At 36.3% G+C, this 57,671-nt stretch carries 53 protein-coding genes and 1 pseudogene (1 of these 54 running past the window's edge); 35 read left to right on the top strand and 19 right to left on the bottom strand.

All coding sequences use genetic code 11. The features are described 5' to 3' along the window. From IPM14_02375 to IPM14_02340, 8 genes are all read right to left on the bottom strand, one after another. Positions 1-892, bottom strand: partial view of a type II and III secretion system protein gene (locus IPM14_02375; GenBank protein ID MBK9096967.1) — the 5' portion only. It extends 359 nt beyond the left edge of the window; only the first 892 of its 1,251 coding nucleotides appear in the window; the start codon lies at positions 890-892; its stop codon lies off the left edge, out of view. Between the two features lie 10 nt (positions 893-902). After that, positions 903-1,784: a hypothetical protein gene (locus IPM14_02370; protein MBK9096966.1), complete on the bottom strand. Its 882-nt coding sequence runs from the start codon at positions 1,782-1,784 to the stop codon at positions 903-905. Further along, positions 1,777-3,318, bottom strand: coding sequence for a hypothetical protein (locus IPM14_02365; GenBank protein MBK9096965.1), 1,542 nt, complete (start codon positions 3,316-3,318; stop codon positions 1,777-1,779). Before IPM14_02365 ends, IPM14_02370 begins: the two co-directional genes overlap by 8 nt. Further along, the gene (locus tag IPM14_02360) at positions 3,315-4,544 is read right to left on the bottom strand and encodes a PilT/PilU family type 4a pilus ATPase (GenBank protein ID MBK9096964.1); all 1,230 of its coding nucleotides are present in this window, start codon (positions 4,542-4,544) and stop codon (positions 3,315-3,317) included. The genes IPM14_02365 and IPM14_02360 overlap by 4 nt, the downstream gene beginning before the upstream one ends. Before the next feature lie 208 nt (positions 4,545-4,752). After that, a complete protein-coding gene (locus IPM14_02355) occupies positions 4,753-6,543 on the bottom strand; it encodes a type II/IV secretion system protein (GenBank protein MBK9096963.1) in 1,791 nt (596 codons plus the stop codon). Between the two features lie 18 nt (positions 6,544-6,561). After that, entirely contained in the window at positions 6,562-7,905 is a 1,344-nt protein-coding gene (locus IPM14_02350) for a type II secretion system F family protein (GenBank protein MBK9096962.1), read from the bottom strand. A 372-nt stretch (positions 7,906-8,277) separates the two neighbouring features. Beyond that, positions 8,278-8,658 carry a hypothetical protein gene (locus tag IPM14_02345; GenBank protein ID MBK9096961.1) on the bottom strand — a complete coding sequence of 127 codons (381 nt, stop codon included), beginning with the start codon at positions 8,656-8,658 and terminating at the stop codon, positions 8,278-8,280. A 55-nt stretch (positions 8,659-8,713) separates the two neighbouring features. After that, positions 8,714-9,076, bottom strand: coding sequence for a hypothetical protein (locus IPM14_02340; protein MBK9096960.1), 363 nt, complete (start codon positions 9,074-9,076; stop codon positions 8,714-8,716). A 799-nt stretch (positions 9,077-9,875) separates the two neighbouring features. Between IPM14_02340 and IPM14_02335 the strand changes: the two genes are divergently transcribed. Beyond that, positions 9,876-11,396, top strand: coding sequence for a hypothetical protein (locus tag IPM14_02335; protein ID MBK9096959.1), 1,521 nt, complete (start codon positions 9,876-9,878; stop codon positions 11,394-11,396). Between the two features lie 220 nt (positions 11,397-11,616). Here the strand turns inward: IPM14_02335 and IPM14_02330 are convergent, their stop codons facing one another. After that, on the bottom strand, positions 11,617-13,389 hold the full coding sequence (locus IPM14_02330) for a glycosyltransferase family 39 protein (GenBank protein ID MBK9096958.1): 1,773 nt from the start codon (positions 13,387-13,389) through the stop codon (positions 11,617-11,619). Between the two features lie 176 nt (positions 13,390-13,565). After that, positions 13,566-15,332: an aspartate--tRNA ligase gene (gene aspS / locus IPM14_02325; protein ID MBK9096957.1), complete on the bottom strand. Its 1,767-nt coding sequence runs from the start codon at positions 15,330-15,332 to the stop codon at positions 13,566-13,568. A gap of 155 nt (positions 15,333-15,487) precedes the next feature. Between aspS and IPM14_02320 the strand changes: the two genes are divergently transcribed. From IPM14_02320 to IPM14_02265, 12 genes and pseudogenes are all read left to right on the top strand, one after another. Beyond that, positions 15,488-16,792 carry a thymidine phosphorylase gene (locus IPM14_02320; GenBank protein ID MBK9096956.1) on the top strand — a complete coding sequence of 435 codons (1,305 nt, stop codon included), beginning with the start codon at positions 15,488-15,490 and terminating at the stop codon, positions 16,790-16,792. A 38-nt stretch (positions 16,793-16,830) separates the two neighbouring features. Further along, positions 16,831-17,703: a prohibitin family protein gene (locus IPM14_02315; protein ID MBK9096955.1), complete on the top strand. Its 873-nt coding sequence runs from the start codon at positions 16,831-16,833 to the stop codon at positions 17,701-17,703. Positions 17,704-17,789: 86 nt separating this feature from the next. After that, positions 17,790-18,614, top strand: coding sequence for a cytochrome c biogenesis protein CcsA (gene ccsA, locus IPM14_02310; GenBank protein MBK9096954.1), 825 nt, complete (start codon positions 17,790-17,792; stop codon positions 18,612-18,614). Between the two features lie 3 nt (positions 18,615-18,617). Continuing rightward, positions 18,618-19,898, top strand: a complete 1,281-nt coding sequence (locus tag IPM14_02305) for a glutamyl-tRNA reductase (protein MBK9096953.1) — start codon at positions 18,618-18,620, stop codon at positions 19,896-19,898. An 8-nt stretch (positions 19,899-19,906) separates the two neighbouring features. Beyond that, positions 19,907-20,848 (top strand): hydroxymethylbilane synthase, encoded by a 942-nt coding sequence (hemC, locus tag IPM14_02300; protein ID MBK9096952.1) that lies wholly within the window; start codon positions 19,907-19,909, stop codon positions 20,846-20,848. Beyond that, positions 20,845-21,465, top strand: coding sequence for a hypothetical protein (locus IPM14_02295; GenBank protein ID MBK9096951.1), 621 nt, complete (start codon positions 20,845-20,847; stop codon positions 21,463-21,465). Before hemC ends, IPM14_02295 begins: the two co-directional genes overlap by 4 nt. Positions 21,466-21,470: 5 nt before the next feature. After that, a complete protein-coding gene (locus IPM14_02290) occupies positions 21,471-22,877 on the top strand; it encodes a uroporphyrinogen-III synthase (GenBank protein ID MBK9096950.1) in 1,407 nt (468 codons plus the stop codon). Further along, complete coding sequence (locus tag IPM14_02285) at positions 22,874-23,920, top strand: uroporphyrinogen decarboxylase (protein ID MBK9096949.1); 1,047 nt, start codon at positions 22,874-22,876, stop codon at positions 23,918-23,920. Before IPM14_02290 ends, IPM14_02285 begins: the two co-directional genes overlap by 4 nt. A gap of 36 nt (positions 23,921-23,956) precedes the next feature. Continuing rightward, the gene (locus IPM14_02280) at positions 23,957-24,319 is read left to right on the top strand and encodes a four helix bundle protein (protein MBK9096948.1); all 363 of its coding nucleotides are present in this window, start codon (positions 23,957-23,959) and stop codon (positions 24,317-24,319) included. Between the two features lie 42 nt (positions 24,320-24,361). Then, positions 24,362-25,738 carry an oxygen-independent coproporphyrinogen III oxidase gene (gene hemN / locus IPM14_02275; protein ID MBK9096947.1) on the top strand — a complete coding sequence of 459 codons (1,377 nt, stop codon included), beginning with the start codon at positions 24,362-24,364 and terminating at the stop codon, positions 25,736-25,738. A 50-nt stretch (positions 25,739-25,788) separates the two neighbouring features. Then, positions 25,789-26,679: a three-Cys-motif partner protein TcmP gene (tcmP, locus tag IPM14_02270; protein ID MBK9096946.1), complete on the top strand. Its 891-nt coding sequence runs from the start codon at positions 25,789-25,791 to the stop codon at positions 26,677-26,679. 2 nt (positions 26,680-26,681) lie between these two features. Next, positions 26,682-27,406: pseudogene (locus IPM14_02265) on the top strand (phage Gp37/Gp68 family protein). Here IPM14_02265 and IPM14_02260 read toward each other — a convergent pair. Beyond that, the gene (locus IPM14_02260) at positions 27,407-28,621 is read right to left on the bottom strand and encodes an ATP-grasp domain-containing protein (GenBank protein MBK9096945.1); all 1,215 of its coding nucleotides are present in this window, start codon (positions 28,619-28,621) and stop codon (positions 27,407-27,409) included. A 181-nt stretch (positions 28,622-28,802) separates the two neighbouring features. On the opposite strand from IPM14_02260, the gene hemG reads away from it, so the two are divergent. The 6 genes from hemG to IPM14_02230 all read left to right on the top strand — a co-directional run bounded on the left by hemG (position 28,803) and on the right by IPM14_02230 (position 34,311). Then, on the top strand, positions 28,803-30,188 hold the full coding sequence (gene hemG / locus IPM14_02255) for a protoporphyrinogen oxidase (protein ID MBK9096944.1): 1,386 nt from the start codon (positions 28,803-28,805) through the stop codon (positions 30,186-30,188). A 23-nt stretch (positions 30,189-30,211) separates the two neighbouring features. Next, a complete protein-coding gene (locus tag IPM14_02250; GenBank protein MBK9096943.1) occupies positions 30,212-30,592 on the top strand; it encodes a four helix bundle protein in 381 nt (126 codons plus the stop codon). 46 nt (positions 30,593-30,638) lie between these two features. Next, positions 30,639-31,628 (top strand): porphobilinogen synthase, encoded by a 990-nt coding sequence (hemB, locus tag IPM14_02245; protein MBK9096942.1) that lies wholly within the window; start codon positions 30,639-30,641, stop codon positions 31,626-31,628. A gap of 220 nt (positions 31,629-31,848) precedes the next feature. Beyond that, the gene (locus IPM14_02240; GenBank protein ID MBK9096941.1) at positions 31,849-32,292 is read left to right on the top strand and encodes a hypothetical protein; all 444 of its coding nucleotides are present in this window, start codon (positions 31,849-31,851) and stop codon (positions 32,290-32,292) included. After that, a complete protein-coding gene (locus tag IPM14_02235) occupies positions 32,276-33,343 on the top strand; it encodes a glycosyltransferase family 9 protein (GenBank protein MBK9096940.1) in 1,068 nt (355 codons plus the stop codon). The genes IPM14_02240 and IPM14_02235 overlap by 17 nt, the downstream gene beginning before the upstream one ends. Then, positions 33,340-34,311: an aldo/keto reductase gene (locus IPM14_02230; GenBank protein ID MBK9096939.1), complete on the top strand. Its 972-nt coding sequence runs from the start codon at positions 33,340-33,342 to the stop codon at positions 34,309-34,311. The genes IPM14_02235 and IPM14_02230 overlap by 4 nt, the downstream gene beginning before the upstream one ends. A gap of 15 nt (positions 34,312-34,326) precedes the next feature. Here IPM14_02230 and IPM14_02225 read toward each other — a convergent pair whose 3' ends face one another. Beyond that, the gene (locus IPM14_02225) at positions 34,327-35,544 is read right to left on the bottom strand and encodes a T9SS type A sorting domain-containing protein (protein MBK9096938.1); all 1,218 of its coding nucleotides are present in this window, start codon (positions 35,542-35,544) and stop codon (positions 34,327-34,329) included. Between the two features lie 122 nt (positions 35,545-35,666). Next, positions 35,667-36,977 (bottom strand): MFS transporter, encoded by a 1,311-nt coding sequence (locus IPM14_02220; protein ID MBK9096937.1) that lies wholly within the window; start codon positions 36,975-36,977, stop codon positions 35,667-35,669. A 68-nt stretch (positions 36,978-37,045) separates the two neighbouring features. Here IPM14_02220 and IPM14_02215 point away from each other — a divergent pair, with 68 nt between their 5' ends. From IPM14_02215 to IPM14_02195, 5 genes are read left to right on the top strand one after another with little or no spacing between them, the layout of a single operon-like run. Then, positions 37,046-37,792: a Mut7-C ubiquitin/RNAse domain-containing protein gene (locus tag IPM14_02215; GenBank protein ID MBK9096936.1), complete on the top strand. Its 747-nt coding sequence runs from the start codon at positions 37,046-37,048 to the stop codon at positions 37,790-37,792. A 52-nt stretch (positions 37,793-37,844) separates the two neighbouring features. Then, positions 37,845-39,071, top strand: coding sequence for a metallophosphoesterase (locus IPM14_02210; protein MBK9096935.1), 1,227 nt, complete (start codon positions 37,845-37,847; stop codon positions 39,069-39,071). A gap of 10 nt (positions 39,072-39,081) precedes the next feature. After that, positions 39,082-39,876 (top strand): MOSC domain-containing protein, encoded by a 795-nt coding sequence (locus IPM14_02205; GenBank protein ID MBK9096934.1) that lies wholly within the window; start codon positions 39,082-39,084, stop codon positions 39,874-39,876. A gap of 23 nt (positions 39,877-39,899) precedes the next feature. Next, positions 39,900-41,549 (top strand): amidase, encoded by a 1,650-nt coding sequence (locus IPM14_02200; protein MBK9096933.1) that lies wholly within the window; start codon positions 39,900-39,902, stop codon positions 41,547-41,549. A gap of 7 nt (positions 41,550-41,556) precedes the next feature. Next, entirely contained in the window at positions 41,557-42,012 is a 456-nt protein-coding gene (locus IPM14_02195; GenBank protein MBK9096932.1) for a GNAT family N-acetyltransferase, read from the top strand. Between the two features lie 10 nt (positions 42,013-42,022). Here the strand turns inward: IPM14_02195 and IPM14_02190 are convergent, their stop codons facing one another. Then, on the bottom strand, positions 42,023-42,472 hold the full coding sequence (locus IPM14_02190; GenBank protein ID MBK9096931.1) for a hypothetical protein: 450 nt from the start codon (positions 42,470-42,472) through the stop codon (positions 42,023-42,025). A 137-nt stretch (positions 42,473-42,609) separates the two neighbouring features. Here IPM14_02190 and IPM14_02185 point away from each other — a divergent pair, with 137 nt between their 5' ends. After that, positions 42,610-42,774 carry a hypothetical protein gene (locus IPM14_02185; protein MBK9096930.1) on the top strand — a complete coding sequence of 55 codons (165 nt, stop codon included), beginning with the start codon at positions 42,610-42,612 and terminating at the stop codon, positions 42,772-42,774. A 9-nt stretch (positions 42,775-42,783) separates the two neighbouring features. Here the strand turns inward: IPM14_02185 and IPM14_02180 are convergent, their stop codons facing one another. After that, the gene (locus IPM14_02180) at positions 42,784-43,299 is read right to left on the bottom strand and encodes a hypothetical protein (protein MBK9096929.1); all 516 of its coding nucleotides are present in this window, start codon (positions 43,297-43,299) and stop codon (positions 42,784-42,786) included. 71 nt (positions 43,300-43,370) lie between these two features. On the opposite strand from IPM14_02180, the gene IPM14_02175 reads away from it, so the two are divergent. The 4 genes from IPM14_02175 to IPM14_02160 all read left to right on the top strand — a co-directional run bounded on the left by IPM14_02175 (position 43,371) and on the right by IPM14_02160 (position 47,336). Further along, positions 43,371-44,060 (top strand): aspartate/glutamate racemase family protein, encoded by a 690-nt coding sequence (locus IPM14_02175; GenBank protein MBK9096928.1) that lies wholly within the window; start codon positions 43,371-43,373, stop codon positions 44,058-44,060. 106 nt (positions 44,061-44,166) lie between these two features. Continuing rightward, a complete protein-coding gene (locus tag IPM14_02170; protein ID MBK9096927.1) occupies positions 44,167-45,141 on the top strand; it encodes a SpoIIE family protein phosphatase in 975 nt (324 codons plus the stop codon). Positions 45,142-45,308: 167 nt separating this feature from the next. Beyond that, positions 45,309-46,943 (top strand): tetratricopeptide repeat protein, encoded by a 1,635-nt coding sequence (locus tag IPM14_02165; GenBank protein MBK9096926.1) that lies wholly within the window; start codon positions 45,309-45,311, stop codon positions 46,941-46,943. Between the two features lie 141 nt (positions 46,944-47,084). Then, positions 47,085-47,336, top strand: coding sequence for an RNA-binding protein (locus IPM14_02160; GenBank protein MBK9096925.1), 252 nt, complete (start codon positions 47,085-47,087; stop codon positions 47,334-47,336). Positions 47,337-47,455: 119 nt separating this feature from the next. On the opposite strand, the gene IPM14_02155 is transcribed toward IPM14_02160, so the two are convergent. Together IPM14_02155 and IPM14_02150 are read right to left on the bottom strand one after the other, a co-directional pair. After that, positions 47,456-50,734: a TonB-dependent receptor gene (locus IPM14_02155; GenBank protein ID MBK9096924.1), complete on the bottom strand. Its 3,279-nt coding sequence runs from the start codon at positions 50,732-50,734 to the stop codon at positions 47,456-47,458. A gap of 149 nt (positions 50,735-50,883) precedes the next feature. Then, positions 50,884-51,570, bottom strand: a complete 687-nt coding sequence (locus tag IPM14_02150) for a phosphoribosylanthranilate isomerase (GenBank protein ID MBK9096923.1) — start codon at positions 51,568-51,570, stop codon at positions 50,884-50,886. 48 nt (positions 51,571-51,618) lie between these two features. Here IPM14_02150 and IPM14_02145 point away from each other — a divergent pair, with 48 nt between their 5' ends. From IPM14_02145 to IPM14_02120, 6 genes are all read left to right on the top strand, one after another. Then, positions 51,619-52,023, top strand: a complete 405-nt coding sequence (locus tag IPM14_02145; protein MBK9096922.1) for a YkgJ family cysteine cluster protein — start codon at positions 51,619-51,621, stop codon at positions 52,021-52,023. 54 nt (positions 52,024-52,077) lie between these two features. Beyond that, the gene (locus IPM14_02140; protein ID MBK9096921.1) at positions 52,078-52,890 is read left to right on the top strand and encodes an arylamine N-acetyltransferase; all 813 of its coding nucleotides are present in this window, start codon (positions 52,078-52,080) and stop codon (positions 52,888-52,890) included. Between the two features lie 32 nt (positions 52,891-52,922). Next, positions 52,923-53,096, top strand: a complete 174-nt coding sequence (locus tag IPM14_02135) for a hypothetical protein (GenBank protein ID MBK9096920.1) — start codon at positions 52,923-52,925, stop codon at positions 53,094-53,096. A gap of 112 nt (positions 53,097-53,208) precedes the next feature. After that, a complete protein-coding gene (locus IPM14_02130) occupies positions 53,209-54,822 on the top strand; it encodes a hypothetical protein (protein MBK9096919.1) in 1,614 nt (537 codons plus the stop codon). A 127-nt stretch (positions 54,823-54,949) separates the two neighbouring features. After that, entirely contained in the window at positions 54,950-55,534 is a 585-nt protein-coding gene (locus IPM14_02125; protein MBK9096918.1) for an outer membrane beta-barrel protein, read from the top strand. 70 nt (positions 55,535-55,604) lie between these two features. Further along, positions 55,605-56,039: an outer membrane insertion C- signal gene (locus IPM14_02120; protein ID MBK9096917.1), complete on the top strand. Its 435-nt coding sequence runs from the start codon at positions 55,605-55,607 to the stop codon at positions 56,037-56,039. Between the two features lie 48 nt (positions 56,040-56,087). On the opposite strand, the gene IPM14_02115 is transcribed toward IPM14_02120, so the two are convergent. After that, positions 56,088-57,035, bottom strand: a complete 948-nt coding sequence (locus IPM14_02115) for a DUF2779 domain-containing protein (protein MBK9096916.1) — start codon at positions 57,033-57,035, stop codon at positions 56,088-56,090. Positions 57,036-57,090: 55 nt separating this feature from the next. After that, on the bottom strand, positions 57,091-57,573 hold the full coding sequence (locus IPM14_02110) for a hypothetical protein (protein MBK9096915.1): 483 nt from the start codon (positions 57,571-57,573) through the stop codon (positions 57,091-57,093). Positions 57,574-57,671 lie beyond the last annotated feature (98 nt).

The raw sequence follows: 57,671 nt of genomic DNA, 5'->3' as shown, positions 1-57,671 counted from the left end.
TCTGGAATGAACTTCTTTCAACAGCTATATCCAATAATGCATAGTCCAATCCATTTTCCTTGTGTATATAAGGGGTTACGTTTATTATCGTTCCTGTCGGAAAGAATTGTTCTGTAGTATTGCCGGCAAAATCTCTTGTTCTAACTGAGAAATCTGATCCGATCTGAATTTTACCTTCATTCCGGTCTCTGACTACGATACTAGGATTAGAAATAATTTCACCTAAATTGTTTTGTTCGAAAAATTTAAATACAGCAGTTGCCTGTCCGAAAAAATCACCTATCTGAAAGTCAGATGTAACGCCTAATTTAAATTCTGGTTGAAGACCTTGATTTTGCTGCTGACCTCCTCCACCTTGTTGTGCATTCGGATCAATCTCAGTTTCGCTTCTCAAAACACCTGCAAGATTGGTTTGATCGCCGGATAATAAAAATCTCCAATCAAGTCCAACTTTTCGTGCTTCCACAACATCTATCTCGCAGAACAGAGCAGATATTTTTACTTCTCTTTGTGTTGGCGGTGCATAAGTGTCCGGAGTTTTTTCAACCTCATCTTTTGCTTTTGACTTTACGATAATAACGTCTTCTTTCATTTCATATTGAAGGCCAGCAAAATTTACTATCATTAGTAAAGCTTTATCATAAGGCATATTTATAATTTCAATGCCGATTGGATCCTTCCTATCTACCGTTGCAACAATTCCTCTACCAGTAACGCTTTCGCTTACTTTACTGAGTAATTCAATCGCCTGGTCAAAAGGAAGTGTTTCGGACATTGTCACCAGCTCGTCCGGGTTCTGGCTTGTTTTAAATCTTCGCTCCCAATATTCCTGAGGAGACGCCTGAAGGACGATGAAAATTGATATAACGAAGTAAGTTATAATGTTTTTCATACTTATACTCTTATTTTTTATTTAAATTTCTGTCTAATTCGAGAGTTACTTGTTCTATGATTCCACCCTTATTAAGGATGAAGCTGACCGTGTTATTATCATAGTCAATCTTAGTAAGGTATCCCAGGTAAACCTGTTCACCCTCCCAAACCAAATATGTATTGCCCTTATTATCGGCCACAAAAGCCCCTTCAGGTATGAGCGCAAGCAATCTGGCTCCCTGAACATCAAGTAAATTATCCACGTTTGGAGGAATTTCGTTTCTTATGAGTGGATAGAAAGCATCGTAAACCGGTCCGGTGCCAAGATTATTTTCAGCATATTCAGCCGGAGCAAAACGGTTATCAGATGAGAAATAAACTTTTGCCATCATCTCAAAACTTACAAGGAACAGTGGCACCTCTTCATCTGTTTTAACCAGATTGGACAAAGCAACCTTACTGATCTTCTTAAGCTCCTTGCTCTGCTCAATCGCATAAACCAGTTTATAGAAGTCGTTATAGTTGCCCGCTCCAGTCAGTTTATATTCGTGGAAGAAAAATTCCTTGTCCGGAGTCTGTCCGATATATTCAATATTAACAGTTGTTTCCCGGGGGAAGTTAGCAACTATGTTGTTAACGAAATTATAAAACTTGATTGAAGAGATGTTTTGCGGAATGTTAAACTTCCGATTAGCCAGTATTGAGTCCAGTTCGGCAGATTGTTTCTGCAGATTGTTATACCTGTCCTCTAACTCAACCGGATCGTAAACATTCTTACTCAACTCATCAAGTTTTTCTTGTCTTTCTGTTATATCTCCCTTCTGAATGACAAATATATAAATGCCACCAGCAACCAGGATGATAATCAGTAGTGCAAGAACACTAAGAGTGCTAATCAATTTCTTATTCATTTTGGTACTTCTGATTTGAAATTTGGAAATTTAAATTGAACCTGTATGCACTCCTTTCCCTTAACTCTTCGTATATCATGCTCTGTAACACTGCGTCTTTAATGGAATATGCAAAATCAGTAAGAGAATTTCTTGTTAATGAATAACCTTCGGCATTAACTCTATCACCTTCGTTACTCACTTTAGACAGCCACAAATTATTGCTGGTCTGGCAAAATCCGGAAACTTGTTTTATAAGTTCTTTCCAGACTCCCGTTCCGACGGCAGCAGAATCAAGGATTGCAACAGTCTGTCCGAAACTTCCAATTTTGCCTTCGAGGTTAGCTATCTTTACCAGCACCTCCTGATTTTGCCTCATCAAAATTGTTTTAGCTTCTATATCTTTATCGAGTTCTGTGAGCTGTTTATTATTGTTCAATATTTTTTGAGTTATGAAGAATGCGGCAATAAATAAAAGTGGAAGTAACGCATATCCATGCCAGGAAAATTGAAATACCTTCTGTTCTTCCTTAATATATTTTGGAAGGATATGCAGTCCCTGATGCTCTTTGTTTAATTCATCATAATAATCAAGTGCTACTGCAACCGGAATACTGAATGTTGAAAATTTTTCCTTTGATTCTTCATCGAGTGCAGACAAATCCAGGTCATCAAATTCAAGGCGGCTTACATTTGCTTCCGGAAATGTTCCGTAGAATGACAGAATAATATTCTCGGAATCGTCTTCACCGCAGACGATTATATTATCAAGCGAAGATATTCCACCACTTTCCCTCTCAAGTAATATCTTCGAAAAATAAACATCGTAAGTGTGAAGGTTTTGCGTTCCAATATCAAGAGTGGTTCCGATATGTTTAATTCTTCTTCCCTGAAGGAAAATCAACTTGCTGTATTCTTTACCTATATAAACAATCAAAGAATGATCATCGGGGAAAAACTTTTTACGTTTGGCCACATAATATGCGAGGGATATGTCGGAGCTTTTTATAGTTGGGATGTTAAACCCTCGTTTTCCCTTTTGACGTGCAAGTGAGTTTATCATGCTCGCGCAGGGGATGTTTTCGGTCACGAAAACTGCCAGCAAAGCTTTATCGGAAAGCTCAACATAATCAATGCTGCTTTTATCAACAGCTATGTTTTTGGACTCAAGAATATCATTGATAATTGCCTGTTTGAGCTTGGCAGGGTTATCTGGCCTTTCACCTTCGTAAAGGTGATAATAAATGCTTGGCTCTGTTAGAGCGGGAAGGAACAGATGCTTGTTAAGATTGAGCCCGCTAAGTGCAGCATTAAGTTCATTCATCCCGGATAAATCAAGATCACTTTTTGTAGAGAGAGAACCTTCTAGTCCTTCCAGATCAAGAGTTTCTTCTTCCACGCTAAAGCCACCGCCGGGCTTATCCAGGCTTGAAGATTTTGAATGACTGATCGAGGCCGTTTTTAATATGGCCGGCTTTCCGGTCGCCGCGCTTTTATTAATGACGGCCAGCTTGATGTCATTGCTTTCACAATATATTGAAATTACTGGTTTCATTTTGCAGTCAATAATTGGTTTATTCTTGTTTTATTATTTGCATAAGTAATCGCAGTTTCCAGCGATATTCTTTTCTGATCGTATAAACGTTTTAAATCCTGTTCCATTGTAACCATACCCATCGGGCCACCCTGGTTGATCATCATATATATTTCACTAAGATTGTTATTTTTTATAGCGGCTTTAACGCTGGGCGTCATTATTAGTACTTCTTTCGCTAAAATCACTTTTCCATCAAGGCTTGGAACAAGTTTCTGAGATATAACAGAAACCAGCACATCAGCCAACCTGTTCCGTACTCTTTCCTGTTCATGTGCATCCACTTCAGCTATAATTCTTTCGATAGATTCGGTGGCCGATGAAGTATGTAATGTTGAGAAGACTTTATGACCTGTATCTGTTACCTCGAGTGCAGCCATTATCGTGTCCGGGTCTCTCATTTCACCAATTATGATTATATCCGGATCCTGTCTTAATGATTGAACAACTCCTTCTTTAAAGGATAAAACATCTCTGCCAACTTCCCTGTGTTTAATCATGCAAAAGTTGGAACTGTGAACATACTCAATAGGTGCCGCAATTATAATTACGTGAGCCGGGTCAAACTTATTGTGGTAATCAACAATTGAATCAAGTGTTGTCGACTTACCTGAACCGGTAATACCTGTGATTAATGTTAAACCAAATTTAATATAATTATGACTAAGGTATTTAATTGCATTCTGATGGAAGTCCAAGGAGGCAAGAGGACGTATTGTAGTATTGATCGCTCTCATACTACACGCAAGAGTATCGAGATCAAAATATGCATCTGCTCTGAATCTTACATTGATTTTTCTTCGCTCATAAAAAAAAGTATAACTGAAGTCGAGATTCCTTGTTGCAGCGATATATTTCTTCTGATTAGAATTAAACATATTTGCAATAAGTAGCGCTGACTCATCTTCGGTGAATTGCGGAAGGTCTTTTACTCTTTCGAGTTTACCATATATCCTCATCCAGATGTAACCTTCATTACCATGACCCCCGATTTCTATGTCAGAAGCATCACGTTCAATCATAGAGGTGAGGATCTTATTAATGAATTTCCTTAAAAGAACTATTTCTTCTTCCTTGAGCTTACCACTATTTTCAAGAATGTAAGCAACACGATCTGGTCCGTAGACGGATTCGGGTATTCGTGCACAAAAATCTGATAAAATCTTTTTTTCTTCTTTGACTATCAACTTACAACCTTAATTTTGCTTTTAACTCTCTACTCAGTTTTAGTTACTAACATGTTTTATTCCAACCGAAAACATAATAATAGGTCATAAAAACTTCCCCTTAGCAGAAAAAATGCTGATTTCTGATAAATTTATAACCACTTGTAAAAATTTTTAACGACCAAAACAACCCAACCATTTAGTAAAACTTACTTAAAACCTGAAAAAATTAATCTTCAGTTGTTGATGAAATTACTTCTTCAATCGAAGTCATTCCAAGTTTAACCTTTTCAAGTCCGGATTCTCTTAAGTTTAATGTTCCATCTTTCTTTGCTTGTGCCTTTAGTGCCTCTTCATTTACTTCTTCACCCGATTTAACTATCAGATGTCTTATCTCTTTGGAAAAATAGAATGCTTCATGAATTGCCATTCGACCTTTGTATCCTGTGCCACTGCATTCATCGCAGCCGACAGCACGATAAGTTTCAAATTGCTTCCATTCCTCAGGATTTATTCCCACAGCTTCCAGATAATCTTCATCATGTTCTGTTACTCGTTTTTTGCATTTTGGACATAACTTGCGAACGAGTCTTTGAGCAACAATTAAGTTAATTGCATAAGCAATCAGGAATGGTTCGATTCCCATTTTAAATAATCTTGATACAGCACTGGGAGCGTCGTTAGTATGTAATGTTGAGAATGTAAGGTGACCTGTATTAGCAAGTTTAATAGCGGTCTCTGCTGTTTCCTTATCTCTCATCTCACCAACGAGCACTATGTCAGGGTCATGTCGTAAAATCGATCTGATTGCTTGTTCAAAATTCATCTTGTAACCAATCTTAAGCTGACGCGCACCTTCAATAACGTACTCGACAGGATCTTCAACAGTCAGTACATTCACTTCAGGATTAATCACCTGGAATAGTGCTGCAACGAGTGTTGTACTTTTACCGCTTCCCGTGGGTCCGGTAAGAATAACCATTCCTTGTGGTTGATTGATTGCTTTAACGAATTTTTGTTTTGCAACTCCTGTTAGTCCAAGCTTTTCAAGATCTTTAATAACTTTTCTGTCATCCAGTATTCTTATTACAACACTTTCGAACTTATTCTTCAGCTCCGTTCCAACCATAGGAAGAACTGAAACTCTGAACCTGATTATATAATTATCAATTGCTCTTTGGATAAAACCATCCTGTGCCATTTCACGTTCAAACCTGTCCATCCCTTTTCCACGATCCTTAACTACTGCGATCACTGCTTCCGGTAAAGTGTTTTCCTGGACATGCCACAAACGCAAAGTACCATCAATTCTCATATATATTTCAGTGCGGTGACCGCTGCATGGGATAAAGTGAATGTCACTCGCTCCTTTTCGTACTGCCTCGACAAGCGCACCTTCGACAAGATTGATAAGAGCACTTTTATTTATTTCCGCATCAAGTTCTTCTTCATCGAGATCTTCCCTTTCCTCGGCCGGGATGAAATTCTCATAATCTTCTGAAATATTTTTCAGGAATTCATTTTCCGGAGGGAATAGTTTTTCGATAAGCTGATCGTAATCTTTCTTCTTAATAAAAATTACTTCGTGCTTCTTTGTATTTAAACCGAAAGCAACTTTTTGAACATTTTTATTTGTGGGATCAGTCGCAGCAATTATCAACTTATCCTTTACCTGCTCATCATACATAAATGGTATGATGTTTTCTTTAAGCATTAATTCTTTCAGCTCTTCGCCACCGCTTTCCATCATATTGCGGATTGAATCGAGGTAGTTTGGCTGAATTGTCTGCAGGTCGATATCAAGTTCCCTGAAAGCATAGAGAATTGCTACTTCTCTGAATATTGCATCGTGCTCATATTTAAAGTCATCTACCAGGATCTGTGCTAGATTACGCTTTAACTTATTTCGATCATTGAATTTTGCGTTAAGTGCTTTGTCAAGCGTTGCTGCATCAATAATCCCTTTCTTAAAGAGCAGATACCCTATTTTATCATTAATTTCCAATTTCGTCTCAATCATTTAATGCCTTATACCTTTTTAACTAACTCCCGGAGTCTTCGGTCTAACTGTTGCTGTTTCTGCAGATACCAATGTCAATGCAATCATAATCACCATAATAATCATTGCAATTGTTACCTGGATTATTTCGATAAGGTTTTTAAGCCTGAACACAGTTTCGCTTTCATAATAATTTGCCAATTGAAGAGCTGTACTCTTAATGGTACCAGACTCTTCACCGGAGTGAATTCTTGATATAGCAGTTTCCGTAAATACTCCCGCCGCTTCAAATGCATCGGTAACACCAACACCTTTTTTGAGCATTAGGGGTATTGCTATATTTTTTATCCTCTCTTCAAAATACTTGTTACCGGTAGCTTCTGCAGCTATTCTGATTGGCTCAATACTTTCTGCAGAGCCATGATAAAGTGTGTAAAACACACGGCAGAACACTTCAATCAATGTTTTGTGAATTAGGGGACCAATAACAGGAAGTTTTAATATATATTCATCGAAGAGTAACCTGCCCTTTTTCGTCCGGCTGAATTGGAACAAAGCAATTGGTGGAAGAAAAAGCAGAACTCCGATAAGGACTGGATTAGCAACCAAGAAGTCGCTGACTTTGAGTGTAAACGCTGTCATCGGAGGCAATTCAATTCCGAAGCGAACGAACAACTTTGCTGTTTCCGGAAATATATACCCCACATAAAATACGACTGCAAGAAATAGCACGAATAAAGTTACCATCGGTGTAATAAGTGCACTTCTTAAGCTCTTTCTGAACTCCTGTCGTCTTTCAAGGAACTTCGCAGTAGCGTTATATATTTCAGCCATATTACCACTCTTTGAAGCCAGCCCAAGCATATAAGCGGTAAACTTTCCGAATATGTTTTGATACTTTAAAAAAGTTGCCTCTGAGTCAGCACCCTTTTTGAGATCGTTACTTATTTCCTTTAGTGTATTTCTGAGCGTGACATTTTGAGTATCATTGGTTAAAAGAGTTAGAATTTCGCCATAACCCAGTTTCTGATTTAACAACTCTGCACTAATTTTTACAAATGTTACTATTTCATTGTTTGGGGGTTTTCTCTGAAAATCAAGTAGTTTCTTGTTGACAGATAAAACTGTGTATCCAAGCCTTGCTAAAGCTTCTTCTACTTCTTTTTTGGAAAAAGCTTTCTGCTCACCTCTTATTGGTTTTTCTTTACCCTTACGTACTCGATAAAAATAAGTGGACTTTCTTTGAACATCAGCTAACTTAAGTCTATTCTTTTCCACAAGCTTTTGAATTTTCTTTTTACCCTCTACGGATGAATTTGCTGTAACAGTGCCTGTGATGGGTTGTCCATTGGATTTCAGTGCAGTGAATTTTAACTCAACCATTTATGACTCTACTTTATTTAATTGAAAAGTTTTATAGTTGCCGTCAAATTTGGTTCCGAAAAAACACTTGATTTTTAATTCAAATACTTACTTTTCATTTTCAACTATAAAGTAAAATCAAGTAATAATTAGTTTTAACTGTAAAAAATACGCTTGCAAATTTTGGGTAGATATATTAATTGTACTTGAAAGAGATACAAATAAAGTATGGATGATGAGTAATAATTTCGAAAATATTGTTATGTAGATAATTTAACTGATGATATTCAAGTCGGATCGAAATTATTTTAAAATAAAAAAGGCTGCAATATTTTACTATTGCAGCCGAACTTAAATTGAATGCTCAAAATTTATGAGCACTTAAACTTAAGCTTATGTTCCTGAGCCAATTGATGTTGTGATTGTTGTTGGTGTCACAGATGTTGTAACTGTCCAAGTATAACCTTGTCCAGCTGTTGGAAGACCAACAATCGTACAAGTTTGACCAGATGGAGTTGCAGTATAGGTTCCATTCGCAGTTGTTTGTAAGCTTGCTGGAACCGTAAATCCATTGAAATTGTTTCCACCGCCACCCATTGATATAGGTTTCTTATAGTACTGCTGTGCCATTGCACCAAGGTTTGTGCAATCTGATACTACGCCGTCTTTTGCTGATTCTTCAGCATTAGCATTAAAAAGATTTATACCTACAACAACTGCGATACCTACTATGATAACGCCAAGAACGATTAAGAGAAGCTGTTGCTGACCCATTTTTTACTCCTTTGTTTGTGTGTGTTTAGTTAGTTATGTGTTATTAAATAAGTTGTTAGTTAATAATTGTCGTATACATTTCATCAGGTGTAACAACTGTTTCAACTCTGATTGAGTCTCCGCCTGTTACTACTTCACTTCCTGTGCCAGTAATTCGAATCTCGGCAGCTTGTATTGATGCTGTTAAAAAATTTCCATTTACCGTCTGGACCATTTGTTGTGGAATAGTGAAACCCAAAAAGGATTTCCCTCCTCCGCCGAGTTCAGAAGGTTTCTTATAATATTGTAATGCCATTACACCAAGGCTTGTAGTTTCTTCAATCAATATGTCTCTCTTTCCTTCAATTGCATTTGCTCTGAATAATGAGATAGAAATCGCAATTGCGATTGCTACTATTATCAGTGCTAATACTATCATTAAAAGTTGTTGTTGACCCATATCCTAATTTTCTTTTTATTATTTATCATTTATTGATTGACGGTTTAGAATATGTAAAAACTATGCCATCAGATATAAAATTCATTCTTCTACAATTTTTTCAACCTTAAAAGCCGTCAATGTTGTCAAGGTAATATCTACAAGTAAAGTTTGCACTAATTACTTTTGCTGCTCTGAGTGCTGAGTAGAGATAATAAATATGCAGTCTCGGTGCCAATATTTTCGCTGTTGATTTCTTAATCCGATTAAATTTTATCTGATCTTGCGGAAAGCAAGAGATAATTCTTACCGGGATGATTCGTACGAGAATAAGTATTTGCAATAATTACACAATAATAAATGTAATACTTACACTAAGGGGAAAAATCGAAATGAATTAAATTTTTACTTTTAGATTCTGACGCCGACGTAATTGTCTATAATTCCTCAAAATATTTTGTCATATGAAATTCTTGTAAAAGTAGTGAAAAAGTACCTGTTATGTTAACCCTTGTTACAATTATTTGAATTGTTCTTGGTCCATGTTGGATAGATACTCCTCCAATAATAACATTACGATTGCGTAATTATCCACAATTATTGTATTATTAATTTAATCTGTTAAATCGAAGTTAAAATTTTAGAATACTTCATTTCATATTTATTGAATGAATGTACCTTATAAAAATTTTTATTTCTCTAAAACGTAATTAAGTTGTAAAACGATAAATTTTTCAATCTTTAAAATGGTTTTATTCGTTTAAGATATTAAATGTAAAATAACGCAAAGATCTAAACTATGATCAAACATTTTCTCCCGTTAGATAAAAAGCTAATTTTTTCAATCTCTTTGATAATAATGCTAAACATTTTACCACAATTCTACTTATGGAATCATATTTCGGATGATGCATTTATTTCTTTTAGATATGCAGATCGGTTTCTGAATGGCCTTGGACTAACCTTTAATGATAGTGAAAAAGTTGAAGGATTTTCGAATCCACTTTGGATTTTTACTATTTCATTTTTTTCAAAAGCTACTCAAATAAGCATTCCAGAAATCGCAAAGATTTTGGGGCTGCTCTCATCAATATTGCTCCTTGTCTTTATATATTTAATTGCAAAAAACCTTTTAAACCCAAACAAGTCTTTCATTCTATTCTACTGTACTTTATTTTGTGTTTTCTTCACTCCAGGCTTTCATGTCTATAGTACTGCAGGTTTGGAGGGACCTTTTCTAAGCCTCTTGCTTGTTGCAACCACTTACTTTTCTATTAAGAATAATAACAAGCATTTGACAATCGCAGCATGTATTGTTGGAATGGTTGCAATAACAAGGCCAGAAGGATTACTTTACGGAATTTTATGGCTACTCTTTACATATAAATTTGATAATAATAGGTCTTTGTTTTTAAAGAGAAGCATTGTCGTACTATTGCCATCCATTATTTATTTTACATTTCGCATATTTTATTATGGAGAGATACTACCGAATACAGCATATGCAAAGCCGGCTGGTACATATTCAAATTTATTTAGTACGAATGATATTTTTATTTATTTAATTGTGATTTCTATCCCATTAACAATCATTATTTTATATCATTATTTAAAATTTAATGGCCTTAACAATAAATTCTTATTGACTGTAACTAGTCTGCTGTTAGCTAATTTTATTTTTGTTATCTATGCTGGTGGAGATTGGATGCTTTTTGGACGTTTTTTTCTACCAATTTGGCCACTTCTATTACTAACATTTTTTTTCCTTCTGTTGAATTTTATTGAAGCGATATCGACGGATAATTTCACATTCAAATATTTATCAATATTATGTTTAGTAACCATCATTATTTCTCAACTTCTACTTTTTAAAGATCAGTGGTTCAAATACAATTCACATGATGACATAGCAAATGTCATGAAAGGGACGGATCAACTTGCTGTTGGCCAATGGCTAAATTACCACGTTAAGCCGAAAACTACTGTTGCTACATTAAGACTTGGTGGAATTAGCTATGCTGCTCAAGATTTGACTTTTTATGATACTTTTGGGTTAACTGATAAAGAAGTTACTCGTTTCAGAAGAAAGAATAACCTAAAAAATGATATTAATCAGAATCCTGTAATAAAAAGAAGGCCTAATATTTTGGCAGTTATTAATGATCATGGATATAGATTACTTACAGTAGAGATGATGAGTGGATTCGAGATTTTTTTGGAAAATAATTATATACTTACTAAATCTTTCCCACAAGGATCAGGCGTTTTTTTTGAAATTTGGATTGATAAGAAAAAAAGGGATCGTATTCTATTAAAATGATTTAACAAATTAAGTCGTTTCTCAGAGAAGCTCTATGTCAATTCTTTCAACTTTCTTCACTTACTTAAGAGGGACATTCATGCATAAGTGATTCTGAGCTTGCATTTTTACTGAATCAATAGTTTTGTGATACACTCAGTATTATTATTCAAAAGTAGTTTTTAATTACGTATTTATGATCTGGACACGTAACCTATTACTAATTACAATTGAGTAGTCATCAAATATCAGGTCTAGAAGTCACAATTCCTAAATTCTTTTGATAGTTAGTGTTATTTGGATCAAGTTGAATAGCCTTGATAATAAACTGTTTTGCAGAATCTATCTGCCCTGTTTTGAAGTAAAATACACCTTGATCATTTAGGTATTGAGGATTAGATGGATCGTTTTCAATTGCTATTTGCATGAATGAAATTGACTCACAAAAAAGATCCGAAAAGCTATAGTAGTATGCAATATTAGAATATATATTCGATTTCTTTTTATTATCTGAAATATTTAGACTCATCAACTGTTTTGTAAACTCATCAGCTTTTTCCTTATTCCCAAGTCTTAGATAATTTTTGATAAGATTAACTAAATTAACCGGTTTATCTGCTTCGGTATTTATTCCCATCTCTAAAAACTCTATTGCTTTCTCTAAATCTCCAGCTGCTTCACTTGCAAAAGCTGCTTTAAGGTAATATTGGCCAATATCTGGTTTTAAATTAATCGCTTTCTCAGCACACATCAGAGCTTCTGAATACATTTTATTATCCAAGTAATAAAAACCCAATCCCATCCAATAAGTAGCTCTTTCGGGATTCTTTTCAAGCGCGGTCATCCAATAACTCAAACCATTTTTATAAACCATACTATGTACAAATGTAAACGATAATAGGTAGACAAATAAAGTGGTTACCAAAACAACCTTATATGGTTTTTTAAATACAACAGAAAACTTTTCAATAATTACCGCGATGGATATTGTTAATCCAATTAAGGGCAGATACATTCTGCAATCAATATAATTGAATACTCCATCATCAGCATTTACTCTTACAAACAGAGTTGGTAATACAAAAATTAAAAATATCAAAAGACCGAATAAAAAGGTGTTAATTATTTTTTCTTTTCTGTTAACTAAAAGGAATAAAATAATTCCAATGAATGTTACAATCCCAATTATTAATAAGATATTATTTTTAACTGGTAATGGATCAATGTAAAAGAAATAGACCGTCTTTGCTAAATATTCAAAAAGGATATAAATGTTCTGAAAAAATGAGGTTATTCCAATTTCTTCTCTCACAATTACGTGGGCAACAAATTTTCTTAAGGAAAGATAGATCAAAGCTGGAACAGCAAAATATATTAGCGAGTAGATTTGGCTTAGCTTAAAACCACTCTTTGTTCGAATAAGTAATTCATAAAATAATATCAGCATTGGAACAAGAGCTCCTGCTTCCTTGGATAGCATAGCGAACAGATACGCTATCAGGCATAGAATTAAATATAATTTCCTATTGTCTTCTTTGAAACGTATATAGAAATATATACTACCTACACTGAAAAGTGCCAGAAGAAGGTCGTTCCTCCCAACAATCCAGGAAGCAGCACTTACATTAATTGGATGAACAGCAAAAAGAGCTACTGTTATCAGCGAAATTGTCTCCTTAATTCCAAGAAGTAATAAAATTTTGAAGAGCAGAAGCGTTACAATAATATGTAAAATAATATTAGTTAGATGATACATTACGGAAGACTGACCGGCAATAGCAGTATCAATGATAAAACTTATCATCACAATCGGACGATAATAATTATCAAAAAGATATCCATTAACAAACGATGAAGGAATCTTGGAGAGACTATTAATGTTCTCATATTCATCAAATACAATAAGATTATCATCGATGTAGGTAAAATCAAACCAAAGATTGTGAGTGTAGGAAAATATTATTAATCCAAAAAGTATTATTTGCGGGTAGTTTTTATTAAAAAATCTCTTCATTTTTATTTAATGTGTTTAATATTTGATTATTGCTAATCGAATAACACTTATTATACCACTCTTAGGCATTTAATCGAATTGAAATTCAGGAAAAATTTTGCAAATAAGTATCAGCTTATTTGACAGTTTTACATGAATCAGAAGAAGCGATAAGTAGTACTTACAACTATACGTCTTTATAACATTTTTATATGCAATTCTTTCAATTGATCTTTGCTTACTTCAGAGGGACATTCATCCATCAGCGACACTGCGCTTGCGGTTTTAGGAAAGGCAATCGTATCACGAATGGAATCAACTCCGGCAAAAAGCATTGTCATCCGGTCAAATCCGAAAGCAATTCCACCATGTGGTGGTGCGCCATATTTAAATGCATTCATTAAAAATCCAAACTTTTGCTTTGCTTCCTTATCGCTTATTCCAAGAGCTTTGAACATTCTGCTTTGCAATTCCGAATTGTGAATCCTGACGCTTCCCCCTGCTATTTCATTTCCATTTAATACCAGATCGTATGCTTGTGCCTTAATTTTACCGGGATTTTTTTCCAACAAGTCAATTTCTTCCAATTTTGGAGAAGTGAACGGATGATGCATTGCAAAAAATCTTTTTGATTCTTCGTCCCATTCAAATAACGGAAACTCAGTAACCCATAAAAGTTGTGGCGGTGTTTCTGGTTTAATCAATTCCAATTTTCTGGCTAATTCAAGTCTTAATGCACCTAATTGATTAAGCGTTGAATTTTTCTCACCAGCAAGAACAAGAATTAAATCATTTGGTTTAGCATTCGTTACTGAGAGAAGTTTGTTGATTTCTGCTTCACTTAAAAATTTCGCTGTCGGAGAATCAACGCCATTCTCCTGCACCTTAAACCAGACAAGTCCTTTTGCACCAAGATTTTTTACAAAATTAGTCAATCCATCAATCTGATTACGGCTGAAGGATGCACAACCAGTCGCAACTATTCCACTTACGATACCATTCGAATCAATTACATCCCGGAACACTTTAAATTCCGATTTCTGAAAAAGGTCATTTAAATATTGAAGTTCCATTCCAAATCTTAGGTCGGGTTTATCGCTGCCGTATTTCATCATTGCGTCTTCATACGATAATCTTTTCAGCGGAAGAGATAAATCGAGGTCCCAGATTTTCTTAAAAAGTAATTTCATTAGTCCTTCTACCACTGCAAAAATCTGTTCCTGGGTTATGAAAGACATCTCAACATCTATCTGAGTAAACTCAGGTTGACGATCAGCACGGAGATCTTCATCTCTGAAACATTTTACAATCTGAAAATATCTGTCGAATCCCGACACCATTAATAATTGTTTATACTGCTGTGGTGACTGCGGGAGTGCATAAAATTTTCCTTTGTGAACTCTGCTTGGAACCAGATAGTCACGAGCACCTTCAGGAGTGCTTTTCATCAAAATTGGTGTTTCAACTTCAACAAAATTGTTTTCATCGAAGTATTTCCGGACCAGCTGATACATTCGATGCCTTAGCAGCAAAACTTTTTGAAGAGCCGGTCTGCGTAAATCAAGATACCTGTATTTCAACCTTAAATCTTCAAATGCATCTGTTTCATCCTTAATTGCAAAAGGGGGTGTTTCCGCTTCGTTGAGAATAATAAGATTATCAGCAAGTACGTCAACCGTTCCTGTAACTAAATCTTTATTAATTGCGTCGTCCGGTCTCTTTCGCACTTTTCCTTCTACAGAAACTACAAACTCGCTCCGTAATTTTTTTGCAAGTTCATATGAATCTTTATTAATGTCGGGCTCGAAGACGACTTGCGAAATTCCATAACGATCTCTCAACCAGATAAATATCAACCCGCCAAGGTCTCTTCTTCTGTCCACCCAGCCGTTAAGAACAACTTTTTCACCAATATTTTTCTCTCTGAGTTCGCCGCACGTATGTGTGCGAATATTAAATTTCATTTATACTTTATCTCCAATATTCATTAGTTGAGGGCGAAAATTAATCAATACGGAAAGGGTAAACAAATAACTTGTTGATCTATCATTTCTTTATTTAATGTTTATATAATGTATACTGACTTCACTGCCAATTCATTTATTTGTAATTTTCAGTTATGAACACAGTGGAATTGATAAAAAAGAAGCGTGATGGCAAGATTTTAAATGATGATGAAATAGGTTGTCTCATATCAAATTATACAAAAGGTAAAATTCCCGATTACCAGTTCTCCGCACTTCTGATGGCTGTTTTGCTGAAAGGAATGAACAAAACCGAAACCGCATCCCTTACCAAATCGATGTTAAATAGTGGAAAGATAATTAATCTTTCTCCTTTAAAAGGAAACAAGATTGACAAGCATTCAACAGGAGGAGTTGGCGATAAAACATCTTTAATCATAGCACCAATTGTAGCATCTGCCGGAGTTTATGTCCCGATGATTTCAGGAAGAGGACTCGGACATACCGGCGGAACTCTCGACAAACTTGAATCAATCCCTGGTTTCAGAACCGATTTGAGTTTATCAGAATCGATGAGAGTTTTGAAAAAATATGGCGCAGTGCTTATTGGCCAAACCAAGGAAATTGCACCCGCAGATAAAATGATCTACGCACTTCGTGATGTTAGTGCCACCGTTGAGTCTATTCCATTAATTACTGCCAGCATAATGAGCAAAAAATTAGCAGAAGGAATTGATGGTTTGGTGCTGGATGTTAAAACCGGCAGCGGTGCGTTCATGAAAAGTCAACAGGATTCAATCAATCTGGCAAAATCATTAATTAATACTGCCAAGTCATTTGATAAAAAAGTGATTGCGTTTATCACCGATATGAATCAGCCTTTGGGAAACTATATCGGAAACTGGCTGGAAGTTTATGAGTCTATTCAGGTGTTGAAGGGTAAAATGAAGAATGATCTTTACCAGCTTTCAATAAAACTTGCCGGCGCTATGATTTTTCTTGGGAAGAAATCAAAGTCATTAAAAGAAGGTGAACTCATCGCAAAACAAAAAATCGAAAGCGGTGAAGCATTCAACAAGTTTTTGGAGATTGTGGAACTCCAGGGCGGTGATACAATTTATTTTAATCATCCTGATCGATATCCCAAATCAAGGTATAAATCAACTGTGAAATCAACTAAAAGTGGTTTCATACAAAAAATAAATAATTATAATATTGGAATGGCATCACTTGAACTTGGTGCCGGCAGAAAAACAAAAGAGGACAAAATTGATCCAAAAGCCGGAATTATTTTTTATGTTAAAATTGGGGACCTTGTGAACAAGGGAGAAAAAATTTGTGATCTGTATTCTGATTCTAAAACAAAAATAAAAATAGCTGAAGCTCTGATCAATGATTCAATACTGTTTTCAAAATCCAAAGTGAGTTCACCAAAGCTTATCAAAAAAATAATTCGTTAATAAATGAAATTAAAATTAATCAAATAAGGAGAGAACCTATGTTATTCATAATAGCTATTCTGGCGGCAATTGTTGCATTCTTCGTTTATAAAAATGCAAAGAAAAGATTTCAAAAAAATGAATCTACATTTGCAATGCTTGGATTTATAGTTGCATTATTTATCGCTCTGCTGCAGTCCTTTACCGTGATCCCTGCTGGTCATACTGGTGTCATCGATTTTCTTGGTTATGTAAGTGATAACACTTTAAAGCCCGGAGTAAATCTAGTCAACCCGATGGCAAATGTTGAAAAGATGAGCATCAAAACTCAGGAATTAAAGGAGATGATGAATGTTCCGTCGCAGGAAGGACTAAGTGTTGAGCTCGAGATAAGCTTATTGTATAAACTTGATTCAGAGAAAGCAAATCAGATATATAAAACCGTCGGGCCAAATTATGTTGAGATAATTCTGACACCACAATTCCGATCTGTAGTAAGAGGAGTTACTGCACGGTATGAAGCGAAAGCATTATACACGGCTTCCAGAGAAAAGCTTGCCGGAGAAATTGTAAGTGAACTGGAGAAATTGGTTGGACCAAGAGGAATAACAGTCGAGCAAGCAGCTTTAAGACAGATTAAACTTCCACCACGTTTAACCCAGTCAATAGAAGAAAAACTGCAGGCAGAGCAGGAAAGCCAGAGGATGGCATTCATCTTATTAAAAGAAGAGCAGGAAGCTGACAGGAAACGAATTGAAGCAAAGGGAATTGCGGATTTCCAGGAGATAGTATCAAAAGGAATTAGTGAGCAGCTTCTTAAATGGAAAGGCATTGAAGCAACTGAAAAGCTTGCAAATTCGTCAAATTCGAAAGTTGTCATAATCGGTTCGCCAAAAGATGGTTTGCCAATAATACTCGGTTCTGACAAATAGATTCGCCGGGCAGCTAATATTACTTTGTTCTGATAGCTATCAATCCGTATTTTTGAACTCATAAGTCAGAAAACGAATAAACCAATATGCTATCAGGCATCCATACTATTAATATATTACTGCCAATCTTCTATTTTACCACATTAGTGGTTTATTTCTACGATTTCCTAAAAGGGGAAAAAAAGCTTGCAAACATCAAAAGAGTTTTTCTTTTTATAACTCTTTTCCTTCATTTAATTTACATAGTACTACGGACGATAGCTTTTGATCATCCACCAATAACAAATGTCTTTGAAATATTCACGATACTCGCAATTACTATCAGCTTCTCTTATTTTCTTGTCGAGCTTGTTTCTGATATAAGAGGAACCGGTCCATTTATTATAATTCTTCCTTTTCTTTTCCAGTTGATCTCTTCCCTTTTCATACAAGATTTAACTGAAGTTAAAGATGTACTTAGAAGTAATTTGCTGGGTATTCATGTAATTAGCGCACTGCTCGGTTATTCTGGTTTTACTATTTCAGCAGTGTATGGATTTCTTTACTTGGTTCTCTATAAGGACATTAAGCTTAATAAGTTTGGTTTGATATTCAATCGTCTCCCGAACCTGGAAGTGCTTGAGAGACTAAGCTTATATTCTGCAATCATCGGTTTTATTGCATTGACCATCGCAATAATAATTGGCGTCATCTGGCTGCCGATTGCTTTTCCAAAATTCTCATATCTCGATCCGAAATTAATTGGTACGATGCTAGTTTGGCTGCTGTACGCGATTGGGATAACTAGCAAAGCTTTTGGTAAATGGAGAGGTAAACGATTGGTTACACTTTCAATTGCAGGATTCATGCTTGCAATCATTTCTACAATTCTTTCAAACTTTTTAGCACAGAGCTTTCATTCTTTCTATTAAGATATGAATTTATTTGCCATATCGATAAATCACAGAACTGCTCCTGTTGAGTTAAGAGAAGCAGTTTATCTTAAAGAAGATGAAATCCGTCCTTTCATTAATCTTGCAAAAGAACATCAGATAAAAGAAGGATTAATTTTATCAACCTGTAACCGTACTGAAATATTTGGAATACCGGTCAGCACTGACGCCAGCCATGAAAATTTTCAGAATCTTCTTCTGAATTTTAAACCGTCACAAAATATTTCAGAGCATCATTTTCAAAAATTTATTTCCAGAGATGCAATAAAACATTTGTTCAGTGTAGCAACCGGAATTGATTCGCTTCTGATTGGGGACAACCAGGTTTTTAAACAAGTAAAGGATTCATTCCAGATTGCCGAAGAGACAAACTTTGCCGGTTACATTATGCATAGGATTTTTGATGCTGCAATCCGAACCGGAAAAAGAGCAATTTCCGAAACCTCGATAAGCGAAGGGGCAGTAACAGTCAGTTACGCTGCAGTTCAGCTAACAGAAAAGATATTTTCAAACCTTAGTAAGAAATCGGCATTGGTAATTGGAACCGGTGAGACAGGTGAGATCGCAGCAAAACATCTTTCAGAAAGAGGAATTGGAAGTCTTGCTGTTACCAACAGAACTCAAGAGAAGGCTGAAAAACTTGCTGAGAAACTAAAAGCGAAAGTAATTCCATTCAGTGATTACAAGGAATTAATTTATAAGTTTGATATAATTATCAGTGCAACCGCCGCACCTGATATTCTTCTTCGAAAAGACGACGTTAAAAATGCTTTGAAGAAAAGAAGCAACAATCCGATGATATTAATGGATATTGCTGTTCCACGCGACATCGATCCTGCAACAAAAGAGATTGACTACGTTTTCTACCACGATCTTGATTCGCTGAATATAATCGTCGATCAGAATCTCACTAAAAGAAAATCAGAAATCCCAAAAGTTGAAAAAATAATTGAAGAAGAACTTGATAATTTCTGGGAGTGGTACAACTCGCTTCAAGCTGCACCTGCAATAAAAGACCTTCGTGATTACTTTGAAGAAATAAGAAATGAAGAAGTCGAAAAAAATAAAAACAAATTTTCTGTGGAAGACCAGGAAAAGCTTGATATTGTAACTAAAAGAATTATCAATAAAATTCTTCACCATCCAACAATTGAATTACGTAAAGCTGACGAGGTTTCTTCATCAGTAGACTCTTCAACTAAAATTGGAATAATAAGAGACCTTTTTGGAATCCATCCCGGGAAAAAATCAGAAAAAGAATAGGAAAAAATTTGAAGCATAAAATCATTATCGGTTCAAGAGGAAGTGAACTCGCTCTATGGCAGGCAAATTTTGTTAAGAGAGAAGTTGAGAAGAGAAACAAAAATATTTCGGTTGAAATAAAGATCATTAAAACAAAAGGAGATAAAATTCTCGATGTTGCTCTTTCGAAAATCGGTGACCGCAGCTTGTTCACAAAGGAATTGGAGATAGAACTTCTTAATAAAAAAATTGATCTCGCAGTCCACAGTCTGAAAGATTTGCAAACCGAAATTCCAAAAGGATTAAAGTTGTCTGCGGTGACAAAACGCCACAACGTTCAGGATGTTCTGATCTCAAGAAAAAAAGGAACAACTATTTTCAACCTTCCTGAAAATGCAACTGTTGCAACTGGATCACTGAGAAGAAGATGCCAGCTTCTTCATCTCAGACCTGATTTGAATATAGTTGAATTGAGAGGAAACGTTCCTTCACGAATAAAAAAATTTCTTGAATCTGATTGGGATGCAATCATTCTCGCAAGAGCCGGTGTTGAGAGACTTAAGTTAAACAAACATATTTCTTCAATAATAAAAACAGATGCGATGCTTCCTGCCGTAGGACAGGGCGCACTTGGAATTGAAACGAGAGCGGACAATATAATTGTAAACGAAATTGTGAAGTCAATTCACCACGAAAATACTTACAGGGCTGTCTTAGCTGAACGCTCCTTGTTAAAAACTCTTGAAGGCGGTTGTCAGGTCCCAATCGGAGCTTTTGCAGAAGTGAAACAAAATGGATTACACATTGACGCATTAGTTGGTTCTCTTGATGGCACCTTAACATTCAGAAAAAGAATTCGTGGCGGCAAAAGTAATCCGGAAAAACTCGGAAAGAAATTAGCCGATGATCTCATAAAAGCAGGCGCGAAATCTATTCTTGAAGAAATCTACAAAACAGCGAGGGCAAAATGAGCAAATCAAACTTATTCAGACTATCATTATCACTTTCTGTATTCATGATATTATTAGTCGCAGTATTGACTGGATGCAAATGTAGAGCTTGCGATGATGAGGAGAAAGGAACTGTTCCTGTTGAAGTACTTGCAAAAGCAGATTCTTTTATCATTGCTTCCACCGGCAGGGAATTTTGTAATCAATACATTAAACCTGATTTTGCAAGAACTAAACACACTCCGCCCTACTACGAAATGGCTTATAAATTTTTTATGCCGGAGAAACCCTATGTGGATGCCATAATAAAATTTACTGTTGATTCCATCGGAAATGTTTTAAAGAACCGTGACATAGTTGGAATTCCTAGATGTCTGAATTTTCCTGAAGAATGTGACTTCAATATCGATGAACAAACTGCAAGGCAAATAGCCGCTAGTATGGGATTGAAGGAAGGAGTGAAAGATTGGGATGCCGGATTTATGTGGGATTTTAAATTGAACAGATATGTCTGGCGAATTTTATCAACTCTTACTGAACTTGGAAACGAAGAAAATTATAAGGCAACCGGTCAGGAAATGTTAATCGATCCGAACAACGGCGAGGTTTTGGCTTTGAACGACTGGAGAATCAATTAATTGTAATGCTAAAAGAAAAGCGTGAAATAAAAAGAGAAAAGAAGCGCGAAAGAATACTTGAAGCAGCCGCCGAACTGTTTTCTACGAAACATTATCACGAAGTAATGATGGATGATGTTGCAAAATTAATTTCAGTTGCAAAAGGAACTGTCTATAATTATTTCACTTCGAAGGAAGAGCTTTACTTTACGATAATGCATACGAGGATGGAAAGTCTGCTTTCAATTCTCAGACAAAAAATTGAATCGGAACAAAACAGTATCGATTCTCTCCGTGCCTTCGTAGTTCATCTTTATATGTTCATGATGAAGCATCGCAAATTTTTTCTGATCTATCAAAGAGAAACTCTTAACAAGCAAAATTCATTTTGCGAAGATATGCTTTCTCTCGAAAAGCAGATGAAGCAGATGATAATGCAGATCATTTCGAGAGGTGAGGCCGAAGGTGTTTTTAGAAAAGTTGATGAAGAATTTGCTATCAGCCTCATATTTGGAAGTATTTATGGTGCCGTTCAGCGGGGAATTAATGAAAACATTCCTGATGAAAAAGTTTCTAAAGAAAGAGAGGAAATTTTTGATTTTATTTTGCACGGACTTTATTCCGGTTTCAACAATATCAAAGAGCTTCCGCTAAAAGGAAAAACAATTGTTATCACAAGAACAATTGAGCAGTCAAAAGAATCAGCGACTGCACTAACAAGTCTTGGTGCAAATGTTATTATCGTTCCTACACTCGATATTGTTCCACCATCTGATTGGAGTAAGTTTGATTCGGTTGTTGCTCATCCCGAAAAAATTGATTTCATAATTTTTACTTCTGTCCACGCTGTTCAAATGTTCTCCAAAAGATGCAAAGAAATCGGAGCTTTAATTAATTATAACAGGACGAAAGTTGTTGCTGTCGGGAATAAAACTTCATCATACTGTCACAAAAACAATATTAACGTTAACATCATTCCTGATAAATTTAGTGCGGCAGGTGTTATTGAGGCTTTATCAAAATATAATTTGAAGAACAAGGTTGTTTTCATACCTCGTTCAGCAATTGGAAGAGAAGAATTGCCTATGGGACTAAAAGATCTCGGTGCAATTATTAAATCAGTTCCTGTTTACAATGTTGCAATTCCTTCGGGAGAAAATGTAAGAACGAGTCTTCAGCAATTAGATTCTACTCAAGTTGACTTGTTCATTTTCACAAGTCCGTCAACATTCGAAAATTTTTTACAGATTGCTGATGTGAAAAATCCATTTCAGTACTTCAATAAATTTGATATCGCTGCAATTGGACCGACAACAAAAGATGCCATCGAATCAAAAAAAGTCAAAGTGAAAATTCTTCCGGATGAATTCACAATAAACGGGTTAACAAAAAAAATTGTAGAATACTACAATAATCACAAGGAGAAAGTTTGAAATTACAGAATGATCTAATTATAAGAGCCGCTAAACGTTTACCTACAGAACGAACACCGATCTGGATTATGCGCCAGGCCGGAAGATATTTACCTGAATATCGGGCAGTCCGTGCAAAGCATGACTTTCTAACAATGTGTAAAACCCCGGAGCTTGCAGCAGAAGTTACAATTCAACCTGTGGAAATTATTGGAGTTGATGCTGCAATTATTTTTTCGGATATACTTGTAATTCCAGAAGCCATGGGAATGCATCTTGAAATTCACGAAGGAAAAGGTCCTGTTTTTTCTGCAGCCATTCAATCAAAAGATGATGTTGATAATCTGAAAACCCCGGATCCATCAAAAGAATTAAAATATGTTTTGGATGCGATCTCTCTCACTAAAAAAGAATTGAACGGAAGAGTTCCCGTAATTGGGTTTGCAGGTGCACCGTGGACAATTCTCACATACATGGTTGAAGGTCAAGGATCAAAATCATTTTCAAAAGTAAAAAAACTTATATACGGAAATCCTGAGCTTGCACATACTCTTCTGGATAAAATTACAAAAACAACGGCAGCTTATTTGTCTGCACAGATTGAAGCCGGTGCAAATCTTGTTCAGATATTTGATACTTGGGCGGGAATGCTTTCACCAAGAGATTACCAGGTTTTTGCATTAAGATATGTTCATCAATTAATTTCCGAAATAAAACGAAAAGATGAGCCGATAATTTATTTTCCAAAGGGTGTTCATTATCTGATGCATGAGCTTAAAGAAGTTGGTGCTGATGCTATCAGCGTTGACTGGACTCTTGAACTTGAAAAAGTAAAAAGAAAAATTGGAGATAAAGTTGCTATCCAGGGAAACCTCGATCCGACTGTTCTTTATGCTGATCCTAATTTCATAAAGAGAGAAGCAAGGAAAGTTCTCGAATCATTTGATAAAGGACACGGACACATTTTTAATCTGGGGCATGGTATTCTGCCGGATATTGATCCTGCGAACGTCAAAGTATTAGTTAATTATGTGAAGGAGGAAAGTGGACATTACCATAATTAACAATGAACAATTTATAATTAACAATTAGGGTGGCCAATGAGAAATGTAGAAAATCCAGTAGTTAAAAAGAGTTTTTCCTTTGCTGTCCGAATTGTTAAATGCTATAAATATTTAGTTAAAAAAGATAAATACCTACTCTCTTTATATAATCAATTACTTGATTCGGGGACATCAATAGGTGCAAATATTTCAGAATCACAAGCTGCGGCAAGCAAAGCAGATTTCAGAAATAAATTAAGAATAAGTTTAAAGGAAGCATACGAAACAGAATTTTGGTTAAAATTATTTTACAAATCAGAAATTCTTGACAAGAAAGAATTTGAAAGTCTTTTAAATGATTGTTTGGAATTAATTAAACTGCTTACATCTATTATTAAAAACATTAAGTTAAAAACATAATTATTCATTGTTAATTTTTAATTGTTAATTTCTGGAACAGATATGTTTACAGTTGACTTAAAAAAATTCAAGAAGTACGATAAACCCGGACCGCGGTACACAAGCTACCCGACGGCTCCGCAATTCAACGAGCAATTCACTCACGCTGAGTTTGTTGATGAAATAGTAAAAACCAATTACGGAAAAAATCTTCCCGACCTTTCACTCTACTTTCATATTCCCTACTGCGATACACTCTGCTTTTTCTGCGGATGTAATATGCTTGTTACTCGAAACAGAGAAAGAATTGATGAATATATAAAGTACGTTCAAAAAGAAATTGATCTTCTCAGAACATATTTGCTTCCTGATAGAAAAGTTGCACAGCATCATTGGGGTGGTGGAACCCCAACTCATCTCAAGCCGGAAGAAATTGAAAAGCTTGCATCATACATCAATCAATCTTTTGAGTTTAATGAAGATTCTGAGAACAGTTGCGAGATTGATCCTCGTGAACTGACAAAAGAACATCTTGAAGCTTTAAGAAAAAATGGATTTAACAGAATAAGTATGGGCGTGCAAGATTTTAATGAGCTAGTTCAGAAGGCAGTTAACAGAATTCAGCCGGAAGATTTGACGAGAAAAGTTGTTAACTGGGTAAGAGAATTAAAATATCACAGCATAAATCTTGATCTTATATACGGACTCCCCTTCCAAACAACAAAATCGTTTGAAGATACAGTTGAAAAGATAATTGATATTTCTCCCGACAGGATTGCGCTGTTCAACTATGCACACGTTCCATGGATGAAAAAACATATGGCGCTAATTCACGAAGAAGATCTGCCAAAGCCCGAAGAGAAGCTGGAAATCCTGAAGATGAGCATTGAAAAACTCACAAGTGCTGGATATGAATTTATTGGAATGGATCATTTTGCAAAACCGGATGATGAATTGACTATTGCAATGAAGGAAAAAAAACTTTACAGAAACTTCCAGGGATACAGCACAAACGCAGGAGCTGATCTTTATGCATTTGGAATTACCGCGATCAGTCAGTTGAAAAATATTTACGCGCAGAATTTCAAGACAGAAAAAGAATATTATACTGCATTGGACAACGAAACCATCCCCACAACAAAGGGCTACAAGCTGAACGAAGACGACCATATCCGTCACGAAGTGATAATGAGAATTATGTGCGACTTCGAGCTGAACTTCAAATCAATCGAGGATAAGTTTAAGATTAAGTTTAAGGATTACTTTAAATGGGGATTGAACAATCTAAAAGAATTTGAAGCCGATGAATTAATTGTGATGAATAATGATGGCTTTAAAGTAAAAGATATGGGCAGACTTCTCATCCGAAATATCGCAATGAACTTTGACGGATATATTGAAAGAAAAGAAGATAAAGCAAAATATTCGAGGACGGTTTAAAAAAGTTTTGTGGCTTTCTCAAAACTAAAATTTAATGGGAAAAATATTATATGACTCAAAAGGTTCACGAATTTGGAGGCTCTTGGACTGATAAGAAGTTAGAAAATTTGAAAAAATACCTTTCAGCATACACTAAAATTTTCACAACTAATCCAAGAGCAAAGTTTTATAAAACAATTTATATCGATGCCTTTGCTGGTACTGGATATCGTAAGGGAAAAGAAGAGGAGGCTGATTTACTGCTACTGCCCTTTTTTGAAGAGATCGAAGTTCAAGAATTTTATGATGGATCCGCTAAAATTGCACTTCAAAATTCACCGCAATTCAATAGATATATTTTCATTGAGCAAGATAAGGAAAGAATTGAAAGTTTAAATGAATTAAAATCTGAATTTCCTGAATTAACTAAGGATATATTAATTAAAAATGAAGATGCAAATAAATATTTGCTCAAAGTATGTAATCGAGTAGATTGGAAAAAATTTCGGGCCGTTGTCTTTCTTGACCCATATGGAATGCAAGTTGAGTGGAATACTATTAAAGCGTTGGCAGCAACAAAAGCTATCGACGTTTGGATTCTTTTTCCTCTTGGTGTTGCAGTTAATCGACTTTTGCGGAAGGATGGTGTAATTAATCCTAAAATAAAGGAAAGATTGGATAAAATATTTGGATCTGATGATTGGATGAGTGAATTTTATATGGAAGAGGAATCAGAATCCTTATTTGGCTCTGAACAGAAGACTAGAAAAATTGGTGACTTCAATAAAATTTCTAAGTATTTTACTAATAGATTGAAAACAATTTTTGCGGGTGTTGCTGATAATCCTTTACCTTTATTTAATTCTCGTAATAATCCGTTGTATCTATTATGTTTTGCGGCAGCAAATGAAAGAGGAGCAAAGGCAGCTTTAAACATCGCGAACTATATTCTTAAAAAATAAATATGGCACTAAAATCTTCAATAGAATGGACAGAATCAACCTGGAATCCTGTTACTGGATGTAACAAGATAAGTCCGGGCTGTAAAAATTGTTATGCTGAGAGAATGGCTAAAAGACTTAAAGCTATGGGTTCGGAAAATTATGAGAATGGATTCAAATTGGCTACGCATGATCATGTTGTAAACCTTCCACTCCAATGGAGAAAACCACAGGTAATTTTCGTTAACTCAATGAGCGATCTGTTTCATAAAAATGTTCCTCTCGATTTTATACTTAAAGTATTTGAAACAATGAACAAAGCTCATTGGCATATTTTTCAAGTCCTAACAAAAAGATCTGATCGATTAATAGAACTTGATAAATATCTTCCTGGAGTAAAAACATTTGGATGGGTGTGAGTGTTGAGAATCAGGACTATACATTTAGAATAAAAGACCTAAGTGAAACAGACGCAACAATAAAATTTTTATCCATTGAACCTCTTATTGGTCCCGTTTACAGATTCAGCTTAAAAAATATTGACTGGGTCATCGTTGGTGGAGAGTCGGGTCCAAAAGCTAGACCAATGAAAGAGGAGTGGGTTATTTCAATTAGAAATAAATGTTTGAAGCAAAATGTTCCCTTCTTCTTTAAACAATGGGGCGGCGTTCAGAAAAAGAGAAATGGAAGAGAACTCGAAGGAAGAACCTGGGACGAAATGCCTACCAACTTTAACTACTCTTTCTGATCAATCGCTCGGTCTTTCCTTCATCGGCGCAGTAGTGAAGAAATCTTTATAGAATCTCTCGGTGTATTTCTCCAGCATCTCTTCAACAACCTTGTAATGCTTTGATCGAATTACAAATCCTGCATGGTATGCCTTGTCCAATCGCCAAACAATTTCCGGATCGTTGTAAGAAGAGAGATCCGGCCATTCCTGTTTTGAAAGTGAAGTAATAATTCCGGCATAATCATTTTTAACTTCTGGGTACTGATACTCTCCTTCCCCTCTTAAAATTTCTATCTTTGCCCACTCACGCCACAAATTAATTCCCGATGCAGCAAGCACAAGCTCGGAAAGATTCGCTCCGCCGACTCGTGCAGATGTTTCAAGAAAATATAACTTGCCATCTTTATCAGACTCAATAAATTCCGTGTGAGAAACTCCACGAAGCATACCAAGTGCTTTCATTAATTTTTCATTCGTATCAAGAAGCTGCTGTTCTTTTTTGCTTCCTCTTTCAATTGTTCTGCTGGTGAAAACTCTTCCTTCGTGTGCGACTTCAAACGGAGGTTTACCGTACTGACTCGCAATTGCAAATCGAACTTCGTGCTCATAAATAATCGAATCAACATGATAGATGTTCCCGGGAACAAATCTTTCCATCAAGAAGAAAGACTGTTCATCACCAAGATGATTTATGCGGTTCCACATTTCTTCTTTGTTGTGAACTTTTTTCAATCCGTGCGCACCTGCAAGCAGTCTCGGCTTTATCATATAAGGAAAGGAAACTTTCTCTGCAAATTCATTTATTTCATTATGATTCAAAACGTGAATGAATTCGGGAACAGGAATTTCCATTTCCTGAGCTCTCATTCTCATTGCAAGCTTATCTCTGAAATATCGTGCAGTTGTATCTCCCATTCCGGGAATGCGAAGATGCTCTCTCAATGCAGCAGCTTTTTCAACATCAAAATCATCAAGCGCAACTATGCGATCAATTTTTTCTTTTCTAGCAAGAAAACTCACGCCGTAAATAACATCGCGCATATTCCATTCTTTATTTTTATCCGGCATATAAAAAATATCGTCGATAACTTCCTTTGGCCATGGAGCTGTTTCCAGACTTTTTGATGTGAGCAAAAGAACACGACAGCCCTGTTCTTTACACTCGCGCATAAAGTCGTGGCCTTTTTCATAAGATGAAACACATAGTACGGTGATAGGTTTGCGGGTGCTCATAAATATTCCTTTAATAATTCCGAGAAAGCGTTATTGCTTTCAGCAAGTTTAGTTTTAATAAGGGAAAGAATCAAACTGAAGTAAAAAGAAATAGTTGTTCGAAACGTTTTAGACTGGTTTTTTACTTCTCAAAGTATAGACTAAATTGTTAAATTTGCACCTGATTAACGCAAAAACTTTAATGCCTTCTAACAAAAAAATAGTAATAATCGGCGCCGGTATTTCAGGCTTAACCACTGCTTACCTTCTATTTAAAGAAGGATACGATGTAATTGTGCTTGAGCAGAAAGATAAAGTCGGCGGTTCGATTGAAACTGTTTCTGCAGATGGATTTCTTTTTGACAGAGGGCCGAACAGCGGACTTGAAACTACTCCTCTTATCCAGCAGCTTATAAAAGATTTAAATCTCCAAGATCAGTTTGTTTATGCCAACCGTGAAGGAAATAAAAGATACATTTTGCGGAACGGACAACTTCACGCACTTCCAATGTCACCACCATCATTTTTGAAAACAAAACTTTTTTCCGGTAAAGCAAAATTGAGGTTGCTAGCTGAGCCGTTTATCGGAAGATCGAAAGATGGCTATTATCAAAGCATTGCTGAATTTGTTACACGTAGACTAGGAAAAGAATTTTTAGATTATGCAATCAACCCGTTTGTTGCGGGAGTATATGCCGGACGTCCCGAGGAATTAAGCGTCAAATCAGCTTTTCCAAAACTTTATGCTCTTGAAGAAGAATATGGTGGATTGATTCTTGGAACAATCAGAAGCATCCGCAAAAGAAAGAAAAGCAAGGAGGTGTCCAAGCAAAGTGCAAAAATGTTTTCATTCAAAGATGGAATGAAAGTGCTGCCTGATGCAATTACAGAAACACTTGGTAATCGTGTTAGTACGGGAGTCGAAGTTACTTCTATACGCAGTACCGCCGAAGGAAATTACGGTGTGACTTTCAGAGACGGCAATCAGAACCTAACATTGCTTGCGGATGTTGTTCTTTCAACTGTTCCGGCTTACAAGGCAGCCGAATTGTTCGGACATTTTGATGAAAATTTAGCTAAACACTTAAATGAAATTTATTATCCGCCGGTGCTGGTTCTTTATCTTGTCTATGAAAGAAAGAATGTTGGACAACCGCTTGATGGTTTTGGATTTTTAATCCCCGAAAAAGAAGAAAAATCTTTTCTCGGTGCCATCTGGAGCTCTGTCATATTCCCAAATCGTTCGGATGAGAACACGGCAGCTTTTACTTTATTTATTGGTGGATCTCGTGATGCTGGCTTTGTTGATGATGTCGAACAGATGGTTATCGATCGTGCGCGAAGAGAGTTTGAGCTGATAATGAAAATAAGTGCCGAGCCGGTTTTGATCTCGAAAAGACTTTGGCCTAAAGCAATCCCTCAGTACAATCTTGGTTATGTTGAGCACGAAAATTTCTTCGATCACTTCGAGAAGCAAAATAAAGGAATTGTTCTTGGAGGAAATTACCGTGGGGGAATTTCTGTTGGAGATTGCATTAAGAACTCAGAATTAATAGCAAATAAAATTAAACAGCTATTGAATGTATAATTTATAATGTAGAATGTAGAATTATGTTTGTTTTCGAAAAGGAAGTGAAATATGGGAATGTTGTGCTGGAGAAGAGTTTTAAATTTTCAATTCGAATTGTGAAATTGTATGAGTATTTGATTAATAAAAATCGGAATTTTGAACCATTATTAAAGCAACTATTAAGATCAGGAACGTCTATTGGCGCTAATATTACCGAGGCACAAAGTGCATACACCAAAAAGGATTTTATAAATAAGCTTGGAATTTCATTAAAAGAGGCTCGCGAATCAGAATATTGGATTAGACTTTTGACTGCAACAAATCATTTGGATAAAAAAGAATCGGAAAGTATTCAAATTGATTGCGAAGAATTAATTAAACTATTAACCACGATTATTAAAAGTTCAAAAAATAATATTTGATCAATTATACATTATAAATTTTACATTATACATTCCGGAGAAGAAAATGTCAGAAAAAAACTTTAACTTCAAACGTTTCAGAAGATTACGCTATAATCCGATTGTCAGAGATATGGTTAGAGAAACCGTTCTGACTAAAAACGATTTGATTTATCCCCTCTTCATCGTACCCGGAAATAACGTGAAAAAACCGGTTAAATCAATGCCCGGAGTTTTTCAACTTTCTGTAGAGAACCTTGTTAAAGAGTGCAAAGAAGTTCGTGATCTCGGAATTCCCGCTGTAATCCTATTTGGTATTCCTGAACATAAAGATGAACAAGGCAGCGATGCGTACAATCCAAATGGAATTATTCAGCAAGCAATTAAAGCAATCAAAAAGGAAATTAATGATCTATTAATTATTACTGATGTTTGTCTTTGTGAATACACCTCTCACGGGCATTGCGGAATTTTAGCAGGCGAAGATATTCTGAATGATGAAACAATTGCAGTGCTGGCTAAAGAAGCTGTTTCGCACGTTGAAGCCGGCGCTGATATGGTCGCTCCATCCGATATGATGGATGGAAGAGTTCTTGCAATTCGCAAAGCGCTTGATTACAAAGGATACACCAGAATCCCGATAATGAGTTATGCGGCCAAATATGCTTCCGGATATTACGGACCATTCAGAGATGCAGCCGAATCAACTCCGGCATTTGGTGATAGGAGATCTCATCAAATGGATATTGGAAATATCAACGAAGCGCTTCGTGAAGTTGAAACCGATATCGAAGAAGGTGCAGATATAGTTATGGTGAAACCAGCAGGTCCATATCTCGACGTAATAAGAAAAGTAAAAGAAAAATTCGGAATGCCCACAGCAGCATACCAGGTAAGTGGTGAATTTTCTATGATAAAAGCGGCAGGACAAAACGGCTGGATAGATGAAGAAAGAGTTATGATTGAATCTTTGACGGCTATAAAACGTGCCGGTGCTGATATGATATTAACTTATTTTGCAAAAGACGTTGCTAAGTGGCTTGATATTAGGAAGTAGAGTTTCTTTTTCTAAGATTTAATAATGTGTAAGTTAATTTATTAGATTCAACGAAGTTGTAACATTAAAATGAAGAATAAAATAAAAATATTCGATTTGAAAGATCTGAATCAGTATAAAGAAGAAAAAAAATTTTGGAGCGATGCAACTATAGAATTTAAACTCAGCGCTCTAGAGACAATCAGGGAATCTTACTTTAAATTATTCAATATTAATAAAGATGAAATTAGTAAAAGACTTCGAAGATTTTATAGAGTTACTGAACAAAAACGAAGTTAAGTATCTCGTAGTTGGTGGTTATGCTTTTGCAATCCATGCCTTCCCAAGATTTACAAATGCTATCGACATCTTCACCCTTTCTACAAAAATAAATGTTGATAAAATTATTGCTGGTCTGAAAGAATTTGGATTTGATATTTCAGCCATCAGCGCTGAAGACTTATTGAAAAAGGATAAGGTGATACAGCTTGGTGAACCACCATATAGAATCGATATTCTGACATCAATTGATGGAGTAAATTTTGATGACGCCTGGCAGAGAAAGGTTACAGGTAAATATGGAGATCAGGATCTTTATTTTATCAGCAAAGAAGATTTAATAAAGAATAAAAGAGCTTCCGGAAGAAAAAAAGATCTGGACGATCTTAATGAGCTCGATTCTTAATTCCATTCCTCAACAGTCAAAAAATTCAGAGGGAGAAAAAGTTAAAAATATTCTTGTTGTCCGTCAGCATAATCATATTGGTGATATGCTCTGTTCGCTTACTTTGTATGCTGCATTGAAAAAAAAATATCCCGATTCAAAAATCACTCTCGTTGCTGCAAAAACAAGTTATGAAATTCCCTTATTTGAATTGAATCCATTTCTTGATCGTGTAATAATTTTTGATAAGCAAAATTTTACCTCTATTCTTAAGTTTTTCCGAAAACTTCGTGAAAGGAAATACCAGCTTGGAATTGTTCCATCAACAATTAAGGTATCCAGAACTTCACATATAATTAATTCCATTTCGGGAGCAAAAATTAGAGTTGGGGTGAAATCTGTTGATGGCATTGAAAACAAATCACATAAATTCTTAAATGTTAAATCCGATTTTGTCTGGAAGAACTTACATCAGTTAGAAAGGAATCTTGACATCGTTAGACAAATTGGATGTGATTTGACTGAAGAAGAAAGGCGAACTATCAGATTCAATTTTTCGGCCGAAGAAATAAGCGATGCAAAGAACCTTTTTGAAAATATTTTCCCTGACAAAAACCGAAAGATAGTTGGCATTCATCCTGGGGCAGGAAAAAAAGAAAATATGTGGCCGACAAAGAATTTTGTTGAACTAATAAAAAAATTACACTCACAATTTAATTGCAACATTCTGCTAACAGCAGGAAAAGTTGATGCCGAACAGATTAAGGAAATTGAAAATGAATTACGCGGAGTTAAACTTAATTGCCACACATTAATAGACTTACCGATAAAAAAGCTGGGTGCGACTCTATCGTTGATTGATCTTTATATAACTAACGATACGGGTTCGATGCACATCGCAGGTTTTGCTCATGCAAAGATCATTTCTTTATTTGGTCCAACTAATCCTGCAGAATGGGCACCGCGTGGAGAAAATAAATACTATATCAAATCAAAAACAGAAAATATTAATGATATTACTATAGATGAAGTTTATAATCTCAGTAAAAAAATATTAGAGGAAGAAAAATGAAATACAGAAAACTAGGAAAATCAAATATTGAAGTTTCAGAAATATCTCTCGGCTGCTGGACGATGGGCGGACTTAATTGGGTTAACGGCGATCCAAATGGCTGGGCAAATGTGGATGAAAGAGAAGTTGCCGAAGCAATAAATTATGCGATCGATCACGGAGTTAATCACTTCGACAATGCAGATGTTTATGGAAACGGTCGCGCGGAAAGAATGCTCGCAAGAATTCTAGGTAACAGAACAAATAATTTTATAATCGCTACAAAAATCGGGTGGTTCCCGGGAACAGCAGCAAACGCTTACGAACCGTCACATATCCGTCATCAATGTGAGCAATCGCTCATCAATCTGAAAAGAGATTATATTGATCTTTACTATTTCCATCATGGATGGTTTGGCGACAAAGGTGAATATCTTGATGATGCAGTTGAAGTAATGTACAAACTTAAAGAAGAAGGAAAGATCAGACTAATAGGACAATCAGCTTATTCACACAAAGATTTTGTTAAATTAATTCCAAAAGTGAAGCCGGATGTGCTACAAAGTTTTGCTAACCCTGTTGAAAGAGCTTTCATCGATGATGGAAATCCAACAAGAAAATTGATGGAAGAAAATCAGATTTCTTTTGTCGCATTCAGACCTTTGTATGAAGGGTTGCTTCTCGATAAATACAAAAAAGAAAATCCGCCGCAGTTTGAAAATGGAGACCACAGGAAAGGATTATCAAGATTCTCATATGAAAATCTCGTAAAGCTTGAAGTTCAGTTGAGCAAGATAAAAGCAAGATTTGGTGCTTCAACTGAAGAACTGGCAAGAGTTGCCCAGCAGTATTTGCTACATTATAAATTTGTTGGTGCTGTAATTCCCGGCTTCAGAAACCTTCATCAAGTAAAAGTTAATTTGTCAGCGATGGATAAGCCATTAACTAATGATGAGTTTGATTTTATAAAAAGTGTTTTTGCGGAATAAGCAGAAAGCAAAATTTTATTTCATCAGGACCATTTTTTTAGTTTCACTGAAGGATTCTGTAATCAGCTGATAATAATAAATTCCGCTTGCAAGTGCTGATGCGTCGTATTCAAATTCGTAACTGCCTGCTGGTTTGTATTCATTAACCAGAATTGCAACTTCATTACCAAGCAAATTATACACTTTCAAAGACACATTACTGCTCATCAGCAACTGATAACCTATTACCGTATTGGGATTAAATGGATTCGGATAATTTTGATTTAATCGAAAAGCAACAGGAGTTAAATCTCCATTCTCAGAAACACTCGTCGATGATCCGCCGCCATTGACTGTTTTCAAAATTGTTCCGTTTGAACCAACGACAAAACCAATTTCTTCGTTCACAAAAAATACTGATCTGAATTCCGCTTGTATTTGCGGACCATTTTGATACCATGTTTCTCCGCTGTCAGTTGTCTTTAAAAGCCAGCCGAGTTCACCAACTGCCCAGCCAGTGTTCTCATCCACGAAATCGCTTGAATAAATTATGTCGCCGGGAGTAATATAATTGTGGTTCTGCCAGGTATCACCGCCGTCTGTAGTTTTGAAATAAGCACCACAACAGCCAAATGCAAAACCGGTTGTTGAACTGATAAAAGAAATTCCATACAATGCATTTGGCATGCCAACATTTAATGAATCCCAACTTTCTCCATTATCGGAACTGCGATAAACTAATCCATTGCCGCCAATTACATACATTTGATTCGGAGAGTAGATAAAAGTTTTTAATAAATGATCATAGCTCTCTGGCAAAACATTTTCCCAATTTTCACCACCGTCTGTTGTAATGAGGATTGTACGATTATAGCCCGAAACTATTCCAAAATTTTCGTCATAAAAAGTAAGTGAGGTAAGTTCTTTACCCGATTCACTATGTTTCAAATTCCAGTTATATCCCCCGTCAGTAGTTTTCAATATATTTCCATCACTACTACAAACCCATCCTACATTATTATTAATGAAATGAATTGAGTTATTATTTCCAGCAATTTGGATTTGAGTCCAGTCGTTTCCACTATCAGAGGTTTTTAAAATAATATTCTTCCCTGCTACCCAACCGTTGTTTTCATCTACAAAGAATACCGAGTGCAGTTTTTCATCTGTTCCTGCATCAAGTACAAACCATTGAGCAAAATTAGTAGCAGTCCAGAGGATCATTAAAGTGATAAATATTTTTGATTTGACCATTCGCTAAAATTATTAGATGATTGTAAATAGTTGTCACAAGTTAAGTTTTTAAACCGTTCAATTCAATAGATAAGATCAATCAAACCAAGAAATTTATAAGTGGAGATTTTAATACAGAAAAATCAATTCGGCGGCATTTTCAAATGAGTGGATGATTGCAATCCTTTGGATACTTCCGGCAGAATTCCTTTCTGGATGTAAATTGGTCTTATGCTTTTTCTTAACGATGGTAAATTTTTATAATAAACCAAAGCTCCTGTAAGACAAATTATTCCACTCGATAAAATTGTAAACGGCGCACCGATAGTGCTCGCCAGAGTTCCGGCCATAAAACTTCCGAAAGGTGCGGTTCCCATAAATGCCATAACATAAAGACTCATCACTCTTCCGCGCTTATCATCATCAACGAGAGTTTGAAGTAAAGTGTTTGTGGATGCCATCTGCATCATCATTCCAAAACCTGTAAAATACATTAGCCCAATTGACAGATAAACATTTCTTGAGAAAGAAAAGAATAAAAGTCCGAGCGAAAAAATACTTGTTGTGGCTGCAATCCATCTCGCAAGTCCTAAAACTGTTTTTCTTGAAGCAAGATAAATCGCACCCGTAAAAGCTCCAAATCCAACCGCACCAAAAAGGAAACCAAGCGTATGAGCATCTCCATGTAAAATATCACGCGCAAAAACTGGCATCAAAACTGTGTAGGGCATTCCTGTAAGACTAACCAATCCAATTAATAATAATAGTGTTCGGATCGGTTTGAAGTTATATGCGTACTTAATTCCTTCTTTCAATCCTTCAAGCACCTTACCATTCTGCTGGTTATTAATTTGCGGCTGAATGTTCATCAGCAATAAGGAAACTATAACTGTAATATAGCTAATCGCATTCACCAAAAAACAAATCCCTTCGCCGACAACAGTAATCAATAAACCTGCTAATGTTGGTCCGACTAACCGGGCTGCATTAAAAACAGATGAGTTCAGTGCTATCGCATTCGGTAAATCATTTCTGTCATCAACCATTTCAATTACAAAACTCTGTCTTGTCGGCATATCAAAAGCATTTATCAAACCGGAGAATAAACTGAGAAGTAGAATATGCCATATCTGAATAGTGTCAGACAAAGTAAGATAAGCAAGAATTGATGCCTGAATCATTGCAAGAATTTGTGTTGCAATAATTATTTTGTGTTTGCTGTACCTATCAGCCAAAACACCCGCGATAGAAGCCAGAATAAACGTTGGTATCTGAGATGAAAATCCAACAAGCCCCAGAAGAAACGCAGAATCAGTCAAGCGGTAAACAAGCCATCCGAGCGCAACCTGCTGCATCCACGTACCGATGAGCGAAATACTCTGACCGGTAAAAAAAAGTCTGTAGTTTTTATGACGCAGTGCTCTTAACGTCTGCTGAACAAATTCGGGAAGCATATATCAAAAATTAGAAAATTTTATGTTAATAATAAGATTATTTTTGAATGACTATCTGATAACAATTTATGCACAAAGTTTATTTACGTTTTTACGAAGAGCTCAATGAATTTCTTCCCGAAGCAAAAAGGAAAAAACGATTCACACATAATTACATAGACAGAACTTCAGTAAAAGATTTAATAGAATCTCTAGGTGTTCCTCACACAGAAGTTGATTTGATTTTAATTAATGATAAATCAGTGAACTTCAAATATTTAATTAATGATGGTGACGATATTTCTGTTTATCCTGTGTTTGAATCATTCGACATTTCAGAAGTTCAGCGCCTTCGACCGAAGCCGCTTCGCAAACCAAAGTTCGTTGCAGATGTTCATCTTGGAAGATTGGCAAGGTATTTAAGAATGATAGGACTTGACGTTTTGTATAAAAATAATTTTGATGATGATGAGATTGTTCAATTATCATCAACAGAGAGAAGAGCAATACTTACCAAAGACAGAGGAATATTAAAGAGAAACGATGTTACTCATGGTTACTGGGTTCGAAGCATAAAAGTTGAAGAACAAGTAAAAGAAATCCTTAATCGATTCAGTCTCCATAAAGAAATAAAAGAATTTTCCCGATGTGTTGAGTGCAATGAATTATTGAAGCCCGTCAAAAAGGAATTAATAATCAGTCAGCTTCCACATAAAGTCGCCAAGCAGCAAGTTGAGTTTTATGAATGTCCTTCCTGCAAAAAAATATATTGGAAAGGAACTCATCACCAAAAAATGATGGACTTCATCAAATCAATAAAAGATTATGATTTTTAATTGATGTATTTTTGTTTAAATACTTAATCATAATTTTCTGAAATCACTCTATATGTGGATAATCCTTCGCCTTCTGATTGGTATATCGATACTATTAATTGTAGAATTTTACTTTGTTAAACGATTAAACCTCGCCCTAAAACATTTTTTCCCGAAGTTTTATGAGAATAAGTTTCACCTGATAAGAAGAATTTATCTCATCTGGGTTAATCTCTATCCGTTGGTCTTGCTTTTTATTTTCACATACTTTGCAATCACAGGATCTTACTTAAGTTCTCCGGAAAATAAAATTATTGATTACTTTCTGATCTATCCTTTCTGGATAAACTTTCTTTTGATGATTCAATGTTCTGTGTTTTTCATACCGCTGGATATACTAAAACTGTTAGCAATGTTTGTATTCAGAGCAAACAGACTTGGCACCAACCGTATTCATTCGGCACTTTTATTTCTTATAATCGGATTCTTTTTATTCTACGTGCCGATAAGAATTATTTATGACTATAACTCCGTTTCCGTTAGAACTGTAGAATACAAAAAAGAAAATCTTGTCCCTTCTCTCGAAAACTTTAGGCTGGTATTTATTTCAGATATCCAGGCAGATCATTTTACCGATGAGAAAAGACTCGGCAATTATATCAACAAAATAAACTCGCTTAATCCGGATTTGATTTTGATTTCAGGTGATTTAATTACTACCGGTCCTGATTATATTCAACTCAGTGCCCGAGAGGTTGGAAAACTTAAATCCAAGTATGGAGTTTACTCCTGCGTTGGCGACCACGATAACTGGGCATACAGAAATGATTATGAAAAAAGTCTGCGTGAAGTAAAATCAGCTTTGAATTATAATGGTGTTGAAATGATTGATAACGACATTAGAATTATAAGTGTCGATAGTGCTGAAATTGCCATTACATTTATCACGGCTACATACGTTGAAGATGTTCCGAAAACAATTCTTGATAGCCTTTCAAAAAACAACGTTGGCAATTTCAAGATTTTCCTAACGCATCAGCCGCAGCCTGAACTTATTGAAACTGCCAGGAAAAACAATTTTAATTTATTTCTTGCAGGTCATACTCACGGTGGACAAATTACGCTTGTGTTCCCTTTTATTCAGCTTACTCCAACTATGATAGAAACTAATTATATCCGTGGGGATTTCTGGTTTGGAGACATGTTGATGATCATTAACAGAGGATTAGGAATGTCGTTGGCTCCAATAAGATATAATTCTACTCCGGAAATAACTTTAATTAACTTAATTAGAAAATAAATCTGCTTTTATGCTTACACTTACAGAAATAAATATTTATCCCATTAAATCCCTTGGTGGAATCAGTCTGCAATCGGCTGAAGTCGAGGAAAGAGGTTTGAAATACGACCGCAGATGGGTTTTGGTTGATGAAATGAACACATTTTTTACTCAACGTGATTTCCCTGAAATGGCTTTGATAAAAGTTTCTGTTCTTGAAGACGGATTGCAACTTCAACATAAAGATAAACTGACTGAAACGCTGCTTGTACCATTTAATTTTGATCATTCAAAAAAAGATAAAGTTGTTATTTGGGATGATACTGTGACTGGAGAATTTTATAACTCACTGATTGATAATTGGTTCTCTGAATTACTTGGTATTAAATGCCATCTTGTAAAAATGCCGGAATCAACAAAACGAGTAGTTGACGAATCTTATGCAAAGAATAAAATTGTAAGCTTTGCTGATGGTTATCCTTTTATGATAATAGGTCAATCATCACTTGATGATTTAAATTCAAGAATGGAAAAACCAATTCCAATGAACAGGTTTCGCACAAATTTTGTTTTTACCGGTGGAGAATCATTTGAAGAAGATAACTGGGGAAAGTTTAAAATCGGTAATGTGATTTTTGAAGCTGTTAAACCATGTGCACGATGTGTAATTACAACGACCGATCAAGAGACTGCAGAAAGATTTAAAGAACCGCTTTTAACATTATCAAAGTTCAGAAATTTTAATAATAAGGTTCTGTTCGGGATGAATTTGGTCTGCGATTCGATGGGACAGATTAGAGTTGGAGATAAAATAGAACTTTTATAATCAAGTATGCAAAAGGTGAAATTATGCACAAAATATTAATACTCCTTACTTTTTTGATTCTCACTTCTATAAATTCAATAATCTTCCCACAAACGATATCGAAAGAAAATATTGAAAATGCTGAAAAGATAATCGGACTTGAGTTTACTGATGCTGAGAGAGACTCTATGCAAACCACATTAAATGAACAATTAGTGAATTATGAAAGCATTCACAAATTTAATCTTGAAAACAGCATTCCGCCTGCAATACTATTTAATCCGATTCCTGTGGATTTCAAATTTCCTGAAGAGCAATCACCTATAAAGTTGAGCGATTATTCATATGCTAAATTGCCCGAAGATGAACGTGATCTTGCATTTTACTCAATCGGTGAACTTGCCGAGTTGATCAGGACAAAACAAATTACCTCGACCGAGCTAACAAAATTTTTTCTTAATCGACTAAAGAAATATGATCCCGAGCTTCATTGTGTAATTTCTTTAACTGAAGAAAGAGCACTAAAGCAAGCAAAATTATTGGACGATGAAATTGCTGAAGGTAAATACCGCGGAATGCTTCACGGAATTCCATTCGGTGCAAAAGATCTTTTAGCAACAAGAGAATATAGAACTACCTGGGGATCTGTTCCATATAAAGACCAAATAATAAATAAAGATGCAACGGTAATACAAAAACTTGAAGAGGCAGGTGCGGTTCTTTGTGCAAAGTTAACAATGGGTGAACTCGCATGGGGTGATGTCTGGTTCGGCGGTATGACCAGAAATCCCTGGGATACAACAAAAGGTTCAAGCGGTTCATCAGCTGGTTCTGCTTCGGCTGTTTCTGCCGGGCTTCTCCCCTTTGCTATTGGAACTGAAACCTGGGGATCAATTGTATCTCCATCAACAGTGTGCGGAACAACTGGTCTTCGTCCAACTTACGGAAGAGTCAGCCGAGCAGGTGCTATGGCTTTAAGCTGGAGTATGGACAAGATTGGACCGATTTGTAGAACTACTGAAGACCTTGTGATTGTGTTCGATGCAATTATTGGTCCTGATGGTACTGATCAAACTTTATACGATATTCTTTTCAATTACGAACCGGAAATGGATTTCAGCAAATTAAAAATCGGTTATTTAAAGAATGATTTTGAAAAGCAATACGATTTTCATTCACAGGATTCTGTTACACTTGCAAAGCTAAAAGAACTTGGTGCTGAATTGATTCCAATTGAACTGCCTGAAATTCCTCTAAATGATCTTTCAATTATTCTTTCAGCAGAAGCAGGTGCCGCTTTTGATGAACTTACCCGCAGCAACAGGGATGATCTTTTAGTAAGACAAATAAAAAATGCCTGGCCAAATGTTTTTAGGGCTTCACGATTCATTCCTGCCGTTGAATACATCAATGCAAACAGAATCCGTTTTCTTCTCATACAGCAAATGCAGGAACTTATGGAAAAAATCGATTTATATGTTGCCCCATCCTGGGAAGGTGATAATCTACTACTCACAAATTTGACAGGACATCCCTGTGTTGTATTGCCAAATGGGTTTTCAGAAAATGGAACCCCCACAAGCATTACCTTCATTGGAAGATTATTTGATGAAGGCAGATTAATTGCATTCGCAAAAAAATATCAGGATGCAACAGACTTTCATAAAAAGCATCCGGAAAATTTTCTTAAATAAACTGCTGATGAATATCAAATTCAAAACTGCAAAACCCACATCGAAGGAGGTAACACTTCTTTCGGATGAACTGCATAATGAGCTCGAACAATTTTATGGAAAAGGAGTAATTGAAAGCTTTTATGAAGAAAACAAAGAAATGCTGGTTTTTTTCGTGGCTTACAATGAAAGAGACTCTGCTGTTGCCTGTGGTGCACTAAAGCATTTCGATGAGACAACAGCCGAAATAAAAAGAATGTATGTAAAAAAAGATTCCCGCGGCCTGGGAATTTCGAAGTCCATATTGACCAAACTTGAGCAACATGCTAAAGAGCTTCATTATCAAAGATTAATTCTTGAAACAGGTTTAAAGCAGCCTGAAGCTATGAATCTTTACAGAACCTTCGGTTACACCCCGATTAAATGTTATGGTAGCCACGCCGATGATCCGGACAGCAGATGCTTTGAGAAAATTATTAATTAATAATTTCTTACTACGCCTGCTTCACCTTTTTCAACCTGGATCCTGCGATAACACCAACCGCTCCAATAATTGGATTAAGAATTAATGTTAATGGCGGCTGCTTTGCATTTTGCATAGCTTCCATATTATCGACATTACCTTCGCGAATTTTATTCATCTCTTCTTCCGATATACCAAACTGTGGAATTGCAAGAACTAATCCGAGTACAAGAACCAGCCCGGCAAGCCATAGTGCAGCACTCTTATCTTTCGCAATAAGCACACAGACCAGACCACCAATTATTGCAGCAAACAATCCAAGAACCAGACTCAACACAAGCCAGATTGCGGAGACCTGATATGTTCCAGGTTGAAATGAGCCTTCTGGTCCAAGAATCATATACAGAATTGTAAAAGAGATAAATACAAACGTAGCCATTGCGACATATCCAACAATTACTCCGATTATCTTCCTTCCCATTATTCCTCCTTAAGTTTAAGATATTATTAGTTAGTAAAATTCAATTTAGTAAATATTGTATTAATCACGAATATCTTAAATTAATTTTTTTAATTTTGACCGCACACTTTTATCATTAAATCTGAAAGGAAAAAGTCATGAGTAGAAAAGTTGAAGTAGCAGGTATAATGGGACCAATTTGGTTTATCGGCTGGCTCTTTACAATTGGATTTCTAAAATTAAGTTTCTTTAAAGGATTACTGGCATTATTGCTTTGGCCATACTATCTGGGTGATTTTTTCGCATTCCAGCCGATAATGTAACAGAAATTTTTACTTTTTGCCCTTGTTAATATTTTCCTGACTATTATCGGAGTTATTCTTGTTCTGTTTTTGAATTTTATTCTGATTCTTATTTACATCTTTAGAATTATTTCCTGCGTCTGGATTTTTACCCTTCAAGGTATGGCTTTTGAAATTATGAAATTGTTCTGATCCCGGCTTGATACCAAAATCCTGAGCAACTTTACCCCAGGCTTTATTTTTTTTGTAGCTTTTCATTACATCCGAAATCGGCTTATTAATTTCACGGGAAAGTGAGCTACCATAGTACAAATCACCAGGATTTATCTTTTCCTGTTTAACATATCTGTCAACTTCAGTCGATGACATTTCAAATTTAATGTTCATATCTTTCTTAAAGCCATCATAATCATCTGTTGCTTTGGTATTAATCTCTGCAACAAAATTATCCAGATCAGCATCTCCGGTAATTGAAACTCTGCCAGATTCCTGACCTAAAATAAATGATGAAAGGAAAAATGAAATGACTACAATTATTGTTTTCATAATAAAACTCCTTTTAATTTTGACCGTAACTTATAAATTATTTATTCATTTTTCATCACAAACAATTTTCTATGAAAACAATCGGTTTGATCGGTGGAACAGGCTGGACTTCAACTCTCGAATATTACCGTATAATCAACCAGGAAACTAACAGAAGACTTGGTGGTTTAAATTCAGCAAAGATAATTATGACATCGTTTAATTATGCTGAAATCGATAAGTTGAACAAATCTGATGATCATGCTGGAGTCTATAAACTGGTCCTTGAATCTGCAAATAAACTCAAAAAATGTTCCGTTGATTGCCTTGTACTATGTGCAAATACTTTGCATCAATATGTGGAAGCTTTAGAAAAAGAAATTAATGTGCCGGTAGTTCATATCGCCGATGCAACTGCAAGAGAAATAAAAAAGGATAACATTTCCACAATCGGATTGCTTGGAACCAGATTTACAATGGAAATGGATTTTTATACCAAGCGTCTGAAAGAACAAGGAATAGAAAGTATAATCCCTGAAAAACCGGAGCGGGAATTTATTCATAATGCAATAATGAGTGAGCTCCTGATAGAAATTTTCAAGGATGAAACAAAAGAAAAATTTCTACGGATAATTGATGAGCTTGAACAAAATGGAGCTCAGGGAATTGTTTTGGGTTGTACCGAAATTCCGCTTTTAATTAAACAAGAAGATATTCGACTGCCAGTTTTTAATACTCTTGAAATCCATGCAAAAGCCGCAGTCGATTTTGCACTAAATTGAAATTCTACCTTTCTGCTGGTGATTTAAATCAATGGGTTATTTTAGCTAATTGTGTTGAGATTAGAATTAGTCTATATTCGATTTGTATAAAATTCGGAGGCTATTAATGACTGGCTTAAACATACCATCGATAAAAAATCATTTAATTGAGAGAAGAGGAAGACTTCAGGAAAACATAAAATATGTTCCTGACGCATCAAAACTTTATAATCTTCTTCAACAAGTTGATGCTGCACTCGAGAGAATTGATAACGGGTCCTATGGTCTTTGCGAAGTGTGTCACGATCCGGTTGAACCTGAAAGACTGCTTGCTGATCCATTATTAACTGTTTGTCTTGATCATCTCAGTCATCCTCAGCGCAAGGCACTTGAGCAGGATCTCGAGCTGGCAATAAAAATTCAGCGTAATCTTCTTCCGCAGAATAACCTGAAAGCAAACGGATGGGAGATTTGTTATCACTACAGTCCCGCAGGAACGGTCAGCGGTGATTTTTGTGATCTTATAAAGACAAATGATGACTCATTGCTATTTGCACTTGGTGATGTTTCAGGAAAAGGAATTTCAGCATCGCTGATGATGTCACACCTTAATGCATTAATCAGAAGTCTGCTTTCTTTCAATCTTCCGGTAAATGAAATTGTTACACGTTCTAACAGATTATTTTGTGAAAGTACGATGTTCACGCATTATGCAACGATGGTTTTCGGCAAAGCTAACCAGAATGGAAACATTGAATTGTGTGTTGCGGGTCATAATCCACCGCTTGTCATCCGAAAAGACGAAATTATTTCACTGAATGCAACTGGTGTTCCTGTTGGTTTATTTAACCAGTCTGAATATGAGCTCATAAATTTTAATATGCATTCAGGTGATACTCTTGTTTTATATACTGACGGGCTTACTGAAGCATCCTTCAATGAAACGGAGTATGGAGATGAAAGATTGAAGAATCAACTGATCCATTCGGCTGAACAATCTCCACAAAATATTATCAACAAAATTCTAACTGATCAGAAACAATTTCTGAATAATTCATCTTCTTTTGATGATGTTACAATTATGGTAATAAAAAAAGATTAGGGCATCTCACATAAAATTGTTAACTGAATCACAGACGTTCAATTCCCATCAAAAAATTGTTGCTATTTGACAATCAAGAAATTAATTTGGATTTGAGTTTCAGTTTAATCTTCATCTCACAGTTTATACTCGGCTAAATTTAATCATAATTATAAGGAGGTATAGTTATGCGTATTAGCATAATCTTTTTTTTAGTGTCAGTGCTTTTCCTGAGCTGTAATAAGGAAGAAACAGGAAAGGCTCCGTTATTCAATAATCTTGGAACGCTTCATTTCCCAGTAACAACCAGCTCTGAGCTTGCACAAAAGTATTTTGATCAGGGAGTAATACTTGCATATGGTTTTAATCACGAGGAAGCTTTCCGTTCTTTTGAAGAGGTCGCTAGACTTGATTCAAATTGCGCAATGGCATATTGGGGAATGGCTTATGTTCTTGGGCCAAATATAAATCTGCCAATGGATGCCGGTGTTGTCCATACGGCACACGAAGCAATTCAAAAAGCAATTTCGCTGCTGGACAACGAAACACAAAAAGAAAAAGATTTTGTTATGGCTTTATCCGAAAGATACTCTGCTGAAGTGCTTGAAGACAGAACTCCTCTTGATCAGGCTTATTCAGATGCAATGCGAAATCTCTCCAGCAAATACCCGGATGACCTCGATGCTGCAACAATGTTTGCTGAATCAATTATGGATTGTCATCCATGGGATTACTGGTTGAAGGATGGAACAGCACAACCGTGGACGCCGGAACTGCTAGCTGTGCTTGAAAGTGTTATTGAAAGAAATCCTGATCATCATGGTGCAAATCATCTTTACATTCACGCAGTTGAGGCGTCAAAGAAACCGCATAGAGGTTTGTCAAGTGCCGACAAACTCAGATTTCTTGCACCTGGGGCTGGGCATCTGGTTCATATGCCCGCGCATATCTATATAAGAACAGGAAAATATCACGAGGGCTCGCTTGCAAATATTCGTGCAGTGAAATCTGATGAGGAATATATTAACCAATGCAATCAGCAGGGGTTTTATCCTATTTCCTATTACCCGCACAATTATCATTTTCTCTGGGCAACTGCAACTCTGGAAGGAGACAGTAAAACAGCTATCGACGCAGCACTGAAAACTTCGCAGAAACCGCCGGATTCTTTGATGGAAGTTTGCGGTTACCAGACACTTCAGCACTTTGCAACAATTCCTCTTTATGCTTATGTAACATTCGGAAAGTGGGATGAGATTCTTGATTACCCACAACCACAAGATGAAAGACCCTATATGCAGGCTGTATGGCATTATGCAAGAGCAATGGCATTTATAGCAAAAGATGAAATTGATAAAGCATCCGATGAAATTACAAAATTAAGTCCGCTGACTAACAATAAATCCATTGAAGAATTATCCATTTGGGGAATTAACTCGGCAGGGCTACTGGTCAAAATTGCTTATGAAGTTACTAATGGTGAACTAGAAGCAAAAAAGAAAAATTATGAAAAAGCAATCAGTCATCTTACAAAAGCTGTTGAGTATGAAAGTCAGTTAAGATATGATGAGCCACCGACATGGTTTTACCCTTGCAGACAAAACCTCGGTGCAGTTTTGCTTGAAGCCGGAAAGTATGCTGAAGCAGAAAAAGTTTACAAAGAAAATCTTGAAGAAATTCCTGATAATGGCTGGGGATTGTTTGGACTTCAACAGGCTTTGCTTAAACAAGGCAAATCTGATGAGGCAGTTGAAGTTGAAAAGAGATTTAACGAAGCATGGAAACATGCGGATATTAAGCTTATCTCCTCGCGGGTTATGTAAAGAACCGTAAAATATAACTTTTTTTGAGGGAGAGAATGTCCAAAGACTGAATTAATAATTAGGTAATAGCAACTATTTTCTATAGTTTTGAACCCTCTGGTAATAGACCAGTTTTTTATTTAACATTTTTTTGGAGTTCTAGTGAGTACTAAGTTATTTGTGGGTTCTCTCCCATGGTCGGTTAACGACGACAAGTTAAAGTCAACATTTGAAGCACACGGAAACGTTGTTTCTGCTAAAGTGGTAATGGATCGCACCACCGGCAGATCAAGAGGATTCGGATTTGTTGAGATGGGAAGTTCCGACGAAGCTAACAAAGCCATCAAGGCTTTGAATGATTCGGAATTAGGCGGTAGAAATATCGTAGTTAATGAAGCTAAATCTCGTAACTAAAAATTCTATTCGATAATAAATTCTGAAAGGCGTTCAAATGAACGCCTTTTTTGTTTGTATACTAAATCAAAAACAAAAAACCCCCGCCGATGCGGGGGTTATTATCAACCTGAAACTAATTATTGAAAGAAGTAGCGTAGTCCAACTTGCATTTGCCAGCGTGAATTTACACTTGGATCATCAACGTAAGTTGTTGTTGCAGTTCCTTTATAATTAAAATTTGGTTCGCCGTTTCCGTCAAACCCAACCAGTTCAAGCGGAGTTGTAGCAGCAGAGCTCGCAATTTTTCTTACTCCCCATTCCGAGCTGAGCATATTGGGAAGGTTTAATATATCAACACTAAGCTGGAAAGTATGCCTCATACCACCGAGGAAAAATGCAAAGTCCTGCATAAATTTGAAATCGATATTCCACCACCACGGATTAACAGCACCAAATCTTTCGGCAATTTCACCTCTGTGTTCCTTCAAATAATCATCTTGCTCAATAAATGCATTGAGTTTGTTCCATTGTTCCTCGGGTGAAATTGTATTGCCGCCCTCATCCATATATGGTACGAGAACGATATCATCCTGACTCTCTGGAATATAAATCAGGTCATTTCCTGCTTGTCCATCACCGTTCACATCACCTGCATAAACAAACGAATATCTGTTTCCACCAGCACCTGCAAATCTATTACCTTCAGAAACTTCAAAGAATAATCCAAAGTGAGATTCGAAATTGTCATTCCAAACATGCGAATAGATAGCGTTACCAGTTACCCTGTGGCGGATACCAAATTCTGAATAGCTTAATTCTGGCTTATTCGGATCGCCCTGTACAGGATTCTCTGCAAACAAAACACTTGCGATTTCAGTTGACTTAAGCAAGCTCTTTGCTTCCTGATATGCGTAAGCTAATCCTGTCTGAAGGCCAAAGTCAAATTGTTTGCGCAATTGAATTGTTCCGCTGTAATGATATCCTTCATCAGAGTTATCTATAACATAAACGCCGCCAAAGAATCCAATAGTATCACCATCGACCGGAACGAAAGTATTCAGGCGGTTACTTCCGCTCGCATCTGTGAAATACGGTCTGCCATCACTTAAGTATCTGACGGGCTCCGTGAGGTTTGCGTTTCTAACATAGATAGAATTAATATCCTTACCATAAATGAATTCAACAGTTCCCAATATTCCGCCAGGCAACATATGATCAACAGCAATATTGGAATTCCAGACTTGCGGCCATACAAAGTCATCAACCATTCCGTTTAAATCAAATGACTGCTGTAAAACAGCGTCGTCCTTTGAAGTAACCGGATCAGCATTTGGATATAGATTTGGATTGGGACCAGGATTCGAAATTACGTTACCTACCCAAACAAATGGAAGACGTCCGGTAAAAATTCCAGTTCCTCCGCGTAATTGTGTAGTTCTATCACCGGTAACATCCCAGTTAAATCCAACTCTTGGCGAGAATAGCGTTTTTACACCTGGTAAACTACTCTGATCAATTGTTTCCATTTGGTCATTCTCATCAAGAAGGTTCAGGCTTCTTGAAAACGGATTATCAACAGGATCAGTAAAGTACATCGGCAAATCTACTCTGATGCCGGCTGTTAAATTAAATACAGGTGAAACACTGAATTCATCCTGAACATAAAATGACAACTGCCCCACTTCGATGTTTTCACCTTTGAATGGACTCGAAGAAACTGGATTTACAAATGCTGATCTGAAATCAATAAAGTTGGCAGAATTCGGATCGGTTGCATCAAAAAACTCTTCAAGTGACCCGAAAGTTGTTCCTCCAAATTGTGCCGGAACCATGAACAGTCCATACCTGAAAATGTTAAACGCATTAAAGAAACTGAAGTATTCAAATGTGCTTCCCGCAGTGAGAACGTGATTTCCGAGGAAGTAACTAAAGTTATCCGTAATCTGCAAAACATCCTGATCCAGAATATTGTGTATTGAGAAAGGCTCGTGACCTATTGTAGTATAGTTAACACCATCAACGTCAATTTGGATAGTAGGAAATGGTTCGCTGAACGGATCTCTGTTATCTCTGAATACATTATAGCTTGCAAAGAAACGATTAGCAAAAGTTTCTGATCTTGAGTTCAGCTCAACTGCATATGAATTAAGCTTGTTATTTATTTGATAACCCGAATTCTGGAAAGGTAAACTAGTCTCGTTGGGTCCTCGTCCGCCTGAACTTAGCACAAATGGATGCGGCGGCAAATCTCTTCTTGCATCAAGCCGGTTATAGCGGAATGAAAGATTATTGCTTTCATTTATGTTCCAATCCAGCTTTAATAAAATCTTTTCATTTTCTGTGTCGTGAACAAATCCTTCATATTCGCCTGTTTCATAGTTATAGACTTCTTTCATTCTTGTTCTTATCGAATCCATCACGCTCGCTCTAACTCTTGACTCACCAAAATCAATTGTGCCGTCATCATCAGCCACGAAGTTTGTTCCGGGATCTTCTCTTCGTTCCAACTCACCATTCAGAAAGAAGAATAATTTATCCTGAACAATTGGACCGCTTAACGAAAATCCGCTTTGATTAAAAAACAAATCGGGATTGGCAATTACTTCATTACCACTCACAGTGTTGCCAAGGAGAGATTCGTTTCTTAAAAAGCTATATAATGATCCCTGAAATCGGTTGGTCCCACTTTTGGTAACCACGTTAACTCCGGCTCCGGTGAAACCGCCCTGACGAACATCAAATGGAGCTATGGATACCTGAACCTGTTCAACTGCATCGAAAGGAACAGGTTCCGAGTTTGTTTGACCACCAGGGGCAGGATCATCCAGACCAAATGGATTATTGAAGTAAGAACCATCAAGAGAAATGTTATTGTAAAGCCAGTTCTTTCCCCCAAAACTATAGTTACCATCACTTCTGGGGTCAAGTCTTGTTAAGTCCCTGATACTTCTTTTAACAGTTGGAAGAGTTTGTATTTGTTCTACGTCAACATAAGTTGCTGCACCGGTTCTGTTACTATTTAATACTGCATCCTGTTCTGCAGTAACAACAATTTCCCCAACCGTAACAGCCTGGCTTTCCAGAATAAACTCAAGTCTAAAATTCTGTCCCAGACTTAAAAAGATACTATCCTTAACCTGTGGATTAAATCCAACATAGGAGACTGTCACTTTATACGGCCCGCCAACTCTAAGGTTCGGCAGGTTAAAAAATCCATTGTCTCTTGTAGCAGCACCATACTGGCTTCCACTCGGAATATGTTCGGCCATTACATTTGCGCCAGGTAATGGATTACCGTCAGCATCCTGAACAATACCGTTTAGAGATGCAGTAGTAACACCTTGAGCAAAAGTTGATTCTGGTAAAATCATAAGAATAGAAACCAGAACACACAACAGTAAAAAATTTACTCGCATATGCCCTCTCTTATTATGTGAATGAATAATTAGTTAATTGGAATAGTTAAGAACTAAAACTATTTGTACAGATGAATATTTTTATGCTGAAGAAAAATAGCACTTGTAAACTCTAAGTCAAATTTTCTAAACATAAACCAAGTAATTTTTTAATTTTTTGTGGTTCGGTAAATGTTTTTCAAATTGAACATTTGAACCTTATCGAGAAACATTTTCAATTTCTCTTCATCAAGTAAACCATTAGTTCTCACCCCGCTGCAAATATCCAATCCAAAAGGTTGCACAGCTTCAATAGCTTCATCAACATTCTCTGCATTTAATCCGCCAGCGAGAAAAACAGGAACAGTTACTGATTCAACAATGCTTCTGCTTATCTCCCAATTGTGTATTCGTCCGGTTCCGCCGAGTTCTTTTACTTTCAGTTTGGGATTGCCCGAATCGAGCAAAAGTGCATCAACGAGATGCTGAACTTTCTTGGCTTCTTCGATTGATGATTCATCCAGAACGTGAATTACCTGAACCAGTTTAATTGCCGGAAGTTTATCTCTGAGGACCAATAATTCTTCATCAGGAAGGTGATCAACAAGCTGAAGCGTGTTTGTTTTTGTTCTCCGGTGCTGTTCAATTATTACTCCGGCGTTCTGCTTGCTTGTCAGCAGAAATGTTGCGATTGGGGGAGAAACACTTTCAGCAATTCGGGCAATAGATTCTTCATCAATTACTCCGGGCCCGCTTGGCATTTCAGATACAAGCCCAAGAGCAGAAGCGCCATATCTTATTGCGAGTCTTGCTTCTTCAAGAGAGGAGATACAACAAATTTTTACTCTAACCAAAATATTATTCCTAGTTTGTTTTTAAAGGTGATGAAAAATAGTAATTTAATAATGAATAAATATTCCATCTTAAAAAACGAATTGGCAACCAAACAAAAATATACTTTCGTTCCCTGCAACGGCTGCACTCTCTGTTGCCAGGGAGATGCAATCAGGTTAACTGAAGAAGATAATCCCGAAGAATATTTAACCGAACCTCATCCTTATATTGCTGATGCACTGATGCTTGCACACAAACCAAATGGTGACTGTGTTTACCTTGATGAAAACGGCTGCAGCATTCACGACCATGCACCATCATTATGCAGAAGCGCTGATTGCAGATCACTCGCACTAAAATATGATTTTACCACTGCGATGAAGCTTCACGCAATGAAAAGAATTGATATTCGTGTTTGGGATAAAGGGAATGATCTTCTGAAAGAAATGAAGAAAAAAAGAATGAATGATACCTGATTCCAGATGCCGGATTTTTGAACGATCTTCTCTTTATCATAGATGATTTTCAAAATGTCAAATCAAGAAAAATTATTTACCAAATATCTTCATCTGCTGGAAATTGATAAATCAAATCCGAGTCTTGATTTGCTCAACCGGATTGTAAAAGCTCATCTTATTAAAGTTCCATTTGAAAACATTTCCAAGCTGATTTATAAAAAACGAGGAATGAATTACATCCCCGATCTCGGATTATTTCTTGAGGGGATTGAAAAATATAATTTTGGCGGAACTTGCTACACAAATAACTATTATCTCTTTTCTTTACTGAAATATCTTGGTTACGATATTCGGCTTTGCGGTGCCGATATGAAAAATCCTGATGTCCACATTATCAGTATTGTTAATATAGATAATAAGGAATACCTGATCGACGCAGGTAACGCAGCACCATTTTTTGAACCATTGCCAACGTTTCTGACTGAAGATTATGTTATTGAATTTGGTAATGAGAAATACATCGTACAGCCAAAAGATGAGACAGGAAAAATAAAAATCGAACAATACTCTGACGGAAAACTTCAGCATTGGTACACAACACTCGCTCACGAGCGCAAGATTGAAGATTTCAGAAAAGTAATTGAAGAATCCTATTCCGACAATGCGGTTTTTATGAATGCTGTCCGGTTAACCCGCTATTCGGTAAATGGGTCAAAAGTGTTAAAAAACTTCTCATTTACTGAAATAGCTGGAATCGAACATAGAACGAGGAAAATTACTGCGGCAGATCTCTCATCAGAAATTGAGTTGAACTTTGGAATACCTTTAGTTGTTGTTAATGAAGCCATTGGCAGTATAAAAGAATTAAAGGATATTTACGATTAAAATTTCTCGTTTTCTCAAATCAGGGGGTTTCAATGAAAAGCATTTTTATTAGCCTGTTCCTTACTATGATATTGGGATTGGGTAAATCTAATGCCTGGGTTTATCCTGAGCACAGGGACATAATGCTTCTGGCAATCTCAAAACTATCTGCTGACCATACCTCGACGTTAGACGGGCTTTGGGCAACAAGCCAGAATCGGATATGAGTTCAGGTTAACCGAGTCAGTCATAGATCTCCAGCAACTTACCAAGCCGGAAAAAATTGATTATGCTGCATGGCCGGCAATTGCCGGAGACCATTCCTGTTCCGCTGAAAATATGTTGTTTAATATTCTTCAAGCAGACTGGATATTAAAAGTAGCAGACATTACTGCCCAGTTAAAAATTGATTTACAAATGGCTGAGGATAGAGTTGGGCGTATAAACGGACTCAGAGTTTCTGATTTAAGATTGCAAAGTGCTGATCCTGAATACGCAACAAGAGCAGGTAGTAATAATGTACACTTTCTTCTTTCGCTTCCAGATGTTAACATAGATGCTACTTCTTACATTCTATCCTGTACCAAAGAAGGTGCTGAGCTAAATGCAATCGCAGCTTATGCCTGGTATCACTATTCTGCAATATCAAAAGCATCACTACTGTCAAACAATAATTTTACTCAGGAGGAACGATCCGTTATAATATTATCGGCGCTTGCTGATGAAGCTTTTGCGATTCACTTTTTACAGGATGTTTTTGCTTCCGGCCACGCAGCGGGCACTTGGGGAGATGCTTCTCAAAGAAAAGGAACGCATGATTATTATAATGAAATTGGATTGAAAGCAAGCACCTGGGGGGGTGAAAATGTTGTTCTCACCGGTGATGCCTGGATGAGATACGAAGACGCAGACAGAGCAGCAAATGTAGTTGTGACAAGTCTGGAACAATTTCTAGATGCAGCTCTTGGCAATTACCCTGAAATAATCTATAAAAGAGATGATAAAATTCCGGGTCCTGAAAATTTCAGTGTTTGTCAAAATAATTATATGCCGCCGCACGGATCTAATCCCGCATTTGAAAAGTTATTGACAGATGTATTCATTAAAACTCCCGTTCCGGCTCTTGTACAAGGATTGGGTGAGCTGCCAAGATTCAGAGCAGAGATAGGAACATTTGTCGGTTTCTCTCCCGCAATGAAAGGATCAATAATTAATGGTGGATTCGGATTGAATCAAGAAACTGCAGGTGTTGTTGGTGGACTTGAAATTGCTTTTCGATTTGGTGTTGGACTTGACGGTGTATTAAATGAAGCCGGTGATGGTCTTATCTTTTTAGCTGCAGGTTGGCGACAGGATGGTTCTTCCTCAACTGGTGTTGTTAGTACCGAAGAGCTTCAAAATTATGGAAACTTATTAGCAGCCATTCCCGGAAGATCTGCTTACAATGGCCGGCTCAGGCTTCCATTTTATCTATTGCCTGGTGATTTATTAATTCTTGCACCCATTCTATACTTTATCGATCAGGAAGCCATGACAAAGGTCGGAGTCACTGCTGTTAATGGGGGACTAATTCCCTGGCAGTCTGGTATTGAAACATCTTTTGGTCGCTTCCAATTTGTACTTGGTAGAGAAGTAGCCGTTTATTTTTACGGAAGGACTAAAGAACGTGACGCATTATTTAATGTTTCAGCAGATGCGCAAGGACTAGAGCAATTATATATTTTATCATATCGCTCGACTCTATTTGAATTTCCGATTGTTGAATACCGTCCATTTAAAACATTCGATGTTGGTCAGCGATCCTCAATGTTCATTCCGCTCTATGGCGGCATTGATATCCCAAGCAATGTTGCAGTTTTAGAGTCAACTGGTGATACTGCTTCAATACCCGAACTTAAAACGATTTGGAATCTTGGTCTTAGATTAATCTTCGATTGGAGACATTATTTTTAACCATTCAATTAGCTACAACTCATTTATATTTGTATCGTTTAATTACGAACGTCGTTGATGATCAACGTAAATAAATTAAACATCAATTGAATCTGTTACCATCTCATTTATTGAAAGGATCTTTAAAATGAAAAAAATATTTGCTGTTGCTTTATTTCTGTGTTTACTTTTTTTAACAAGCTTTTCATTTGCACAGCTAAAAATAAAGCCTGCGATAGGTATCAACTTCACGGATTTTTCTGAAGATCCCGTATCGGGAGAAACCTCCGCTAAAGTCGGCTGGCAGATTGGAGGAACAGTATTGATGGGCGATAAATTTTATGGCGAGGGCGGAATATTCTGGACTTACAAAAGCAATGAATACAACTCTAACGATGACCAAATAACATTCAATACCGAAATAAGCGGCATACGTATTCCGGCAATGATTGGATATTATCTATTAAAAGAAGAAGCTACCTTGATCGGGCTGCGTGCTTTTGGCGGCGCTTCTGTGCTGATCGTTACTACTGTTAATGCATTCGAATTAACAAAAGATGATTTCAATGATGCAAGCTGGGGAGTATTTCTCGGTGCTGGTGTCGATATCTCGATGTTCTTTGTCGATTTAAAATATGAGTGGTCGCTAACTGATGTATCTAGCGTTGCATCTTTTGATGTTGGTAAATCAAGATCAATTTTTATTAACGCTGGTGTGAAATTAGGACTATAATTTTATTCTGAAGAAATATCTTTTGCAGTAAAAATCAACTAAACAAATAATAAATAATAAAGGGAAAAAAATGAAAAAAATCTTATTCACCATTTTTGTTTTAGCGGGTCTTGTCCAATTTACACAGGCTCAGGAAGTTGGTATTCGATTCGGTGATGCATTTGGCGGTCACTTTGCAATTGACGGTGTTTTCGGTCTGGGCAGTTTTAGCAGGATTCATGCTGATGTTTCCTTCGGTGATGACGGCGTCGGAGTAGATGCGCTCTGGGACTTTATACACCAGCCATTAGGTTCTGGCTTTGATTGGTATCTTGGCGTTGGACCATCAGCATATCTTGGCGATCCTTTCGCACTTGGTGTTAGCGGTGAAATCGGAATAGAATATCACTTTGATATTCCATTGGCAATCGGTGCCGACTGGCGTCCAACTTTTATAATAATTGAAGATACCGATTTTGAAGCAGGCTGGTTTGGTTTGAATATTAGATACGTATTCGGGAAATAATTAAGCATTATTTTTTGATCAAATGAAAACGCACTCCGGTGCGTTTTTTTATTTTCCATCAGATATTAATTCTAATCTCTCCAAAATTTTCACCATCGCCAGAGTGTCAAGCTTACAATATGCAAGCAGCTGTTGCTTAACTTCAGCTATAACCATTAAGTCTGTTTCGGTTAGCAGACTTTCATACGCAATTGAAGCAAGCCCACCTTCATTAATTTCCAGATCATCATAACTCAGCTCGGGAACGAGTGCGGGAAGTACCGCTTTAATTGAATAAGAACCTTTCATCTCCGGTGAATAGTAATATTTCTTTTGAAATGGTAACATCAGATCTTTAATCCTTGAAATCAGCTTTTCAATATCTTCTGCATAGTCCGGAAAATCTCTTGATATTTCATTCAGCCTGGTGATTTCAAATGTCCTGTTGTAAACAAGAACATCACCGGAATCATTCGTTATCTTTAATAAGTTTTCAATGAATTTTTTTCTTGGGTCATCTCCTGGTTCAGCAAGGAACTCAAAATGATTTGCTTCGCTGTTTTTCGTTTTCTTTAGATATACAGAATATTGAAAGGGAATTTGCTGATATGGTCTTGATTCATCAAACAACGGAACAGCCGGCTGAAAACTTTCAAAGTCCATAAAATATAATGGGTAATTCAAATCACTAATGAATGCTTTTATCGCTTTTTTATTGACAACCTGTTTTCCGCTTTTGTAAGTATCAAGCTGCAGTCGGTTGCTTTCGCCGAGTGGATAATCAACTGGAACATCATCAAGCCTGATAATATTATTTCTGTAAAGTTCATATTTTTTAGATAGACGCATTCCGGTAAAGTCGAATATGGAATTGTCCGGAATATGCTTCCTGCAATAGTCAAAAAAGCTGCAAGTATATGGATTATGACAATGCTCGCCGATATCAATCGAAGGCATCTTTCTTTTTACCAACATCTTCTTAAATCTTTCGACGTTTTCCTTTACGGATTTCTGCAATTCAAGAATTGATTGAAGAACCGATTCAGTAAGAAATAATTCTTTTAGGTTTAATTCACCTTTTCTTATACTGATTATTGATATAGATAATAGAAAAGTCTTTTATCTTCATCCCGAGACTTGAGATAACATAATACTGAAGAGCAGCATCGTTCAAATATGTTTCAGATATCGAAGTAGAGCTTTTAACTTCGTAAACTTTTATGCCATCATTCTCTATCACAACAATATCAGCAATAGAAAGAACTTCGTCTGATAGAAATGCAGCCTCATAAATTACTTTGATCCCGCTTTTAATTAATTCGTTCGTCTTTAATATCGCTTTTTCATAATTGGGCGGATCTCCTTCCGCAGCTATTACACCGTCTGGAAAAAGTTTCTGTGCAAGTACTCCAACATTTGTCCCTCTTTTAAATATCGACTTCTGCATATCAGAAAGTTCATCCATCTCATTATAATGATATTTATAAAGGTAGAGATGCTTTTCGCACTGAAGTCCTTTTATGTAAGATGATTTACTGAGAAGATGTGATGCCATAAGATTTATTTGTTTGTTTAATCAAAATATACTGCTACATGTGAAAATAATCCTTTTAAATGAATTGAGTTTTGAGGATTAAATCATAAATTTTGGAT

Source organism: bacterium, from assembly GCA_016716565.1.
Taxonomy (GTDB): Bacteria; Bacteroidota; Ignavibacteria; order Ignavibacteriales; family Ignavibacteriaceae; genus IGN2.
This window is presented reverse-complemented; position numbering and strand designations above follow the sequence as displayed.

Coding starts and splice junctions, on each gene's coding strand:
- IPM14_02185 (MBK9096930.1), top strand. CDS start 42,610: ATGAGTAGAAAAGTTGAAGTAGCAGGTATAATGGGACCAATTTGGTTT.
- IPM14_02280 (MBK9096948.1), top strand. CDS start 23,957: ATGAGAAATGTAGAAAATCCAGTAGTTAAAAAGAGTTTTTCCTTTGCT.
- IPM14_02345 (MBK9096961.1), bottom strand. CDS start 8,658: ATGGGTCAGCAACAGCTTCTCTTAATCGTTCTTGGCGTTATCATAGTA.
- IPM14_02145 (MBK9096922.1), top strand. CDS start 51,619: ATGAATAAATATTCCATCTTAAAAAACGAATTGGCAACCAAACAAAAA.
- IPM14_02370 (MBK9096966.1), bottom strand. CDS start 1,784: ATGAATAAGAAATTGATTAGCACTCTTAGTGTTCTTGCACTACTGATT.
- IPM14_02235 (MBK9096940.1), top strand. CDS start 32,276: ATGAGCTCGATTCTTAATTCCATTCCTCAACAGTCAAAAAATTCAGAG.
- IPM14_02350 (MBK9096962.1), bottom strand. CDS start 7,905: ATGGTTGAGTTAAAATTCACTGCACTGAAATCCAATGGACAACCCATC.
- hemB (MBK9096942.1), top strand. CDS start 30,639: ATGTCAGAAAAAAACTTTAACTTCAAACGTTTCAGAAGATTACGCTAT.
- IPM14_02315 (MBK9096955.1), top strand. CDS start 16,831: ATGTTATTCATAATAGCTATTCTGGCGGCAATTGTTGCATTCTTCGTT.
- IPM14_02365 (MBK9096965.1), bottom strand. CDS start 3,318: ATGAAACCAGTAATTTCAATATATTGTGAAAGCAATGACATCAAGCTG.
- IPM14_02210 (MBK9096935.1), top strand. CDS start 37,845: ATGTGGATAATCCTTCGCCTTCTGATTGGTATATCGATACTATTAATT.
- IPM14_02230 (MBK9096939.1), top strand. CDS start 33,340: ATGAAATACAGAAAACTAGGAAAATCAAATATTGAAGTTTCAGAAATA.
- IPM14_02340 (MBK9096960.1), bottom strand. CDS start 9,076: ATGATAGTATTAGCACTGATAATAGTAGCAATCGCAATTGCGATTTCT.
- IPM14_02175 (MBK9096928.1), top strand. CDS start 43,371: ATGAAAACAATCGGTTTGATCGGTGGAACAGGCTGGACTTCAACTCTC.
- IPM14_02155 (MBK9096924.1), bottom strand. CDS start 50,734: ATGCGAGTAAATTTTTTACTGTTGTGTGTTCTGGTTTCTATTCTTATG.
- IPM14_02195 (MBK9096932.1), top strand. CDS start 41,557: ATGAATATCAAATTCAAAACTGCAAAACCCACATCGAAGGAGGTAACA.
- IPM14_02215 (MBK9096936.1), top strand. CDS start 37,046: ATGCACAAAGTTTATTTACGTTTTTACGAAGAGCTCAATGAATTTCTT.
- IPM14_02190 (MBK9096931.1), bottom strand. CDS start 42,472: ATGGGAAGGAAGATAATCGGAGTAATTGTTGGATATGTCGCAATGGCT.
- IPM14_02240 (MBK9096941.1), top strand. CDS start 31,849: ATGAAATTAGTAAAAGACTTCGAAGATTTTATAGAGTTACTGAACAAA.
- ccsA (MBK9096954.1), top strand. CDS start 17,790: ATGCTATCAGGCATCCATACTATTAATATATTACTGCCAATCTTCTAT.
- IPM14_02125 (MBK9096918.1), top strand. CDS start 54,950: ATGAAAAAAATATTTGCTGTTGCTTTATTTCTGTGTTTACTTTTTTTA.
- IPM14_02290 (MBK9096950.1), top strand. CDS start 21,471: ATGCTAAAAGAAAAGCGTGAAATAAAAAGAGAAAAGAAGCGCGAAAGA.
- hemN (MBK9096947.1), top strand. CDS start 24,362: ATGTTTACAGTTGACTTAAAAAAATTCAAGAAGTACGATAAACCCGGA.
- hemG (MBK9096944.1), top strand. CDS start 28,803: ATGCCTTCTAACAAAAAAATAGTAATAATCGGCGCCGGTATTTCAGGC.
- IPM14_02165 (MBK9096926.1), top strand. CDS start 45,309: ATGCGTATTAGCATAATCTTTTTTTTAGTGTCAGTGCTTTTCCTGAGC.
- IPM14_02335 (MBK9096959.1), top strand. CDS start 9,876: ATGATCAAACATTTTCTCCCGTTAGATAAAAAGCTAATTTTTTCAATC.
- IPM14_02250 (MBK9096943.1), top strand. CDS start 30,212: ATGTTTGTTTTCGAAAAGGAAGTGAAATATGGGAATGTTGTGCTGGAG.
- IPM14_02205 (MBK9096934.1), top strand. CDS start 39,082: ATGCTTACACTTACAGAAATAAATATTTATCCCATTAAATCCCTTGGT.
- tcmP (MBK9096946.1), top strand. CDS start 25,789: ATGACTCAAAAGGTTCACGAATTTGGAGGCTCTTGGACTGATAAGAAG.
- IPM14_02260 (MBK9096945.1), bottom strand. CDS start 28,621: ATGAGCACCCGCAAACCTATCACCGTACTATGTGTTTCATCTTATGAA.
- aspS (MBK9096957.1), bottom strand. CDS start 15,332: ATGAAATTTAATATTCGCACACATACGTGCGGCGAACTCAGAGAGAAA.
- IPM14_02120 (MBK9096917.1), top strand. CDS start 55,605: ATGAAAAAAATCTTATTCACCATTTTTGTTTTAGCGGGTCTTGTCCAA.
- IPM14_02110 (MBK9096915.1), bottom strand. CDS start 57,573: ATGGCATCACATCTTCTCAGTAAATCATCTTACATAAAAGGACTTCAG.
- IPM14_02140 (MBK9096921.1), top strand. CDS start 52,078: ATGTCAAATCAAGAAAAATTATTTACCAAATATCTTCATCTGCTGGAA.
- IPM14_02320 (MBK9096956.1), top strand. CDS start 15,488: ATGAACACAGTGGAATTGATAAAAAAGAAGCGTGATGGCAAGATTTTA.
- IPM14_02135 (MBK9096920.1), top strand. CDS start 52,923: ATGAAAAGCATTTTTATTAGCCTGTTCCTTACTATGATATTGGGATTG.
- IPM14_02225 (MBK9096938.1), bottom strand. CDS start 35,544: ATGGTCAAATCAAAAATATTTATCACTTTAATGATCCTCTGGACTGCT.
- IPM14_02305 (MBK9096953.1), top strand. CDS start 18,618: ATGAATTTATTTGCCATATCGATAAATCACAGAACTGCTCCTGTTGAG.
- IPM14_02330 (MBK9096958.1), bottom strand. CDS start 13,389: ATGAAGAGATTTTTTAATAAAAACTACCCGCAAATAATACTTTTTGGA.
- IPM14_02220 (MBK9096937.1), bottom strand. CDS start 36,977: ATGCTTCCCGAATTTGTTCAGCAGACGTTAAGAGCACTGCGTCATAAA.
- IPM14_02180 (MBK9096929.1), bottom strand. CDS start 43,299: ATGAAAACAATAATTGTAGTCATTTCATTTTTCCTTTCATCATTTATT.
- IPM14_02295 (MBK9096951.1), top strand. CDS start 20,845: ATGAGCAAATCAAACTTATTCAGACTATCATTATCACTTTCTGTATTC.
- IPM14_02170 (MBK9096927.1), top strand. CDS start 44,167: ATGACTGGCTTAAACATACCATCGATAAAAAATCATTTAATTGAGAGA.
- IPM14_02200 (MBK9096933.1), top strand. CDS start 39,900: ATGCACAAAATATTAATACTCCTTACTTTTTTGATTCTCACTTCTATA.
- IPM14_02130 (MBK9096919.1), top strand. CDS start 53,209: ATGTTGTTTAATATTCTTCAAGCAGACTGGATATTAAAAGTAGCAGAC.
- IPM14_02355 (MBK9096963.1), bottom strand. CDS start 6,543: ATGATTGAGACGAAATTGGAAATTAATGATAAAATAGGGTATCTGCTC.